Source organism: Vibrio sp. V04_P4A5T148 (genome assembly GCF_963875605.1).
Lineage (GTDB): Bacteria > Pseudomonadota > Gammaproteobacteria > Enterobacterales > Vibrionaceae > Vibrio > Vibrio anguillarum.
Genome location: NZ_CAWNMS010000029.1, coordinates 1 through 53,880, shown reverse-complemented (window position 1 = coordinate 53,880; position 53,880 = coordinate 1). Strand labels below are relative to the sequence as shown.

Here is a 53,880-nt window from a genome sequence, read left to right as displayed (position 1 = left end):
GTTTATGGCTTGTGATGTGGAAAATATCACTTATATACTAGAGGGTTCTGCTGAGTTTAGCGTTATGGACTCTGAGTTGACCTTTGGTAATAAGACTCATCAGTTATCTTATACTGAAACGAGAATCCTTGATTTCCTTATTAAAAATAATGGTAATATAGTAAGTAAAGACAAAATAATAGAATATTCTTGGACCGGTAGAGTTGTTGCAGAAACCTCTTTAGCTAAATCAATTTCAAATCTCCGAAAAGTTTTTAGAGAATGTCATTTTCATGATGATGTCATTCAAACAATTCCTCGCTTAGGCTATCGTTTGAACTTAAAGTCTAATATTTATGAAAAAAAATGTGATGAAGCTAGAGATTTTAGTGTTATTGAAAATGCTAGGGTCATTGGTGATGGGTTGGATGCTAAAACACCTAAAAAATACAAAGGTTATTTTTTAAGTGTTAAACTTAAGAATGTAATTTCTTATCTTTTTTGTTTTGTATTGTTATTCCTGTCTATTGCGACACTGTATGAAGTTATTTATGATCGTGACTCTGGTTTTATAAATTTTGGCTATGAGGAGATTACGACTAATATCGAGGGTAAAAAATATAAAATAATTAAAAATAAAGATTTAGACATTCGATCGGAAATAATTAATCTTATATCTCTAGCCCCAAGTGGATCACTTGTTTTTTATGATTTGACAGGTGATGTAATAAGTTTGTCTTATAACATAGGCAAGCACGCTCTCTCCTTCACATTTCGCCTTGAAGAATTAGATAAGGCTGAATGTGTCATAAAAGGTGCAATAGAAAAAGAGAAATATGTATGCGTTCTATAATGTTTATTTTCATTAGTCTAATAACCCTTATTATATCCTTGTGTTATAAACATTATTATTCCAAATCAAGTGAATACTATGCGTCACTTTATGTTATCAATACTTCAAAGGAAGTATCACACATAAAAATATCTACTAATATAAAAAACAACGACTTTACTAGCCAAACCTATTTACAATCTATAGGTGTTGATGATATTGCGGTTTTTTCTTCGAAAGGAGAGATAAAAGAAGGTGATGCACGAGGTGACTATATTATCACTTATAGTATGAGTGAAGTTAATCCTGTATCAGTGGTTGATATAGATAGTGCTGAGTTATTTATAAGGCTGAAAGCAAGAACCGCATACAACCATAATGAAAATATCAAATTGTTATATTCTGGAGATGGTATTTATATATTTGATATGCAACGCAATAATAACACTATAATGTATTCTGCCAATAGATAGCGATTTATATGTTCCGATAGCATAATCAGTTAGATCATGGATTTCTTAACATAAATCGCAAGCAGATGATGAATTGGTGGATCAGTTTGATAATACTGGCATGGTAATGAAAGGCCGCTACATAAAGTATCCAATACAAAAAAGTACAAAAAAAGCAGCGCCCAATTGCGCTGCTTGATGTAGCTGAATCTATGCTATTGGAATGTGGAAATCACTATTCACTCGTCTAAAAAATGAGGCTAAATGATAGCTTGTTCCAAAATTTCCCGTGATTTTTCAAGCGTGATGGCTTGCTGTTCACCCAAAACAAGCATTCCATGTGCGTTCAGTTGAGCGATAACTGCGTCTATGGCCTCTTGCTTGCTGCTATTATGATCCGCAAACTGAGTTGGAACATTCAAGCTGTGGTAGAAGGCTTCAATCGCATCGATTGTGCGTAAGGCAAGATCGCTAGTTTGATTGAGTCCAAAGACATTTTTACCCATTTGCTCAAGTTTAGCGCGTTTGTTCTCAAGTTGATTACGCAGTAGGGAAGGTTGCACAATCGCTAGCGAACGGGCGTGATCAACATGCCATAATGCGGTGAACTCGTGACCAATCATATGAGTCGCCCAATCTTGTGGAACGCCAGTACCGATCAGGCCATTTAGTGCTTGGTTCGCTGTCCACATCAGGTTTGCTCGCCATCCATCATTGTCACGCTGGTCATATTGCTGACCCAATACCAGCAAGTTTTTAAGTAAAGTTTCGGCATAGCCGTCTTGAACCATCGCATTGGTTGGCAAGGTTAAATATTGCTCACAGACGTGTACCCAAGCATCAACAATACCGTTGATCAACTGGCGCTCAGGCAGTGATTTCATTACGTCTGGATCAAGCACTGCGAACTTAGGCTGTACCGCTGGAGCCATAAAGGCCAGTTTGTCTTGTGTTTGTGCTTTGGTAATGACCGCGCCCATGTTGGATTCAGAACCGGTTGCTGGCAGAGTCAGAATTGCACCGATAGGCGTAGCTTCAGTAACTCGATGTTTACCCACCATGATGTCCCAGCCATCCCCATCATACTTAGCTGCCGCGGCAACGTATTTTGAACCGTCGATAACCGAACCACCACCCACGGCAAGAATAAAGTCGATGTCCCGTTCTTTGACGATAGCAACCGCTTTATCTAAGGTTTCTTTGGTTGGGTTTGCTTCTACACCTGAAAACTCGACCCATTGGTGGTCAGTGAGTGCACTCACGACTTGGTCATAAACACCATTTTTTTTGATCGAACCGCCACCGTAGATCACCAGTACTTTTTGGTCAGTTGGAATCGCCTGACTGATCGCCGAGATTTGGCCTTGGCCGAAGTGAATTAGAGTAGAGTTAACATAAGTAAATTTCATTATTCTCACCTTTGCTTATAGAAAAGGAGGCGGCGCCTCCAAGGCAGTGTTTTACGATGTGCATATTAGTATTAATTATCCAGTCAATATAGACCAATTTCTCGAAATTAATTGCCTAATTCTCTAATTGTCGTATTCTTCCTTCAGTTTTGATAAGGGGGCATTATGAGTAAACTGGCGCAACTGATGCAGCAATATATTGAAAAACAATCTTTAGATCATTTGGAAGGTATTCACCAAACGGCAGTGCCGGGCGTATTGTTTTATCGCAGCAGCCGCGGTAATGGTAGACAACCCCTTGTGTATCAATCCGGTATCATATTGTTGGGGCAAGGACATAAACGCATTCATATTGGTAGCCAACCCGTAAATTATGGCCCCAATGATTACTTGGTTGTTGGCGTACCTTTACCACTTGAGTGCGAAGCTTTTGCGTCAGAAAGTGAACCGTTATTGGGCTTGACTATTAATATCGATCACTCACTTCTCCTTAAGCAGGTTGATCGACTTGAGGCTTCTGGTTTTTTATCTGATTGCATAGACAAATCAAAATGCGGGCTGAAATCAGTAGAAATGGGCGCAAAGATGCAAGCAAGTGCGATTCGTTTGATGTCTGCATTAGTTGATGATCTTGAAGCTAAAGTGCTTGGCGAAAGCTTAGTCGAGGAGATTGTGTTTCGGGCATTAACCAGCGAGCACGGTTATGTGCTTTTTGATCTCGCTCATCAAGAAGGACACTACGCCCGGATAGCCAAAGCGTTGAGTAAAGTACATCAAGAATATGATCAGTCCATTACCGTTCAGTTACTCGCCGAAGAAGCCAATATGAGTGTTTCGGCGTTTCACCACGCCTTTAGGCTGGTGACGTTAGAATCTCCTTTACAATATTTAAAAAAAGTCAGGCTTAACAGAGCGAAAGAGTTGATTCGTGTGGAAGGCAAGCGTGTGAACGATGCCGCTCGTTTAGTTGGTTATGCCAGCGCATCTCAGTTTAGTCGAGAATATAAGCGACATTTTAATGAAACCCCAAGAGGAGTACAGCGTTAGAAATAGCGCATAAAGTTAAACTCTACATTTTTGTAACAATTAGTGTTGTTACATATTTTTTGCTCTTTTTGATGGTGTGTAAGTTAAATAACCGGCAGACAGTCCGTATATTGTTCTGATTTCGGCGCTTTTTTTAGAATCGGAAAATTAACCAATAATTAGTTGTTGATGCAAAATAACGATGTCTCTTTTGCAGAAATAGTGCAACTTGTTGCGAGTGATTTTTGATATTTGAACAAATTGAGGTGCTTATTTATCGCTCTGTCCTACAGTTGTTTCACGTGAGAATTAAAGTCTGGTTTCTTCTTGATACGAGGCTTTTTATAGTGAAACAATAACTTAAGGAATGAGCAGCTATGCATTTAAACAACAGGACAGTGGCAAAGGGTGTTTTTACACTGAGCACTTTAACGGCCTCTTGCTTGATGGCTTTTAACAGCTATGCAGCCGTTGATTGCACGACACTAAGCCCTTGGGAATCGTCAAAAGTTTATACTGGCGGTAACAAGGTTCAGCACAGTGGTACCGCCTACCAAGCCAACTATTGGACTCAAGGTAACGATCCAGCTAACTTTTCCGGTGATTATGCCCAGTGGAAAGTGTTGGATGTTTGCGCCACTTCCGGTGGTGAGAACCAGCTACCGACCGCGAATCTCTCTTCACCTTCCGCAGCAGATGTGATTGCTGTCGGTGATACCGTAATATTAAGTGCGAACGCAACCGATAGTGACGGCAGCGTTGCTCGAGTCGAGTTTTCTGTCGATGGTGCAATTGTGGGTATAGTCACCACGGCACCTTATAAAGCCACGTGGGTCGCAACCGCTGGTCAGCATGAATTCAGTGTTGTAGCCATCGATGATAAAGGTGATGCCAGCGTGAAAAGTGCAACGACCTTAACGGTGAAAGAGGCACAACAACCAGGCAACCAGGCTCCAACCGTTGATATTACGCTTTCTGCGGCTTCCGTTGATGTGGGGGCTTTAGTCACCTTAACCGCAAACGCTGCTGATACTGATGGAAGCGTCGATAAAGTTGATTTCTTCGTTGCGGGAACGCTGGTTGGAACGGCTGTTAGTGCTCCGTATACCTTAGAATACACCGCGACAAAAGCGGGTAACTTGGCGGTGTTTGCACGCGCCACTGATAACCTTGGTGCGACGACAGATTCCACGTTAGCGACTTTAACAGTCAGTGGCGCGCCAATAGCTAATAATTGTCGTCCTGATGGTTTATATCAAACCGAAGGTGTGAATGTACCTTATTGCACTGTTTACGATGCGGAAGGTCGTGAGATCATGGGGGCGGATCATCCACGTCGTGTGATCGGTTATTTCACCAGTTGGCGTGCGGGTGATGATCCGCAATCGGCTTACCTTGTAAAAGACATCCCGTGGGAGCAGCTCACGCACATTAACTATGCCTTCGTCAGCATAGGTTCCGATGGCAAAGTGAATGTGGGCGATGTGAACGATCCCAATAATGCGGCAGTGGGCAAAGAGTGGCCTGGGGTTGAGATTGATCCTGCATTAGGCTTTAAAGGTCATTTTGGTGCGTTGGCAACAGCGAAGAAAAAATTTGATGTTAAGACCTTAATTTCTATCGGAGGCTGGGCTGAAACTGGCGGGCACTTTGATACGGCAGGCAACCGTGTCGCCGATGGTGGTTTTTATACGATGACAACCAACGCTGATGGCTCTATCAACCACGCTGGTATTGAAAAATTTGCAACATCGGCTGTTGAAATGATTCGTAAATATCAATTCGATGGTGTCGATATCGACTATGAATATCCAACCTCAATGGCGGGCGCAGGTAATCCAGATGATAAAGCGATTATGGAACCTCGCCGTGCTTATTTATGGGCGTCGTACCAAGAGTTAATGAAGGTACTACGTCAGAAGCTTGATCAAGCATCGGCACAAGATGGCCACCATTACATGCTGACGATTGCAGCACCGTCTTCTGGTTATCTATTGCGTGGTATGGAGACGTTTGATGTCACTCAGTATCTTGATTATGTGAACATCATGTCTTATGACTTACACGGCGCATGGAATGATCACGTGGGTCACAACGCGGCTTTGTATGACACTGGTAAAGATTCAGAGTTAGCACAGTGGAACGTATATGGTACGGCTCAATACGGTGGTATTGGTTATCTCAACACTGACTGGGCTTATCATTATTTCCGCGGTTCTATGCCCGCAGGGCGTATCAACATCGGCGTTCCTTACTACACGCGCGGCTGGCAAGGTGTCACGGGTGGAGAGAATGGTTTGTGGGGGCGAGCGGCATTACCTAACCAAGCTGAATGTGCTCCGGGCACTGGTGAGGGTGAGAAAAACAACTGTGGCCACGGCGCGGTGGGTATTGACAACATGTGGCACGACACCGATCCGAAAGGAAACGAGATGGGCGCAGGTTCAAACCCAATGTGGCATGCCAAAAACCTAGAGAAGGGGATTTGGGGCTCTTACGCCCAAGCTTATAACCTTGATCCAGTGAATGAGCCTGCCGATCAACTTGTCGGTCTTTACCAACGTCACTACGACAGCGTTGCCGTCGCGCCTTGGCTGTGGAATGCCGATAAAGGGGTGTTCTTATCAACTGAAGATAAAGAGTCTATCAACACCAAAGCCGATTATGTCATCGATAAAGAGATCGGCGGCATCATGTTTTGGGAGTTAGCAGGCGATTATAACTGTTATGTCTTGGACGCTAATGGTCAACGCACTCAAGTGGATTCAACAGAGCAAGCTTGTGCAAGCGGAAATGGCGAATACCACATGGGTAATACCATGACGAAAGCAATTTATGACAAGTTTAAGTCGGCAACGCCTTATGGTAACACGCTTGCAACAGGAACGATTGCCAGTGAAACCGTAGACATCGCGGTCTCCGTTGGTGGATTTAAGGTGGGTGATCAAAACTACCCAATCAATCCGAAAATCAGCTTTACTAACAACACAGGTCAAGAGATCCCAGGTGGTACTGAGTTCCAGTTTGATATCCCCGTATCTGCACCGGATAATGCTAAAGACCAATCTGGTGGTGGTTTGAAGGTGATTGCTTCTGGCCATACTCGCGCCAACAACGTCGGTGGTTTAGACGGCGTCATGCACCGCGTAGCGTTTAGCTTACCTAATTGGAAAGCTCTGCCCGCAGGCGGCGTGTATGAACTGGATATGGTTTACTATCTGCCTATTTCTGGGCCTGCAAATTACAGCGTAAACATTAATGGTGTCGATTACGCCTTCAAGTTTGAACAACCGGATCTTCCACTTGCTGACCTATCTTCTGGTGGCAGTGACGGTGGAGATACTGGCGGTGGCGATACCGGTGGTACCACGAATCCTAGCAATGTCATTACTTGGGTTCCCGGATCCACACAGGCGAAAACTGGCGATGTTGTGATTTACAACGGGAAATGTTTTATTGCCAAAAACAACCCCGGCGTTTGGGAGTCACCGACTCAGTCAAATTGGTTTTGGGATGCAACAACGTGTCCATAACCGAGCGTGATTAATCGGTATGTTTTGAACTCAGTGTAAAGTAAGAAGCCTTAGCGTGTGCTAAGGCTTCATTTTAATGAGGGATAAATTGAGTGGGCAAAAAAATCTAGGTTTAGAATTGATAACTTTCGGGTACCACAACAATGCCATTTTCTGAAATACGGAAACGCTGGGCATCTTCAACTGGGTTTAAGCCAATTTGAGTATGTGGAGGGATTTTTACATGTTTATCAATAATACATCTCATGAGCTGACACCCTGCGCCGACTTCAACATCATCAAATAAAATGCTATCGACCACTGTTGCACCATCATCAATTCTGACGTTTGAAGAAATAATGGAGTGTTGTACAGAACCTCCAGAGTTAATCACACCGTTTGAAATGATCGAATTAATGAATATACCTTCGTTACCTGTTGCAGAAGAAACCGTGCGCGCAGGTGGGTATTGCGCTTCGTATGTTCGAATGGCCCAGTTTTTTTGGTATAAGTTCATTGGTGGAACGGGTTCGAGTAAATCCATGTTAGCGTTATAAAAAGAATCAAGTGTTCCGACATCACGCCAGTAACAATCTTTAGCGACTCGCCCCCGGTCACCGCAAAACTCATACGCATAAACAGCATGGCTTTCAATCAATTTGGGAATGATGTCATTGCCAAAATCGTGACTCGAGTTTTCCAGCTCAGCATCATTAATCAAAGCACTTTTTAATACTTCCATATCAAAAATGTAGATCCCCATAGAAACTAAGCTGCGATGAGGATTATTAGGCATGGAGGGTGGGTCACTGGGTTTTTCGATGAATGAGGTGATCTTGAAGTCATTATCCACATTCATCACGCCAAAGGCAGAAGCTTGTTCTCTTGGGACATCCATGCAGGCGATAGTCAGTGCAGCATTTTTTTGCTTATGAGCTTCGAGCATAGAGGCATAGTCCATCCGGTAGATATGATCACCAGATAAAACAACGACGTGTTTGGCATCACTGCGTGAAAGTAGCCACATATTGTGATAGATAGCGTCCGCCGTTCCTTCGTACCATTTTCCGCCTTTTCTCATCTGCGGGGGGATCACAGAAATGAATTCGCCGAGTTCTGGATTGAAAATAGACCAGCCATCACGTAAATGTTTTTGTAATGAATGAGATTTATATTGAGTCAGGACCAAAATCTTTCGCAGCCCTGAGTGTAGGCAGTTGGTGAGTGTAAAATCAATGATTCGATATTTTCCACCAAAGGGTACAGCCGGTTTTGCTCTGTCATCAGTTAGCGGAGATAGCCGCGAACCGACGCCACCTGCTAACACAACGGTTAGTGTTTCTTGCATCTTATTTCTCCCTAAATATGTGCAATCTATTTACCATATTAGAGAGTAGTACAAGTTTTAAGCCAAAAGTAAAAATGATAGCGAACAATACGTTACAAACTAAGTTTGCGATAATTGCACGAAAATAAACCCATTTTATTTCTCGATGCACTTAAATGGTGCTAATTGTTAAGCAAATTCTTCCATCTCGACACTGGTCAATACCGAGACAAGATTACGCCCCGAAGCTTTTGACTCATACAATGCAATATCGGCCCGTTTATACACTTCTTCTGGTTTTTCTGTAATGTCAGTGATGCCACCGCTGATCGACACTTCTAAACGATGATTTAAGTGAACGGCTACTCGTAAACGGTGCATGACCAACTCAGCTTCTGCCAGTGGTGTATGAGGCATAATGATGGCAAACTCTTCGCCTCCGATGCGAGCTAAAAAGTCCGTTTCTCTTAGGTGCTCACTTAATTGTGTTGCGACAGAACGAATGATTTTATCGCCTTCTGCGTGGCCTAATTTATCATTAATACGTTTAAAATGGTCGATATCAATAATCGCTAAGCACGACTGTACTTGAGCTTGGTAACGTTTTACGCGTAAGCATTCTGAACGCATTTCTTGATCAAATTTCCTGCGGTTCCAAATGTTGGTGAGCGCATCTTTCTCGCTGAGCTCACGCAGGCGATTTTCTAGCTCTTTGCGATGACTAATATCAACAAAGGAGGCCACATAAAACTGAATAATTCCGTCTGAATCACGGATGGTTTGAATACGTAAGATCTCGGTTTGCATTGAGCCATCTTTACGCTTATTAATGACTTCACCTTCCCATAGCCCTTCGTCTTGCAGCACTTTCCACATATTCATGTAAAAAGCTTGATTGTGTTTACCGGAGGAAAAAACGGAAGGTTGTTTACCTCTTACCTCGGCTAAGGTGTAGCCACTGATCCGGGTAAACTCATTGTTTACTTTGATAATACGGTTATTACGATCGGTAATCACCATAGCGGACATACCATTCATCGCCGCTCTAGCCAGTTTGCTCTCAATACTGTTTTTATCGTGGTTTGCGTTCCAACGAATAAAACCGGCGGCAATCGTCACTACTAATAGCGCGATGCCAACCGCTTGAAAGCCAATTTTTAGCTCTGTGGCAGAAAGCAATTTATTGAGGGCATCACCATTTAATGACTGAATTAGGTAAATTGGCTCCATTTCTGGGAATATGGATTGCAAAGGAACTTGAGTAAAACTATACCAGCAGTTGTTATCCCATACCGTGCCAGAAGCTTGCTCTTGCATACTTTTCCAGAGTATAGGGGCGACACTGTTAATATTCAGCAGGTGGTATTTCGACGGGTTTTCTTGCTGAGATAAGATCTCATTTTCATGATGAATATACTGCCCCTTGAAACTGATGATGTCTGGGCGACTCAGTGAATTTAACCTCTGGTTAAATTTTTTGTACAACTGGGTTAAATTAAGATTTGCTACAAAATAGCCTTGCCTTTTTCCATCAAAATCTATTGGTGCAATAATCCTAAAGACTGCTGTTATCTGGGAAGTAGCACCATAATTTTCTTCTTCTCTTTCACTATCAACACCGAAGATCCCAATTTGGTTTGGGGAAAGGTTTTGCGCATACTGAAAATAGTCTCGGTGCAATTTGTTTTTTAGTTGTGATCTTGGTACTGCTTCTGTTGATCCATTACTCTGATTCACGCGAATTAATTCGTTACCCGCTATATCAAAAAGCCTGAGCCGAGAATAAAGGGTTTGAATACGAGCTGCTAATAACCAAAACGCCTGTACCGCTTCGATATTCTCGGTGGAGGGAAGACGCAATGCGCTGTATAACATGGTGTTGTTTGACAATATTTGAGTGGAATTGTAAACGTCATTAAACGCAGTAAGCAGTTCGTGCTTATTGTATTCGAGTTGAGAATGGCTTTTTTGTTCGATCATTTGCACAGTTTGTTCGTGAGCTTTGTCGAATTCTTTGACGAAATAAAGAAAGGGCACAACCCCAAGCACGACACTAACAAATAGCCATTGAGCTAAGTATTTATAGAAAGAGCGAAACATAGCGGCACACATAAGTTATTGAGTGCATAGTATATCGCTGATATATGAGAAGTCGCTTCCAAATATCTGATATCGTGGAGTACATCAAATTTGTGGGGTAATTCTGTTGATACAAAGAGTCAAAAGAAGCGCACAAGTAGCGAAGAAGCATCATGCGCTTAAGCCTGAAGGCCGTTTTACGTTTTAGAACTGAAAACGAACATTCATGACGATCTGTGGGCCGTAAACGCCGTTGTTTTTGGTTTCAGCTCCTAACGATAATTGTTCGGTAGAGTGAAAACGTAATCCAGCGCAAAATACCGAGTGTTCATCGTTCTTACCCAGTTTAATATTGGCTTCAATTTGGCTCGATAACCAGATCCGGCTGCCAATATTAAACTCCAACTGGGTTTCGCTTTTGCCACCCTGTTCATCGGTAGGTCTAATGTGGTGAACAAGCATTTGTCCGTAGACATCAGCAAATTGGTTTATTGGACCGTTAAAGCCAATTCCGCCAGCGGCATCCCAATCTCCGTCAAATCTCGAATCGTAACGAGCGACCAGGTGTGTGTTATCGGTTAAATAAGTACTAAATTCTGCACCTGAGGATTCAGGGCTGATAGCGGTTCTGACTTCAAAGAAGTTATAATTAAAATTGTTAGCTTGCGCAGAGAAAGAAAGAACGCATGACAAACCGACTAGGCCTAGTGAGTACGCTTTTTTATACATGTACGCTTCGTCCTGAAAAGATGAAAATTAAGCTGAATAAGATACAGCAATGGCCTGCAAATTACAGGCCATTTTCACAAAAAAATCCATCTTATTTTTTGTGTTTTACCATCAAGAGAGCAATAAACAGTAATGATTATAGAACTTGGATCTGATCCACTTCGATTTCAGGTGTCAGCCCTCCTTCATATTCGCCATAAAGGCGAACCTTAGTCTCGGCATTGAGTGGCGCTGTGAAGTGGATATCATCATCCAGTTCTACTTGAATCTCACCGTTGCCATCACTGAATACGAATGTGTCTTTTCTGATTTGACGAATCAACTTTCCTTCAACCACAACATGCTTTTCTGTAAACATATTGGTGTCTTTTAGCAACGATTCCACAGACGTAAGTTCGATAGGACCATTGTAATTGATGGCACTACTGTTTTGATTATGGTTACCTGCAAAAGCGAAAACAGGAGCAATAATCATCGAAGCTGCTAAGGCTAGTGTTGTACGTTTCATTTTAATTCCTCTATGGGTTTGTTGTTTTGATGAAGCGATTTAAACACTAAGATGTTGAACACACTCTGAGCGGAACATTAATATTCCATTCATTTTATTGAGTGAGTAGCAGCTGTGACGGTATGATTACCAGCAAACGCCTATCGTAGAGTTAATATGGAATCAACATTAAGGTCATTGATGGTGCAGGGCACCACTTCCGACGCTGGAAAAAGTGTGCTAGTTGCAGGCTTATGCCGAGTGTTAGCACGTCGAGGAATAAAAGTAGCCCCTTTTAAGCCGCAAAACATGGCGCTCAATAGTGCGGTGACGGCCGATGGTGGCGAAATCGGGAGAGCGCAAGCTGTTCAGGCTCAAGCGTGTGGCGTTGAGCCATCGGTACACATGAACCCTGTATTACTCAAGCCAAATTCAGACACGGGTGCGCAGGTTATCCTGCAAGGCAGAGCGCTCTCTAATATGGAAGCAACGGGTTATCACGATTATAAGAAAGTCGCGATGAATACTGTGCTTGATTCCTACGCTCGGTTACAAGCCGAGTATCAAAGTGTCATGATTGAAGGGGCGGGAAGCCCGGCTGAAATCAACCTACGCGAAAACGACATTGCTAACATGGGGTTTGCTGAAGCGGCCGATGTACCTGTGATTATCATTGCCGATATTGATAGAGGCGGTGTATTTGCTCATCTGTATGGCACGTTAGCACTGCTTTCTGAATCGGAACAGCTGCGTGTAAAAGGGTTTGTGATTAACCGCTTTCGAGGTGATATTGCGTTACTGCAATCTGGCCTTGATTGGTTAGAAGCAAAAACGGGTAAACCCGTCATTGGTGTGCTGCCTTATTTACATGGTTTTGATTTAGAAGCAGAAGATGCGATCACTCAAGCGCAAACCCTCAGCAGCAACAGTAAATTGAATATTGTGGTGCCAGTGTTGACTCGCATTAGTAACCATACTGATTTTGATGCGTTGCGTTTAAATCCTGATGTTGACTTACGTTATGTGGGAAAGGGTGAACGGATCGAAAATGCGGATCTGATTCTGCTTCCGGGCAGTAAATCTGTAAGGGACGATCTTGCGTATCTTCGCTCGCAAGGTTGGGATCAGGATATCAAACGTCACTTGCGTTTCGGAGGCAAAGTGATGGGCATTTGTGGTGGTTACCAAATGTTAGGTCGGGTAATTCGCGATCCACTCGGCGTTGAAGGTGAAGCGGGCGAAAGTGAAGGACTGGGGTTGTTGAACGTCAGTACAGAACTCACCGCTGAAAAAACGCTCAGGAATGTTCAAGGCGAGCTTATTTTACCGCAAGGTAAAGCGAAGGTCTCAGGCTACGAGATCCACGTTGGACGCACAACGCTCGATGATGCATCCTCAGCAATCATCACGTTAGACAATGGCAACCGTGACGGTTTATTAAGTGATTGCCAGCAAGTGTTGGGGACTTACATGCACGGAATTTTTGATAGTTTTCCCGCAACTGAGCTTATCTGTCGCTGGGCTGGTGCCGCTGATATAAGTTATTACGATCATGTGGCGCAAAAAGAACAAGCCATTAACCGCATTGCGGATGCGATTGAAGAGCATTTGAACTTGGCCTTATTATGGCCAGAATTAACGGAGCGTTAACATGAGAAAAATACTGCTCTCTATCGTCGCCATGCTGTGCTGCACGGCGGTTTATGCACAAGAGAAAATCACTGTTTATGCAGCGTCATCCATGACGAATGCGGTTAATGAATTGATTGCGGCTTACCAGCCGAAACAACCGTTAGACATTGTGCCCGTTTATGCGGGTTCATCCGCGCTTGCTCGTCAAATTGAGCAAGGTGCACCAGCGGATATTTTTATTTCAGCCAATGATAACTGGGTTACTCACTTGCTTAACAAGAACATTGTGACGAGCGATAAGGTCACATTGTTGGCTGGAAATCAGCTGGTGCTTATCGCCCATCAATCGTCGAAACTCAATTCGCTGGTGGTAAATGATGTTGCGGCATGGCTTGACGCCTTGAACGGTTCACGTTTAGCGATAGGTAACACAATGGCGGTGCCTGTGGGAATGTATGCCAAAGAGGCACTAGAAAAGTTAAAAGTGTGGTCGTCGCTCGCCCCTATGCTGGCTCAAACCAATAACGTACGTTTAGCGCTTGCGCTAGTGGAACGTCAAGAAGCCGCACTTGGTATTGTATATAAGACGGATGCATTGATGAGCAATAAGGTCAAAGTGGTACACGAATTTGATTCAAGCCTACACAGCGCCATCCATTATCCTTTAGTGCAGCTAACTGAGCGTGATACGGTGAATCAATTCATGCTTTTTTTACGCAGCGATCAAGCAAAAAGTATCTTACAGAACTACGGTTTTAGCGTGATAACAGGAACGGATTCCTTTGCTTTCTGAATATGAATGGGTTGCACTGCAACTGAGCTTAAAAGTCGCGATTTATACCGTGCTTTGGCTTTTACCGCTGGGAATGTTTTTTGCGTGGCTACTCGCCAGAAAGCAGTTTTGGGGTAAAAGTATATTGGATAGCCTAGTGCATTTGCCGCTCGTTTTACCGCCAGTGGTCGTGGGGTATCTTCTGTTGATCACCATGGGTAAACAAGGCGTAATTGGGCAGTGGCTTGATAATATGTTTGGCTTGCGTTTCAGCTTCAGTTGGCGTGGAGCCGTGTTGGCGTGTGTCATCATCGCACTGCCCTTGATGGTTCGTGCGATTCGTTTAAGCCTTGAAAGCGTCGATCCTAAGTTAGAGCAAACGGCTCGAACCTTAGGCGCTTCACCACTCAAAGTTTTTTTGACCATTACATTACCCTTAACGATACCCGGGCTGATCACTGGCGCGATGCTCTCTTTTGCTCGCAGTCTAGGTGAGTTTGGAGCCACCATTAGTTTTGTGTCCAATATTCCCGGTGAAACACAAACGCTTCCTCTTGCGATGTATAACTTTTTAGAAACGCCAGGAGCCGAAATGGAAGCGATGCGTTTGTGTATTATCTCCATCGCGATTGCCTTGGCTTCGTTATTCATTTCTGAAGTGATTAGCCGCCGAATGACTCGGCGCTTAGGGACTCAATGATGAGTGGGTTAAAGATTCAATTTGAAAAACAGTTAGGTGATATCAAGCTTAATGCGGATTTGGTTTTACCAAGCCGTGGTATTTGTGCGGTTTTCGGGCGTTCAGGGGCGGGGAAAACCTCCTTCATCAATATTATTAGTGGATTGGTGAAGCCTGAACTTGGTGAAATCGAGATCAATGGCCGCATCCTATTTAGCCAACGAAAAAAGATTAACTTGCCTGTTGAAAAGCGCAATGTTGGTTACGTTTTTCAAGATGCTCGATTGTTTCCACATTACACCGTTCATGGCAATTTAAACTATGGTGTCAAAAAAAAGGATGCCGACCACTTCGCCGCTATCGTAAAATTATTGGCTTTAGCGCCATTACTTACACGTTATCCGCATGATTTATCGGGTGGGGAGAAACAGCGAGTAGCGATTGGCCGAGCCTTACTATCCAAGCCCGATATTTTATTGATGGATGAGCCGTTGGCATCGCTCGATATGCCGCGCAAACGTGAAGTGATGCCTTTTTTGGAAGAGCTGGCTCATAGCGTGCATATTCCAATTCTCTATGTGACGCACAGCATGAATGAAATTTTGCGTCTGGCTAATCATTTAGTTGTGTTAGAGCAGGGCGCTGTGCTGATAAGCGGTGAGCTAGAGCAAGTGTGGTCTTCAAATTATATGCGTCCTTGGCAATCATTTGCCGACCAAAGTAGTCTGTTTTCTGCCCACATCTGCCAGCACAACAAAGATTATGCGCTCACACAGGTCTCACTTGCAGATGATGTCAAACTTTGGGTGCAATATGTGGAAGGCGAGGTAGGCTCTGCACTGCGATTACAGATCCGTGCAAATGATGTTTCGGTGGCGCTTGATAAGCCAAACCGGACGTCAATTCGTAATATTCTGCCTGCGCAGATTTGCCAGCTTGAAAAGCAGCCTCAAGGTACTGATAAACAGAGTGTGGGGATAAAACTCAAGTTAGGCGAAGGGTGTTACCTGTGGGCTACGGTAACCAAATGGGCGGCCGATGAGCTACAACTGGATGTTGGTGATTCGCTGTATGTGCAAATTAAAGGGGTGAGCGTGTCGCAGCGTGATATCGTCTTAACGCATTAATGTTTTTCATTATTAATGTATTGATTCAATAACCTAAGCCTCTCTTATCTCAAGTTCAGGTTCAATAGAAAAAGCCGTCATATAAAATTGACGGCTTTATGCTCAATGGTGTGCGTTTTATTTTGCAAACACGTCTTTAAAGTCGCGTTTTAGAATCGGATCGCGGCGTGCTTTTTTGATCTGTTTAACCATATCTTTCACACAGTTATGCAGCACTTGATCAAGAAGCTCTGCTCGGTACTCTTCTTTATCTTGGTCTGTCATCTCTTTCGGTAAATTCAATGTTGGGAACTCCTCCATGACATTGACACCAGCAAAAGCTTGGCTGACAGAGATCAACGCATGAAACTGTTCAAAATTATCCAACACATTTTGCGCACTGGCTGGTAGAGAGTTCCAAGACTCGCGTACCGCTTCTTCAGAGACTTCATGTATAGACACGACCATGTAGTACATTTCTTGTGGCACTTGATCAAATTCAATTACTTGGCGCAATTCTGGCGAGATGGCGTCTAAGTCCACTACAGGTTGTTCGGTTTGCTTTACTTCAGACATGAAGATATCTCTTTAGGGGAAAAGCTACATGCTAAAAATTTATAGCGAAAAGTCAATATTGTGCGCAAAATTAAACAAAGAAAGTGAATAAATCTATGTTATACGTAAGCATATGATTGAAATTTAAAGGGGTTACAGATGGTAAGTTCGGGCTCTTCTATGAGGATCTTACTGGTCGATGACGTACAACTGGATCGAATGCAACTCACCATTCGTCTTAAACAGCTCGGTCATCACGTAGAGGCGGTTGCCAGTGGACAAGCGGCATTGGATAGCTATTGCCAATTTGATCCAGAACTGATTCTGATGGATATTTCGATGCCCGGTATGAATGGTTTTGAATTGTCGAAAAAAATACGTCAGCAATACCATGAATGGGTACCTATTATCTTTTTAAGTGGGCATGATGAACCGTCGATGATCGCGCAAGCGATAGAGGCCGGCGGTGATGATTACTTAACCAAGCCGGTCGATAAACTGGTACTCAACTCCAAATTATTAGCTATGCAGCGTATTGCAAGTATGCGTCGAGAGCTTAAACGCGCAACGGTTAAACTTGAAGAGCTAAATCGTGTTTTGCAGCAGCAAGCAAATGAAGATGGCTTAACGCAAGTCTTTAATCGTCGATTTATAGATGACAAGCTTAAAGAGATGATCAGTTGGCATGGGCGGCACAAATTTCCAATGAGCCTCATTTTAATCGATGTGGACTATTTCAAACGGTTTAACGATAACTACGGCCATATAGAAGGAGATAACTGCTTGATTACCATTGCGCAAACAGTGAGTCAGTTATTTGTGCGCACTGGTGAGTATGTAGGGCGATATGGCGGTGAAGAGTTTTTAGTGCTGCTGGGCAATGCCAATTATGAACAAGCACTGATTGCCGCTGAGCGAATCCAACAATCAATGATCAAAGCGCACTATCCTCATCAATACAGCGAAATTGCTGATTATGTCACTTTATCCCAAGGTGTGATCTCGTTAACGCCGAATGGCACTGAGTCTATCGCTAATATTTACAATCTGGCCGACGAAGCCTTGTACCAAGCAAAGCATCAAGGTAGAAATTGCTTTATTTCTTACGATGTTACCAATGCAGCATTAAGCTAATACACACACTTCACTCGCTCTTTTTTGTTAGCACTTAAGCAATATGGTCTACACTAGTACTAACGCTTTGGATTAGAAGTCAGGATGCATATATCAACTTTTTTGGCTTATGGGTGCACTTTATGGACGGATTGCAGTATTTTTCACCAGAGAGGGTGGCGGATATGGTTGGTGAAGAGAATGTGAATGAGATGCTGTGCGGCTATCGAAAAAGCCTGTTGGAAGCTTTGAACAAACTTAGCAGTGCGCTTTGTTGCAACCAAGTTGAGGTGATTCACCACATTTCACACACCATGAAATCGTCATCTCGGTTTGTCGGAGCGGATGTATTAGCATCTGAATTCCAGAAACTTGAAGCCGCAACTGATAATCTAACCAATGTTACTCAAGACACCGAGTTTTCAATCAGTTCGATCAATGATCAAAGTAAGCTGTTGTTGGATGAAATCAACCAATATATGAATAAATAAAACAATGAAGCTAAGTGAGAATCAAATGGAAAAAGTACATTTGAAAGTCATGTGCATAGATGATGATGTTTTTATGCTTAAAGCCATTGCTCGTTTGATCAGGCGTATTCGTCCAGAATGGGAAATCATACTGGTTTCGGAGCCGCTAAATTGGTTGTCAGAATGGAATAAGCATAATTGCCAACCGCCAGCCATTATCATTTCAGATTTACTCATGCCGCATAAATGTGGCGATGAGCTTTTAGAAGAGGTAAAGCAGACTTACCCGCAAGTAGTGAGAGCTCTTTTAACTGGTAATACGCAGGAGAATCTGCCTCAAAAAGCGCATGCGTATTCCCACTTCGTACTGCCTAAGCCATTCACACAAGAGGACTTTGAACGCTTATTTGAATGTACCGAACGTCTTTATCAAATGCCGTTTAACAATGAGTGTCGAACTAAACTCGGAAGTTTGAAAGATCTTCCGGTATTACCCAATTCGATACACCGTTTACAACAAACGATTGCCTCTCCTACTTGTGATCTTCAATCAATCGCAGACACCATTAGCCATGAGCCTGTATTAGTCGCACGAGTGTTTCAAATTGCCAATTCTTCTTACTTGGGTTTTCGTCGAACCACTGATTCACTATCGGAAGCTGTTGGACGTTTAGGCGCGACTTTAGTGGAGAGTATCGCCATATCGTTATTGAGCCATCACGCTAACAGCTTAGTTTCAAAAAAGGCCCACCAAGATATTTCAGAACAGGCGCTGAGGGTGAGCTATATATCCCGTTTACTGGCTAAAAACTTGGGGTACTCCTTACAAGATAAAGATCGGGTGTTTGTCTCAAGCTTGCTTACCGCAATCGGAAAATTGATTTTGATGGAGGAAGGCGCTGATATCCATAATGTTGATTCTTTCTTAGAGCTTCAACAAGAATATGCTGATTACTACATAGTAACGGCATACATGCTGATGATATGGGGATACGGTTCAGAGATTGGAGAGATCGTTCTTAATCAAAGTAAGAGTGATTTTTTTTCAGATGACAAATCTGTTGTACTTGGCAGTATTGTGGGGCTTGCAAATCGCATAGAAGCATGTAAGGAAGAAAATGAGAGCTACCAAACACTGATTGACGGTGCACCAAGTTCCGTTGCAAGCGTATTAGTTGAGCTAAAACCCATATTTATTGAGTAATTATATAATTACTTTTTTTGGTTAGAGGGAGCGAGCATGGCAATTAAAATTACAATAGCAGACGATTCAAAGATGTCGAGAAAAGCGGTAATGAGGGCGATTCCTGAAGAGTGGGATGTAGAAATCAGCGAAGCCCAAAATGGCAAAGAAGCCCTAGTCAATTACCAAAATGGGTGCGCTGAAGTGATGTTTTTAGATTTGACCATGCCAGAAATGGATGGCTTCCAAGTCCTAGAATATCTGCACAGCGTTGATGCTAAAAGCATTGTCATTGTCATTAGTGCCGATATTCAACCTTTTGCTCAGCAGCGCGTAAGAGAACTCGGTGCAGTCACCTTTTTGCAAAAACCACTTGACCCAGCACAGCTAAAACAAACATTGCACGAGGTAGGACTATTATGACAATGGCACTTTCAGAAGACCATAAAGACGCCCTGCAAGAATTTATGAATATCTCAATGGGCAGAGCAGCAAATAAACTGGCTACCTTGCTTAATTTGCACGTCACTATATCTGTACCCAGTATTGGAGTGGCAACGGATGAGGATTTAGCGCAACTGCAATCTTATGAAACCGATTATTACTACACTCGGCAGTCTTTTTTTGGTGGCATGGATGGTGAGTTAGTGACCTTAATGAGCAGAAAAGGCTGTGAACAGATAGTGAGCGATCTAAAACAATCAACAGGTGATGCTCAAGATGTCGTGAGCCTAGAGGAGAGCATTTTAGATATCTCGAATATTTTATCTGGTGCAAGTCTAAAGGGTCTATGTCAGCAAATAGACATAAAAACTAAAATTCAGTCTCCAGTGCTGTTTTATCCGTCAACACAGCCGCTTCCCATTTCTCAGTGGAAGCTATCTTTAATTATGGAAATCTCTTTTTTAGTCGAAAAAGCGTCATTCTCTGCTAAAACCATCATCTGTTTTGCAGACAACGAATTGGATAAGGTACTCATTCATCTCGATGAGTTGATGTAGGAGTTTGGAATGGGAAAAAGCCGCTTACTGCTTTCTGATCTGCTGGATCAACTCTCTTTTGCGTTGTGCATAGTACGGCAGGATTACATTATCGTGAAAGCTAATGACTATTTCCAATCCCGAGTCATTTTTGATGGTGATGTGATGCAAGGAAAGAACATACTTGAACTATTTCCCCATTCCGCAGACTACCTTAAACGAAAAATTGATACGGCATTGGTGATTGAAACTTCAAGCTTTAGTAGCTGGGAGCAGAAGCCTCACCTGTTGCCCTTTAAAAGTTCCCGCCCTGTATCGGGCGAAGAAGATCAGATGTATCAAGATTTGGAGATCATCCCTATTCATAGTGAAGATGGGACCATCGAGCATGTTTGTATATGTGTCTATGATGTAACGATACAAGCTAGTCAGCAGCAGGAACTTAAGCGCATTTCTCATCAATTAGAGCAAGAACATCAAGCGCAAAAAGTATTGATTAAAAAACTCGAAGATGCACAAGGACAACTACTGCAATCAGAGAAAATGGCCTCTATTGGGCAGCTTTCAGCAGGCATCGCCCATGAGATCAATAATCCAGTGGGGTTTATCACATCCAATATTCAAACGCTTAGTGACTATTTTCAAACGCTAGCCGCCGTTTTAGAAGGGATAAAACAGCAGGTTTCACAAGCAAATGATACCGCTCTAGCGGCAAAGTGTGAGTCATTACTACAAGAGAAACAGATTGATTTTATTTTAGAAGATACGGCAGATTTGATTTCAGAATCACTAGAAGGTTCATCTCGAGTAATGGCCATTGTGAAAAATTTGAAAGAGTTTTCACACGTTGATGGTTCTGAATGGAGCTATGCAAATTTGGAAAACTGTATCGAATCAACGCTGAAAATCATCAATAACGAAATCAAATACAACATTACTTTAGAGAAGATATATCAAGAAAACGTACCTGACGTGTATTGCCAGCCAATGCAGATTAACCAAGTTCTTCTTAATATTCTTGTCAATGCAAGTCAGGCGATTGTCGGAGAAGGCACCATCACCATCTCATTAGCTAAGCTAAATGAGAAACAGGTTGAAATTCGCATTAAAGATACGGGAAGCGGTATTCCTGATGCGATTAAAGATCGCATCTTTGAACCCTTCTTTACCACCAAAGCGGTTGGGTCCGGCACAGGATTAGGTTTATCAGTTTCGTACGGGATCATCAATGGTCATAAAGGCACCATTGCAGTTCATAGCGAAGTGAATAAAGGTACTGAATTCATCATTACGTTGCCGATAGACGCAATCGAATTGGCTACACTAGCAATAGAGTGAAAATGATCGTTATCTGATTAGGGAGTATGCATGTGAGTAAAACCCAGCAACAGGAAGAAAATAGACGCTTTCAAGAAGAACACAGCTTGGACTCAACATTTCACTACGTCGTACTTTCTTTGCTAGGAGTTATGTTTTCAAATCAATCACAAGAAGACAAGTTAGATCAGTTTATTACTCATGTTCAGCCTTTATTCCCTAATACACATATCGTGCTATTTTCTTACAATTCTGAGCAGAGGCTCAAGATACTGCGTTCTAGTTTTCCAATCACCGATGCAATGAAGTTAGGCACATACCCAACCTTAGCCGATACGGAGTTTAGTTACTTCCCTGATTTAGCCAATGATACGGGGAAATTCTCAGACTACCACAATGACTTTCCTGCTTGGAAAAGTGGCGTTACCTTTTCCGTCTCCTCACTGACGCGGCGCTATAGCCTGTTTCTTGCGCGAACAACGCTGAATGCTTTTGACTTAAGTGAATTAGAAAAAATCCAAGAAGGCATGTTACTGGTTGAGATGGCCTTAAAATTACTGTCGTCTATGCGGGAGAGTAGTAGTGATCTTCAACGAAATGAGCAAGATGTAAAAAGGGTTTCTTTAGGTAAATTGGCCGCCGGTGTTGCGCATGAAATCAATAATCCACTCGGTTTTGTGATGAGTAATTTCAACACGTTAAGTTCCTATCTTGCCCAAGTGAAGGCACACCCAGAGATCCAGCAGATCAACGACCGTCAGTTGGCAGAAATACTTGATGATAGCGAGTCTATCATTGTGGAAAGTTTAGAGGGGCTTTCGCGTATTAAGAACATTGTAGCGAGCTTGAATGTGTATTATCACGAGTCCAAGTTATCAGTTGGAATGGTCGATTTAAGAGACGTGGTTAGCTCTGCAACTAATATGGTGTTGGGTGAAATGAAGCTGAAAGTACGCTTAAATTATGAGCCTCCTCAAATACCATTTTATGTTCTAGGGCAAACCCATAAGCTCCAACAAGTACTGATTAATTTGTTAGTCAATGCGTTACAGTCATTCTCTCAAACTGATGGTGAAGTCAATGTCGCCTTGTATATGGAAAACAGCTTATTAATCGAGAATAAATCTAGTGTCTGTCTATCGGTATGCGATAACGGTAAAGGCATTTGTCCGGAAGATTTAGTGTACGTTTTTGATCCTTTTTTTACCACCAAGCGTATCGGTGATGGCGCAGGACTTGGATTATCTGTTGCGAAAGAAATCATAGAAGAGCACCTCGGAAAAATTGAAATTCAGTCGACGATAGGTCAAGGAACCTGCGTCTATATTCGTTTACCGCTTTATGTTGCACCTCATCATTCGATGAAAGGATTGGGGTAATTGTATGTTTCGATATAAAGAAATTCTGCTTGTAGATGATGAGCCAGCGGTACTTAAAGCTTTAACTCGTGAATTCAAACCGCATTTTTCTGTGGTTCATTGTGCGGGTAGCGGCCTTGAGGCTCTGACTATTTTAGAGCGGCACCCTATCGAAATTGTGATTTCTGATTATCGAATGCCTAATATGGATGGGACAGAACTGGTCGTCAATATTCGCAATCAGTATCCTCATGTTGTAACCATTATTCTATCTGGTCAAGCTGACATCACAGGTTTGTCTCGTGCTTTGAACGAAGGGAAATTGCATCGTTTTCTCCAAAAACCATGGGATAGAGAGGAGCTGATTGAAACCATACGTTTGAGTTTATTGGAGCGTGAAGCATTGCTAGGTAGTGATGTGCTGACGAACTTAAAAAACCGGCGTACGTTAGATGAACAGATTATCGAATTGAAAAAACATGGTGACTCCTCATACGCTTTGGTCATGGTGAATATTGCTAATCTAGACGAAATTAACCATCAATACGGCGGAGCGCTTGGTAATCAATTTATTAAAACGCTGGCGTGGTATCTGAGTGATGGTAATACAGAGCCGGAAACCATATATCGCTACAAAGATAAGCTGTTTATGTGCATTCCATACAGCCCCAAAGGTTATCAAGTTGTGATGCGCCTATGTTCGCGACTCTCTCAGCCTGTTGAAGTCGACACACATCTTATTAAAACCAGGTACACGGTTTTGCTCTGTGATGTTAAATCGTTGCATCAAGTCGATGATATATCTATTGCTGACCTTAATGAACGGTCGCGAGTGCGTTTGCACCATCAACTGCCGATTTACTGGCTCGATAATGAGCCTCAATCCCGAGAGTTATTGGCGCTATTTTCTGTATTAAACGATATCGATAGACGCTATTTCTGCGCGTTTTATCAGCCTCAACTGTCGACGGTAACTGGTGATGTTTGTGGATTTGAAGCATTAGCTAGGCGCAAAACAGTTGAGAATGAGTGGCAATATCCAGCCAGCTTCTTACCCATAATTGAACAGTATGGTTTAACTAAAGTGTTAACCGAAAAAATATTGGAAGACGTACTGATGTTCATCAAACAACATCAGAAACTAATTAAAGATCGAAATATCAGTGTTAATGTGCCTGGGAACATGTTGATAAATGGGCAATTTTACGAATTATTGACTAAGCTAACTACAAAGCTCAGTTGCGGTTTGAATAATTTGTCAATAGAGATAACGGAGCATGACTTTATTGAGGATTTTATTCAGGCGAAACAAGAACTCAGTAAACTGAAAGGGTTGGGATTGAGCTGTGCACTGGATGATTTTGGAACTGGATATGCGGGCTATGAATATCTGTGCGAAATGCCTTTCGATGTACTTAAAATTGATGGGCGATTTGTTCAAGCAATTGGCAAATCAGCGTCCAATGAAGTTATTTTGAGGGCAATGATAGATAGTGCTGAATCACTTGAAATGGGAGTGATTGCCGAATGGGTTGATACTCAGGAGCAAGCAGATAAATTGAAAACCTTGGGCTGTTCCATTATCCAGGGGCATTTGGTGAGTCAGGCATTATCATCAGACGACGTGGTCAGCTATTTGTCTAGAATGGAGGAGGATCGATGGAAAATGTCGCACAAAAAATAGCAATTAGTGGTGATAGACTTAGCCTTCTGCTGCTAGATGATGAGAGCGAAATTCTAAAATCACTAACGAGGGTTTTGCGTACAGATTATGACATAGTTTCTTTTAATAGCGGAAAGGAAGCCTTGGAATATTTAGATCAACATGAGGTCTCTATTATTATCTCTGATATGCGGATGCCAGAGATGGATGGTGCCGATTTTCTCGCAAAATCAAAAGAATTATATCCTGAGACGATTCGTATCCTTCTTACTGGATACAGTGATATTCAGTCAACCGTCAGGGCAGTAAATTCCGGCGGAATTCATACCTATATTGGCAAACCATGGGATAACGAAAACCTAAAATTGATCGTTTCAAAAGCAGCGGAGTTTTATCGTCTGACAAAAGAGCGAGAGCATTTGGCTATCGAGTTAGAAAAACGCAATAATGAGCTCGAAGTAGTTAATCTAGCCTTGGAGGACAATAATCGTAAGCTGGCTGAATTTAATCAAGATTTAGAGCAGAAGGTAAAAGAGAGAACGTTAGAGCTGCAATCATCTAATAAAAAGTTAGAACATTTATTGATGAGTCGTAACAAAACGTTTAAAGATATATTGGGTATGGTTACTGCGATCATTCAATATCGAACGGGACACCCAGCCGATCACGCAGAGCGTATTGCCAACCAAGCGAAGGTAGTAGCGCAGCGGTTAAAACTGCCTGAAAGCCAAGTGAGTCATGTATATTTGTGTGGTTTGATGCACCAAATAGGACTAATCGGTGCGAAAGATAAAGAACTTGAAAAGTTGATTGTTGATCCAGAAACCTCAATTCCTCAGAGTCCTAATGCCAATTCTGTATTAGGCGCCGAGATTTTAGGCCGAATTAAGCGCTTTGAACCACTAGTTGAGATCATTCGCCACCAAGATGAGTTGTATAATGGTACTGGTAAGCCAGGCCATTTACATGGTGAAGAAATACCTTTGTGTTCACGTATTATTAAAGTGGTTAAAGATTATGACTACTATATTGCATCACCAAATAATCCACGTCGTATGCATACCAAAAGTGCGCAGAGTTATATAAAAGAGCAGGCTGGAACCTTATATGACCCCACAGTCGTGGATGCTTTTTTAATGGTAGTAACTTCGTTAAAACACTTGGAGGATGGCCTAGAATTGTGCATTGGTTTGAGTGAAGTGAAACCGGGTATGAAAATTAAGCGTGATTTGTACTTACCTAATGGAAACTTAATGTTGACCGCTGGCAATCAAATTAACTCAGCTTTGTTGGCGAAATTAAAAGAGCTTGAAGAACAGACTAATATGCCAATCGCGGTTTACATCGGTTAATTTAAAAAGAGTGCCGCATCAGCAGCACTCAATTGAATTTTTTTATTGTTTTGCAAACAGATAAGTACGGAACCCACCAATCAAGTTACGTGCTTTAAAGCCATTATTGGCCAGTTGGCGGTAGGCTACATTACCGCGCAACCCGACTTGGCAATAAATGATGATCTCTTTGTCTTTGGGCAGTTCATCCATACGTTGACGAAGTTGGTCAACCGGAATATTGATGTCGCCTTTGAGATGATTACCATTTTCACGTTCACTTGGATTACGTACATCCAAAAGAATATGCGTGTCACTTAGCGAATCGATTTGATCAAAATGGATGGCTTTTGCATCGCCTTTCATTATATTTGTCGCGACAAAAGCTGCTTGGTTAATCACATCTTTCGCGCTGCCGTATGGTGGCGCGTAAGTCAGCTCTAGGTGTTGTAGTTGTTCTACTGTCATACCTGCACGTTGAGCGACAGCCATCACGTCGATACGCTTGTCGATGCCATCTTTACCAACTGCTTGCGCCCCGAAGATTTTGCCTGATTTTGGATCGAACAGCATTTTGAACGACACTACTTCAGCGCCCGGATAGTAGCTCGCATGGCTGGCTGTGTGAACGTACACTTTTTCGTAATCAACGCCGTCACGTTTTAGTTGCTTCTCATTTTTGCCTGTGGATGCCAAGGCTAAGTCGAATATTTTACAGATTGCGGTTCCTTGTGTTCCTTGATAGGTTTCGTTACGACCAAGCATGTTATCAGCTGCCATGCGACCTTGGCGATTAGCAGGGCCTGCGAGTGGAACCAGCGTTTGTTTGCCTGTAACAAAATCCTTTTCTTCGATCGCATCGCCGACGGCGTAAATCGCTGGATCGCTGGTCTGCATCTGTTCGTTCACCCAAATGCCACCAAGTTCACCGAGTTGTAAGCCCGCTTCAGCAGCTAGTTTGGTTTCTGGACGCACACCAATCGCCATAATCAGGATGTCAGTGGTGAGTATTTCACCATTGCTGAGCACAAGATCCAGTTCACCTTCTATGTGTTTGTGATCCAGAGTTTCACCCGATTCTGTGCTAGGTAACGTCGTCGCTGGTTTATATTCGACCGATTTTAAGGCAACACCTAAACGTAAATCGATGCCTTTAGCGCGAATTTCCGCATGAGCAAAGCCCGCCATTTCACTATCGACAGGTGTCATTACCTGATCAGCCATTTCGATCAGCGTAGTTTTGATACCGAGGTGATGGAATGCTTCCATCATTTCCAAACCGATAAAACCACCGCCGACAACAGTTGCATGCTCAGGTTTATTCATTTGTAGCGTCTGAATGATTTTATCCATATCTGGAATGTTGCGCAGCGAATGGGTCAGTGGGTTTTGAATCCCAGGAATCGACGGGACAATAGGACCCGCTCCAGGGGAAAGCAGCAAAAAATCATAGCTTTCTTGGTACTCTGACTGATCCAGCAGATTGCGTACAGTGATGGTTTTCGCTGCACGATTAATACGCAGCACTTCATTCATAGTGCGTACATCCACATTAAAACGCGCTAAAAAGCTTTCCGGTGTTTGTAGCAGCAAATTACTGCGCTCTTTGATGTCACCGCCGATGTGATATGGCAAGCCACAGTTAGCAAATGAAACGAAGGGGCCCCGCTCAAACATAATGATTTCAGCTTCTTCGCTGAGTCGACGAGCACGAGCCGCTGCGGATGCACCACCCGCGACACCACCAATAATCACAATCTTAGTCATAACTTACTCCAGTAAAATTAAACAAAAGCGGCATGGTAAGGTAAGTAAATCCTCAGTGCAGGCCAAGCTTTTTCAAGAAAAAGGCCGCTGGACAAATCCCTGTGAAAGCGCTTTGAATTAAGTTCACTCCAACAAATACCGTTAGCCAAATAAAGTTTGAATGGACAAACACAGTTAAAACGATCGACAGCAGTACCATGCTGCCCGCCAATATTCTTACCCCATTTTCAATCGTCATGTTGTTACCCTCCGTTGTAAATTAAAGTCACTATAAATCCATTGATTAGTAATGTCTAATGTTAATTTATCTAATTTTGAATAAGCTAAATAAGCGTTGACTAAATCTTGTTTATTAGTATTATCTAATTAAATGCAATGCGAAGGGGGAATGATGGAGATCACATCAGTCAATGTGGAGCAAATGAAAACAAATGCGATAGAGGTTTCAGAGTTGCTTAAAACGATGGCCCACCCTGAGCGTTTGATGGTGCTTTGCCAGTTAATTAATGGTGAGGTGGGCGTTGGAGAATTGCAGCAAAGCTCGATGTTAAGTCAATCAGCCTTTTCGCAACATTTAACCGTACTTCGTAAGCAAAATATGATCAAAGCAAGAAAGGAGTCGCAGCAAGTCTTCTATTCGCTATCGGATCCGCGGGTTGTACAGCTTATTCAAAGTTTGCAGACCGTTTTTTGTAATTAGTTCATTTGTCATAGGTTAAAAGGATAAATAATGTTGTTTTCTGTTCCTTGGGAATCGTTGTTAGGTGGTGTTTTACTAGGGATATCGACTTCACTCATGTTGCTGTTTAACGGCAAAATTGCTGGGATAAGTGGGGTATTAACGGGATTGATGACGCCTAAAACGCGTGATTTTGCATGGCGTTTGTTATTTGCACTTGGCATGGTAACCGGTGGTGCTATTGCCGTTTGGTTTTTAAATGCACAAGTGCCGCAAACTTTTAACTTTAATAACGGTGTTTTGGCGCTTGCTGGCCTATTAGTTGGGGTAGGCACTCGATTAGGAAATGGTTGCACCAGTGGCCATGGTATCTGTGGTGTTGGTCGACTATCCACTCGCTCTATTGCGGCGACAGGTACCTTCATGGGCGTTGCTGCCATTACTGTGTTTGTACGCCTTCATCTTCTATAAGTGAGTCAAAATGAATCAGATGTTGTTTAGATTAACCTCGTTAGTGGCAGGTATTTTGTTTGGTGCGGGTATGGTTATCTCAGGAATGGCCAATCCAGCCAAAGTCGTAGGTTTTTTGGATGTGGCTGGTGCTTGGGATCCAAGCTTAATGTTTGTGATGGGAGGCGCATTGGCCGTTTTTATGCCGACCTATTTCATCGTTATTAAAGCAAGACAGCAGCCTATAAACGCAGAAAAATTCTGTTTAGCGACGACTCGCAGTGTTGATACCCGGCTTATCTCTGGTGCTGCGATTTTTGGGTTAGGTTGGGGATTAGTGGGCATCTGTCCAGGGCCAGCACTATCAAGCCTTGCACTGGGTAATATTGAGGTATGGCTATTCTTTGTCTCAATGATGGTTGGGCTTGGTGCAACTAATTTGTTGATCTGCATTAAGAATAATAAACAACAGCAAACGCAAACGGTTTAATCTAACTAGAATTCAATAAGCAAGTGGAATCGTAACGATCAACATGAGGGATGGGTATGAAAAGGCGAATTTGGATTGCGTGTATTGCCTTAATCACGAGCGGTTATTGGGCCGTTGGCTATGCTGATGATCGTTATATCGTGACCTATGAGCAGATACCACAGCAGATTGCATTCGAAGGTGTTGTCCAGCCAGTTAACAAAGGGACAGTTGCGGCTCAAACCTCTGGTCGAGTCGTTGGTGTGTATGTCGACGTTAACGATTTTGTTAAAAAGGGCGAGGTGCTATTAGAAATCAGCGCTATTCAGCAATCGGCTTCTTTAGACGCATCTCAAGCTCAGTTAACCAGTGCAGAGGCTCGAAATCGTGAAGCTCAAGCTCAACTAAAGCGTTATCGACTGCTGTTTCCTAAAGGTGCGATTTCACAAGATCAAATGGATGGCGCTGAAGCTCAAGCTCGAAGTGCTGCTGCGGCCGTCAAGGCGGCAAAAGCCGCGGTCGTGCAGGCGAAGGAGTCACTTGGATACACCAATATTACCGCCCCTTATGATGGTGTCGTGACGGAGCGACATGTAGAGCTGGGTGAAACGGTGGCTCCGGGTACTGCGCTGCTCAGTGGTTTCTCATTCAATGAGTTGCGTGTTGAAACGGCCATTCCGCAGCGCTATCAGCCTGCAGTCACCAATGTTGCTCAATTCCAAGTCATTATGCCTACGGGCGATAAAATAACCCCAATCGATTACAGCTTATTCAGTTATGCCGACCCTCAATCACATACATTCAAAATCCGTCTTGAACTGCCTCGTGTAGATCAAACTAACAAGCTCGGGCAAGTGATGCCAGGAATGTGGGTCAAGACAGAGTTTAATTATGGTCAACGTGAGGTGATGCTCATTCCTGTTGCCGCTGTGATTCGCCGAGCAGAACTGAGTGCCGTATATCGCATCGTTGATGATAAACGACTGCTAAATCCAGTGCGATTAGGGCAAACCTATGGTGAATATGTGGAAGTATTATCTGGCTTGGAACAAGGCGATACGGTTGCAAGCCGTGTATTTACACAAGTAGGTGAGTGATATGGATAATCGTTTAGGCGTCTCAGGACGTATTGCCAAAGCTTTTCAGACTTCAGCGATGACGCCGTTGCTCGCGATTGTTGGGTTACTGATGGGCGTTTTTGCGGTAATGGTTACTCCTAAAGAAGAAGAGCCGCAAATCGATGTGACCTTTGCCGATGTGTATATTCCTTTTCCCGGAGCTTCTCCGGCGGAAGTGGAAAGTTTAGTGACGAACCCAGCAGAGCAGATCATCTCTGAAATTGAGGGAATTGATAAAATTTACTCTTTTTCACAACCCGATGGTGCGATGATTGTGGCTATCTTTGATGTCGGCGTTCCTAGAAACGACGCCGTGGTTCGTATTTATAATAAACTCTATTCCAATAAAGATTGGATGCCAAAAGGCGTTGGGGTGGGCGAGCCGATCATTAAACCTAAAGGCATTGAAGATGTGCCTATCGTCAGCATTACGTTATCCGATAAAACGGGTACTTTGGACAACCAGCAGTTAACGCAAGTGGCCCATGGTTTAGAAACAGAGCTCAAACGCATTAATGGTACACGAGATATTTATACGATAGGTCGCCACCCTACTATTGTTGATGTACGTTTAGACCCCGTTAAAATGAACAGCTTTGGCATCACGTTAGATCAACTGAATCAGCATCTTCCTGCGGCGAACCACAGCTCTCCAATGTTGAAACTGACGCATGAAAATCAGCAGTTTCCCATCCAAATTGGTCAGTTTTTAACAAAAGTTGAAGAAGTAAAGCAATTGGTGATTGGGCTGCATAACCAGGCACCGGTATATTTAGCGGATGTCGCTACGGTTCAATTGGGTGTTGATACATCAACCCAACAAGTTTGGACCAGTGATAAGCAAGGTATTTATCCAGCAGTTACCTTAGCCATCGCTAAAAAAGGAGGTGAAAACGCCGTTCGTGTGGCTGAGATGGTTGAAGCTCGAGTTGCAGAACTTGAAAATCAGTTAATTCCACACGGAATCAGTGTTGAAATCACGCGTGACTACGGGAAAACCGCCGCCGATAAAAGCAATACATTGATCGGTAAATTGATTTTTGCAACCACTGCAGTCGTTATTTTGGTGGTTATTGCGATGGGATGGCGCGAGGCTATCGTGGTCGGTATGGCTATTGTTGTCACCTTGATGATGACACTGTTTGCATCATGGGCATGGGGTTTTACACTCAACCGGGTCTCGCTTTTTGCGTTAATTTTCTCTATTGGCATTTTAGTGGACGATGCCATTGTTGTTGTGGAAAATATTCACCGCCATATGGCGTTAGGTAAGCGCAAACTGGCGGATCTCATTCCTACGGCGGTTGATGAAGTGGGTGGACCCACAATCCTTGCCACCTTAACCGTGATTGCCGCACTATTGCCAATGGCCTTTGTCTCTGGGCTTATGGGCCCGTATATGAGCCCAATTCCCATCAATGCTTCGATGGGAATGCTGATTTCATTGGCGGTTGCATTTGTCTTTTCACCTTGGTTAGCGGCCAAGTTTCTTAAGCCTTCATCGCATCAAGCACAATCTCAATCAACTCAAGGCATCTTTCACCGAATCATGAATCCTTTCGTGGTCTCGGCTGCACAAAGACGTAACCGCTTTTTCTTGATGCTTGCGGTATTTGCGCTTATTGCTGGCTCCCTATTACTGCCAATCACAAAGGCCGTGGTTTTAAAAATGCTGCCTTTCGATAATAAATCAGAGTTTCAAGTGGTATTGGATATGCCTGAAGGGGCGTCGCTTGAGAAAACGCAACGCGTTTTATTTGAACTTGGCGCGGTGTTAAATAGCGTGCCTGAAGTCAGTGGGTATCAGATTTACGCAGGTACAGCCGCACCGATCAACTTCAATGGCCTTGTGCGTCATTATTTTATGCGCAATCAAGCCAACCAAGGCGATATTCAGGTGAACCTGTTAGGGCGAAAAGAGCGCGATAAAGATAGTCATACGATTGCAAGTGAGGTACGCCCCAAGCTTAATGAGGTTGCCAGCCGATTTGGCGGTAAAGTCAAAGTCGTTGAAGTTCCACCGGGGCCACCCGTTTGGTCACCTATTTTAGCGGAAGTTTATGGTCCGACACATGACATTCGGGCACAAGCGGCAAGGATGCTACGCGGGATCTTCCACGAAACAGCGGATATTGTCGATATCGATATGTATCTACCGGAAGTGCATCAAAAATGGCAAGTAGTGATTGATCGCAGCAAAGCGTCACACTATCAAGTACCTTATGCTTCGATAGTCGATGCTTTGGCGACGGCCGTCGGTGGAAAGCCGATCACCTATTTGCACAGTGAGCACAGCAAGTACCCAATCCCCATTCAAGTGCAAGCTAGTGAAAACGCCAAAGTCCGATTAGATCAAGTGTTGAACATGAAAGTAGCGAGCACTGCGGGCAGTGCATACCCATTGTCTGATTTAGTCACTATTCGCCAAACTCAAATGGATGACTACATTGTGCATAAAAACCTGTTACCAATGGTGATGGTGGTGGCGGATATGACGGGTGAAACAGACAGCCCCTTATACGGTATGTTTGAAATGGCGTTCAACATCAATGCACTTGGTCTACCTGTGGAACAGTATTATATCCACCAACCTACAGGGTTAAATGGTGTCGAAATCTTCTGGGATGGTGAATGGACGATCACTTATGAAACATTCCGCGACATGGGCATTGCCTACGCAGTTGGGATGATCCTTATTTACTTACTGGTTGTCGCGCAGTTTAAGTCCTACCTTATTCCGTTGATCATTATGGCTCCAATTCCACTGACGATTATTGGCGTCATGCCCGGACATGCGTTACTTGGTGCTCAGTTCACCGCCACGTCGATGATTGGGATGATAGCACTCGCGGGGATTATTGTGCGTAACTCCATCTTGCTGGTTGATTTCATTAATCAGCAGGTTGAAGAAGGTGTGGCATTTTCCGAAGCGGTTATTCAGTCTGCGGCTGTTCGTGCTAAACCCATCATGCTTACCGCTTTAGCGGCCATGATCGGGGCGGTATTTATTTTAGATGATCCCATTTTTAATGGCTTAGCCATTAGCCTGATTTTCGGCATCTTTGTTTCTACCGTCTTAACTTTATTGGTTATTCCTGTTTTGTATTATACGGTTATGCGTCATTGATCTTTCTGTTCTAACAATTCCCTTGCTCTAACTATAAAAAGGGCGCTGAGTAGTCAGCGCCCTTTTTATCAGCTTTAAAATGTCAGCAGGCAATGGATATTAAAAATGCAGTTTTAAATAGGTAGATTACGGATAAATTCGCTATGATTATAACTAAAGGTGTTTCATAACAAGAAAAGCGGTGCAAGCTTAATCGTGTTTGAGTCAACTAAACTCCCCAGTTAGGAAAACATGAAACTGAAATCTGCGTTATTGATGATATTTTCTCGAGTGATGGCTGTATTGGCGCTGCAGCTTCCAGTCATCGCTTCTACGGCAGAAGTCGGTGAACCGCTCTCCAGCGAGCATGATCTTTCTCAACCTCTGCTTATTACAAGCTCAGCCAAGTGGAAACCGTATTCGTATATTAATAAGCAAGGAGAGCCTGCCGGGATCTTAGTCGATTATTGGAAAGTCGTTGCTGAGCAAAGCGGGTTCGATGTTGAATTTAAACTAGTAAGCTGGAACGAATCACTAGAGCTGGTTAAACATGGGCAAGCCGACGTTCATGCGGGTCTAATTCAATCACCTGAGCGAGATCTGTTCCTCGATTTTGGACCTGAAATTATGGCGATCGAGACGCACGTATTCTTAGATCAACACTTACTCGGTACGGATTTTGACAAAATATTTTCAGGTGAAATCGATATTAAGGTTGGCGTTGTATTGGGTGGCTATGAGGCGTATTACGCAGCTCAATATTTACCTAAATTAAACTTGGTCTACTTTGCCACGAATGAAGATATGTTGTATGCCGCTTCCAGTGCAAAATTAGAAGGGTTTATTAGCGATTATCAAGTCGCTAATCTCTTTATGTTTACAGAAAATAGCCCGAAAAAATATGTGCCAGTTAAGTTTCTCTATTCTGAGCCGTTGCGCTTTGGGGTGAAAGAGGGCAATGACGTTCTTTGGCAGAAGCTCGCAAATGCGACAGATAAGGTATCTGATGCCTCTAAAATGCAGTTATTTAGTCGCTGGATCTACATGGAGACGGTTTACCCAAAATATTTTATCCCGATCATCATTAGCGTAGCTCTGATGGTTCTCTGTATTTACATCTTGATGTTAAGACGCGCAGTCATACATAAAACCATCGATTTAGAGAGAGCAAATCACTTGCTAGAGAAATTGGCGCAAACTGATGAGCTAACAAAAATCAGTAATCGCCGACACTTCCAATCAAAGATAGCAGAATTGCAAGGAACTCCCGTCCCCTTCACCTTATTGGTGTTTGACATTGATAACTTTAAGCTAATCAATGATCAGTTTGGTCATGAAGTGGGTGATCAAGCCATTATTCATGTGGTTAGACATGTACAGAGAAAGTTATCCAATAATGACTTTATTGCTCGTTTAGGTGGAGAAGAGTTCGCCATTATTCTTACTCTCTATACCTTTGAAGAGGTCAAATTGAAAGCTCAATATATCTGTCAATCTGTCTATGAAAATCCAATGCGAGTAGCCAGTGATACCATCACGCTCAGTATCAGTTTGGGTGGCGCCTATTACGATCTTGTTCCTGATAAGGTCTCACTTACTGTTGCGGACAGTTTAATGTACCAAGCCAAGTCGGCGGGTAAAAATCGTGCTGTAGTTGTTAAAGTCGATCAATGTGCGGATTGATCATTCCTATTAACTTCATTTCGGCCATCTATTATCACTTGGCTCGCCCGAGGACAGCGTTTCAAGAAAAGCCATTCCAAGAAAAGTATGGGTGATGTTTTTTGGCAACGAAATGACCTCGATTAATCATGAAATAGTGTGCTGGAATTCGACATTTCATGTCGCTAATGTGAGACTTTGTGCCCAAGTTGCGAAAGAGGGAATAAAGAGTATTGCTGCCGCTAATCGACATACACATTTTGATTTTAACATCGCAATACCTCACTGATCGGATCCGAAGGCTTAGCCTATCAGGTTCGGTGAAATTTCAAGAGGAAAAATCAAAAATTTGCAATTTTCATCGTTTCTTTTCTAAGTGAGATCTACTACTCCAAGATCGCATTGATCTTGTTCAATGCTCGGTTTTTATTGATCCAAATCAATACCCTGAGTTGGGAGTTTTCGTTAAATGCACCACAATATATTGTGTCAGTCGGATAATAAACTGCTCTATATAGTGTATTTGTGGATAACTCTGTGAGTATGCTAGGGGTAAGGAGAAATGGTGAAACCTATCGTAATCAAACGTGACGGATCGAGAGCCCCGTTCAACCGTGATCGCATTCAATCTGCCGTGGAAAGTGCAGCTGAACATATTGATAAAGAGATCGCTATTTACGCACTCAATGTGGCGTTGGCGGTCGAACTGAAGCTCAAAGATTACGATGAAGTCCATATCGCCGAGATTCAAACCTTAGTAGAGAACGAGCTAATGCAAGGGCCCTATAAAGCATTAGCTCGTTCATACATCGAGTACCGACACGATCGTGATATCGCGCGTGAAAAGCAAAGTGCCTTGACGCAAGAGATTGAAGGCCTTATCGAAGAAAGTAATGCCGATCTGCTCAATGAAAATGCGAATAAAGACGGCAAAGTGATCCCAACGCAGCGTGACTTACTGGCTGGTATTGTGGCGAAACACTACGCTAAAACCCGCATTTTACCGCGTGATATTGTGCAAGCGCATGAAGAGGGTGATATCCACTATCATGACTTGGATTACGCTCCCTTTTTCCCAATGTTTAACTGCATGCTGATTGATTTAAAAGGCATGCTCACTCATGGCTTTAAAATGGGTAATGCGGAAATTGATACGCCAAAATCAATTTCAACCGCCACCGCAGTGACCGCGCAAATTATCGCTCAGGTTGCGAGCCATATTTACGGCGGCACCACCATCAACCGTATCGATGAAGTGCTTGAACCTTATGTGACAGCCAGTTACGACAAACATCTAGAAATAGCAAAAGAGTGGGATATTCATCATCCCGAAGCCTTTGCTATGTCCCGTACAGAAAAAGAGTGCTACGACGCATTCCAGTCACTTGAATATGAAGTCAACACTTTGCATACCGCGAATGGTCAAACTCCGTTTGTCACTTTCGGCTTTGGTCTAGGGACCAGTTGGGCCTCTAAATTGATTCAACAGTCAATTTTGAAAAATCGCATTGCTGGCTTAGGCAAAAATCGTAAAACGGCTGTATTCCCTAAATTGGTATTTGCCATCAAAGATGGCTTAAATCATAAAGCGGAAGATCCAAATTATGACATTAAACAACTCGCATTAGAGTGTGCGACCAAACGCATGTACCCGGATATTCTCAACTACGACAAAGTAGTTGAAGTGACTGGTTCATTCAAAACCCCAATGGGTTGCCGCAGCTTCTTAAATACCTATGAAGAAGGTGGTGAGCTGATTCACGAAGGGCGGAATAATTTGGGGGTAGTCAGTCTCAATTTACCTCGTATCGCGCTGAAAGCGGGCCGAAATATTGAACAGTTCTACACATTACTCGATAAAAAATTAAAACTGGCTCGCCGTGCTTTAGAAACTCGCATCAGCCGCCTTGAAAAAGTCAAAGCACGCGTCGCACCTATTTTGTATATGGAAGGGGCATGTGGTGTTCGTTTAAAAGCCGATGATTCTATTGCCGATATATTCAAAAATGGCCGAGCATCTATCTCTTTGGGCTATATCGGTGTGCATGAAACCATTACCGCGCTCTATGGCAGTGATACACATGTTTATGATGATAGCGAACTGCGAGATCGCGCGTTAGATATCATTAAATACCTGAAAGGGGCCGTTAACCAATGGGCGGAAGAAACCGGTTACGCGTTCAGTTTGTACGGTACGCCAAGTGAGAACCTCTGCAGCCGTTTTTGCCGTATTGACACCAAAGAATTTGGTGTGATTGAAGGTGTAACGGATAAAGGTTATTACACCAATAGCTTCCATTTGGATGTGCAAAAGAAAGTTAATCCATACGATAAAATTGATTTTGAGATGCCATATCCAGAGGTTTCAAGTGGTGGCTTTATCTGTTATGGAGAGTTTCCGAATATGCAGAAAAACATAGAAGCGCTTGAAAACGTTTGGGATTACAGTTACAGCCGTGTTCCTTATTATGGGACCAATACGCCAATTGATGAGTGCTATGAATGCGGTTTTACTGGCGAATTTGAGTGTACGAGTAAAGGGTTTACCTGTCCTAAATGTGGTAATCACGACTCATCCAAAGTCTCCGTAACCCGCCGCGTGTGTGGCTACCTTGGTAGCCCAGATGCTCGTCCGTTTAACTTCGGTAAACAAGAAGAAGTTAAACGTCGCGTGAAACACTTGTAAGTGATAGTGAGTAACCTGTCGGCATGAATTATCACCAATATCATCCGATTGATGTTGTGAATGGCCCGGGGACGCGTTGTACGCTGTTCGTCTCCGGCTGTGAACATCAGTGCAAAGGATGTTACAACAAAGGGACTTGGTCGCTGCATTCTGGCCACACTTACAATGAGCAACTAGAGCAGCAGATCATCACCGATTTGAACGACACGCGCATCAAGCGCCGAGGCTTATCCTTGTCGGGTGGCGATCCCTTACACCCGCAAAACCTTACTTCTATTTTGCAATTGGTTAAACGAGTAAAGACTGAATGTGTGGGGAAAGATATCTGGTTATGGACGGGATATACCCTAAACGAACTCAGTGATGCTCAAAGACAAGTCATTGAATATGTTGATGTCTTGATTGATGGAAAATTTGAACAGGATAAAGCCGATCCAAGCTTAGAATGGCGAGGCAGTGCCAATCAAATAATCCATCAATTTAAACTGTAAAAATTATGTATCTAGTGCTAACTTGAAGGTCATTACTTGAATTTCAAAGGGTTGTGACCTTCATGTTTTCACATTTACCAACACCAACACTCGATCCAATACTTTCATTATCGGTTGCATACCGCAACGATCCTCGCAGCGAAAAAGTTGACCTAGGCATTGGCGTTTATCGTAATAGCCAAGGAGAGACGCCGATTATGCGCGCCATTGCCAAAGCGCAAGAGCACGTGATTGCCACACAAACCACTAAATCGTATGTTGGGCTTGCTGGGTGTGAAGAGTTTAACCAAAGCATGGTGAACTTATTATTGTCTGGCACTTCAGTGCTTGATCGTGTGGCTGCGATTCAAACGCCCGGAGCAAGTGGTGCGCTGCGTATGCTCGGTGACTTAATGCACGTAGCACAACCAGAAACGACGGTGTGGATTACGGACCCAAGTTACGTCAATCATAAACCTGTGATGGAAGCGGCGGGTTTAAAAGTGAAATATTATTCTTACTTCTGTCGCGAGACTAAGCAAGTCGATATTGCACGGATGCTTGATGATTTATCGCAAGCAGGGCCAAAAGATGTGGTGCTTATCCATGGTTGCTGCCATAACCCAACTGGCGCGGATATTGATTTCGCCGCATGGCAAGCGATCACCAGTCTTGCGCAGAAAAATGGCTTCATCCCTTTTGTTGATGTTGCCTACCAAGGGTTTGGTGAAGGTCTTGAAGAGGATGTGAAAGGGCTGCGTTTTATGGCAAACAACGTCGAAGAGATGTTGATCACCACCTCTTGTTCAAAGAACTTTGGTCTCTACCGAGAACGAACTGGTGCCGCGATTGTTGTCGGTAAAAACGCACAAGATGTAGCGAATGCAAAAGGTAAATTACTAACGTTAGCCCGTTCGACCTATACTATGCCGCCCGATCATGGTGCTGCACTGGTGAAAACTATTTTACAAAATCAAGCATTAACCGCGATTTGGAAGCAAGAGTTAAGTGAAATGCAACAGCGTTTGTTAAACCTGCGTCAAACCTTGTGTAATCATTTGAGAAATCAGCACAATACTTCACAATTCGACTTTATCGAAAGTCACAAAGGGATGTTTACTGTGCTAGGCTTTACTCCAGAACAGATGGCTCAGCTACGTGATCAATATGGAATCTATGGGGTAGGTGATGGCCGAATTAACATTGCAGGCTTATCAGAACAACATATTCCGTATGTTGCTCAAGCCATAGTGAATGTCTCTTAAATATTTATCAGTTTGATTAGGTGGGTCAATGAAACAACACTTGAAACTTATTGCTCTTTTAATGTTGAGTACTGGTTTGATGGCATGCAGTACGCTAAACCAAACCTCAACACAACCAGAGCAAAAGCCAAAAGTTGAAGAGCCAAAACAACAAAATACTGAGGCACAAAAACCGGTTGAAAAACCCTCAAAAGAGCCAGTTGTGGTGAAGGCCAAAAAAACCTCTGATGGTAAGCTTATTTTGGGCGAAAAAGAGTGGGTTTATGTGCCGAGTTTGAACGAAAGCTTCAAAGCGCGTATCGATACCGGGGCGGCCACCTCTTCAATTAGTGCCGTGGATGTTGTTGCTTTTGAACGCGATGGAAATGATTGGGTCAAGTTCAGGATTGAACACGATGACATCAAAAGTGATGAGATAAGTTTACCTGTTGAACGCTGGGTTAGAATTCGGCAATCCAGTGCAGAGGGTACACAAAGACGTGCGGTCGTTGTCGCTTGGATTGAAATTGGTGATCTCAAAGAAAGAACCGAATTTACGCTTGCCGATCGTACACATCTGACTTATCCACTGTTACTTGGTCGTAGTTTCTTTAAAGATGTAGCGCTTGTTGATGTGAGCCGAAAGTACGTGCAGGATAAACGTAAATAGAGATACCTCACTTCTTAGCTCAACCTAACAGCCAGCACTTGTTGCTGGCTTTTTCTTACCTCCAATTCCTTAGTTGTAACAGCAGTCTTCATTCCTCATTACTTTATTCGATATTTGCTCAATAAAATGATGCGCTGTGTTGAATAATGTTTAAAAACCATTGTGTTAAGTTTGTTAAAAAGACGATGGCGTCTAAAATGAAAACATACCACCTGCATTGGTAAACCTAAAAGGTGTTAACTCAGGATCTGATATACAAAACACTGCTTAAACCCACGCCGAGCAGTGATATGACTGCTAATAAGGAAATTGTCTATGTCTGAGCATCAACAAGCTGAAAGTAAATTTAGATTAGTGACACGCAGCGATTTTGATGGGCTGGTTTGTGCCGTGTTGCTCAAAAAACTCAACCTAATTGACGAGATCGTATTTGTTCACCCAAAGGATATGCAAGATGGGAAGGTGACGACAACTGAGCGTGACATTGTCACTAACCTGCCTTACGTCGCTAATGCTCACTTAATTTTTGATCATCACTTATCGGAAACTATTCGCAATCAAGGTGAAAGGCCGAATCATATTATTGATCCAAACGCGCCGTCTGCCGCGCATGTAGTATGGCAATATTATGGCGGACTGGATACGTTTCCCTCTCAGTGGCAAGAGATGCTGATTGCTGTCGACAAAGGTGACTCCGCGCAGTTTACTCGGGATGAAGTGCTTGATTCTGCGGGATGGAATTTACTGAATTTCCTGATGGATGCAAGAACAGGTTTAGGGCGCTTCCATGAATTTCGTATCTCCAATTATCAGTTAATGATGGATCTCATCGACTACTGTGCGAACCACTCCATTGCTGAGATTCTTGCTCTGCCGGACGTTCAAGAGCGCGTTACTTTGTACCGTGAGCATGAAATTCTATCTAAACAGCAGATTCAACGTTGTGGCAAAGTCTATAAAAACCTTGTCATTCTTGATTTGACGGGCGAAGAAATTATTTACGCGGGTAATCGGTTTATCATTTATGCCTTATTTCCCCAGTGTAATATCTCGATTCACAAAATGTGGGGCTTTCAGAAGCAAAATATCGTGTTTGCTACGGGGAAATCTATTTTTGATCGTGGCTCTAAAACCAATGTGGGCGGATTAATGCTCAAATATGGTGGTGGAGGCCATCAAGCGGCTGGAACGTGCCAAATTGCTCTTGAAATGGCCGAGCAGGTAGAAAAAGAGCTGATCAGCCAAATTACCACAGATGGTTAAAGCCGATGAAGCCCTGCATGGCAGGGCTTTTTACCTCATCGCGGCGTTTTCTATACGTTTCGTTCCTAAAACCACAAAGTTACCAATTCTTATTGCGACGCACCACTTACCAGCAATGCCAAGTTGTTTCGTTATAATTGCAGCTTGGGGTTTCGTAAATCTTATTTTTCTCTATACTTACCCAAGTGACTGAATTATTAATAGTTTACACCAATGGAATGTCGCGAAGTTATCAATGGAAGGATTCTAGTATGAGAAAAATTAAGCCTACGCTGTTAGGTGTGAGTGTGCTGCTGATGAGTGCTTTGGCGACTGCGGATGTTGTAGAAACCACAACATTATCCGGCGTTGGGCAAGCCAAATATCCCGCCAATTTTTCTCATTTCGATTATGTTAATCCAAGCGCACCTAAGTACGGAAAAGTAACTTATGGCGAGGTAGGTACTTACGACAATTTTAACCGCTTTGCTTCCCGAGGCGCTCCGGCGGCAGGCAGTGGTGAGCTTTATGATTCACTGATGTTTGCGCCCAGCGACGAAATTGATACCTATTATCCATTGATTGCTTCTAAAGTTCGTTATTCTGATGACTATTCGTGGCTAGAACTAGATATCAACCCGAACGCACGTTTTCAAGACGGTAAACCGATCACCGCGCAAGATGTTGAGTTTACGTTCAACAAGTTCATGACAGAAGGGGTGCCTCAATATCGACTGTTTTACAAAGCGGTTAAATCGGTAACGGCGATCCATCCTTTAACGGTTCGTATTGAGATGTCAGAACCTAATAGAGAAAAGCTTTTTAGTTTGGCTCAATCAACTCAAGTGTTGCCTAAGCACTATTGGCAGGATAAAAACTTAGCAGAACCATTAAATGAACCGCCAGTCGGCAGCGGTCCTTATAAAGTCGTACGTTATCAAACTGGGCAGAGTGTTACTTATGAGTTGCAGGAAGATTATTGGGCTGCCAACTTACCAGTCAGCATTGGGCGACATAATTTCAAGCAGATCCAATACGACTATTACCGCGACGATACCGTAATGCTTGAGGCATTTAAAGCTGGGGAATTTGATATTCGCCAAGAGAGTTCGGCGAAGTTTTGGGCCAGCTCATACACTGGATTGAACTTTGATAAAGGATTCATCAAGAAAGAAGCGATCGCGCATAATAGCCCAGCGTCAACCCAAGGTTTTGTATTTAATATTCAACGAGAAGTGTTTAGTGATCCGAAAGTGCGCGAAGCTTTGACCTATGCGATGGATTTTGAATGGATGAACAAAAATATGTTCTACGATCAATACTCACGAACGCGTAGCTATTTTCAAAACACAGAGTATGAAGCGAAAGGTCTTCCCTCTACTGATGAACTCACTATTCTTACACCACTAAAAGATAAGATCCCAGAACGTGTTTTTACCCAAGAATACCAACCACCAGTGACGGATGGGTCTGGTCGTATTCGTCAACAACTACGAGTCGCTTTTCAATTGCTCAAAGAGGCGGGGTGGGAGCTGAAAGATAAAGTGATGACCCATAAAGAAACGGGTAAAGCGTTTGAGTTTGAGTTATTGATCTACAGTCCGACCACGGAACGCATTGCTATTCCTTTGCAAAAAAATCTAAAACAGCTTGGTATCGAGATGAAGATTCGCTCAGTGGATACCACACAATATCTTAAGCGTTTGCGCGATAGAGATTTTGACATGCTTTCGTCGGCCTATGCGGCGAATCCTTACCCAAGTCCTAACTTGTTGATTATCTGGAATTCAAACTACATCGATTCCACGTACAATCGTGCTGGAGTGGCAGACCCAGTTGTCGACTTCCTCACTGAACAAATTGCCGCCAATCAAGAGCATCCAGAAAAATTATTGCCTTTAGGCCGAGCATTAGATCGCGTTCTACAGTGGAATTTTTATCTGATCCCACAGTGGTATCTGAGCCAATATCGTATCGCAACTTGGGACAAATTCGAGCGCCCTAGCGTGATGCCAAAATATGATATTGGTCTTGATACTTGGTGGGTTTCGGAGCAGAAAGCGCAATTGCTACCAGAAAAACGCCGTTAAGAGGATGCAATGACTGCTTATATTTTCCGCCGATTGCTGCTCGTTGTGCCCACGCTGTGGGCGATTATTACCATTAATTTTTTTATCATCCAAATTGCCCCCGGAGGCCCAGTTGAGCAAGCGATTGCACAAATGGAAGGGCATGGTGACGGAATTATGGAGCGATTTACTGGAGGCGGCCAAGAGGTGGATATGTCGCTGTCGGCTAACACTGGAGGATATAAAGGTTCCCGAGGTTTAGACCCCGAGGTAGTCGAAGCGATAAAAAAACAGTTTGGTTTCGATAAGCCTCTTCATGTCCGTTATTTTGAAATGCTAAAAAATTACGCAACCTTTAATTTTGGTGACAGCTTATTCAAAGGGGGCAATGTTATTGATTTGATCACTGAGCGTTTACCCGTTTCGATCTCTTTAGGGCTGTGGAGTACGCTGATCATCTACCTTATCTCCATTCCTCTCGGAATTTTAAAAGCCATTCAACACGGTTCAAGGTTTGATGTATGGTCAAGCGCAGTGGTTATCATCGGTTACGCTATTCCGGGCTTCTTGTTTGCGATTATTTTGATCATTATTTTTGCCAGTGGAAATTATTTCAGTTGGTTCCCACTGCGTGGTTTAGTATCAAATAATTTTGCTGATCTGACTTGGTATCAACAAATTGGCGACTATTTTTGGCATTTGGCTTTGCCCATCTTTGCAATGGTGATCGGCGGGTTTGCCACTTTGAGTATGCTAACGAAAAACTCATTTCTTGATGAGATCAACAAACAGTATGTGGTGACGGCTCGAGCAAAAGGACTGGATGAAGGACGTATTCTTTATCAGCATGTTTTTCGTAATGCGATGTTGATTATTATTGCCGGTTTTCCGAGTGCTTTTATCAGCATATTTTTCACCGGTTCGATGCTGATTGAAGTGATGTTTTCACTGGAAGGTATAGGGCTACTTGGTTTTGAATCGACCATTCAACGGGATTATCCTGTAGTGTTTAGTTCTTTATACATCATGACGTTACTTGGATTAGTCCTCAGCATCATTTCCGATTTGACCTATATTTGGGTTGATCCTCGAATCGACTTTGAGGCTCGTTCATGATGGTAAAAAAAAGGCTGTCCAACCCACTAAACGTATTGCGCTGGCACGGTTTTAAGTCCAATCGGCGCGGTTTTTATTCACTATGGTTGTTTACGCTTTTATTTGTGGTGAGCCTATTTGCTGAGCTGATTGCAAATGATAAACCCCTTTTGGTTGAGTACGATCAGCAGTGGTTTTTCCCCACCTTTCAACAATATGCAGAAACTCGTTTTGGTGGTGAGTTTGAAACCGAAGCGGATTATACCGATCCTTACGTCATCGATCTGATTGAACAAAAAGGTTTTATTGTTTGGCCATTGATCCCATTTAGTTACGACACCATCAACTTTAATATCAATAATGCAGTGCCGTCAGCGCCAGATTCAGTGAACTGGCTTGGTACTGATGATAAAGGGCGCGATGTGCTGGCTCGTATTATTTACGGGTTTCGTATTTCGGTTTTGTTTGGCTTTGTATTAACACTCGTCTCGTCAGTGATAGGCGTTATCGTTGGTGCCACTCAAGGTTATTATGGCGGTTGGCTTGATTTACTTGGGCAACGTTTTATTGAAGTTTGGTCAGGGATGCCAACGCTTTTTCTGCTGATCATATTATCGAGTTTCGTCGAACCGAATTTTTGGTGGTTGCTTGGTATTATGGTGCTTTTTAGTTGGATGAGTTTAGTGGGCGTGGTGAGAGCGGAGTTTTTACGCTGTCGTAATTTTGATTATGTGCGGGCTGCGCAAGCGATGGGAGTTAGTGATCGCCGCATTATGCTTCGCCACATGCTACCTAACGCGATGGTGGCTTCTTTAACCATGATGCCCTTTATTCTTTCAGGCTCAGTTACGACTTTAACATCCTTAGATTTTCTCGGTTTTGGCTTGCCAGTCGGCTCGCCCTCTTTGGGCGAATTATTGGCGCAAGGGAAAGCCAATTTACAAGCTCCATGGTTAGGTATTTCAGCATTTGTGGTGCTCTCGTTAATGCTGACATTATTGGTCTTTATCGGCGAAGCTGTACGCGATGCCTTTGACCCGCATTCGACAGGGAGAAGATGATGAGTAAAACCGTACTCTCTATCCAAAATCTTTCGGTCGGGTTTGGTCAAAAAGACAATATTGAACCTGTGATTAAAGCGGTGTCACTTTCTCTCTCCGCAGGGGAAACTTTAGCGCTGGTGGGGGAAAGTGGTTCTGGTAAATCAGTGACGGCGAATGCCATTTTAAAGTTGTTACCGAAAAGTGCTGCCCACTATTTGCAAGGGGAGATCTTTTTTGATGGTATCAACACGTTGAACTGTAGCGAGAGGCAATTAAGAGGTATACGAGGCGGGCGGATTGGTATGATTTTCCAAGAGCCAATGGTCTCACTCAACCCTCTGCACAAAGTTGGTAAACAGTTGATCGAAGTTGTGGAGATTCATCGAGGACTAAGAGGCAGCAAAGCACGTCAGTTGGCCATTGTATGGTTAGAAAAAGTGGGTATTCGATCGCCAGAAATTAAGATCAATGCTTATCCACATGAACTTTCTGGGGGAGAACGCCAGCGAGTCATGATTGCGATGGCTTTGATCAATGAGCCTGAATTACTGATTGCTGATGAGCCGACCACTGCGCTTGACGTTTCTGTTCAGGCGCAAATATTAGATCTACTTAAAAACCTGCAACAAGAACTGGGTATGGCCATGTTGTTCATTACTCATGATCTCAGTATTGTTAAGCGTATCGCTGATCGCGTTGCTGTGATGCAAAATGGGCAAGTGATCGAGGTGAATGATGCCAAAACGCTGTTCTCATCACCCTCTCACTCTTATACCAAAAAATTGATTGAATCCGATCCTCGAGGTTTGCCCGTTGACGTAAACCCTGACAACCCAATTCTAGTGCAGCTTCAGCATCTCAAAGTCTGGTTTCCCATCACTGGCGGCTTATTCAAGCGCACGGTCTCGCATATTAAAGCTGTCACCGACATGCAGTTTAAGCTTAAAAGAGGACATTCATTAGGAATTGTTGGCGAGAGCGGTTCGGGTAAATCGACCACTGGTATGGCGATACTAAAATTAGTCCATTCGGAAGGCTCGATTTGTTACGACAATAATGAGCTGCAAGGGTTAGATAGGAAAGCTATGTTACCTTATCGCAGCAAGATGCAAGTCGTTTTTCAAGATCCATTTTCAGCACTGAATCCGAGAATGTCGGTGGCGCAGATTATTGGTGAAGGGGTAGAGGTTCATAGCCGTTATGATCGACAAACTGTTGAACGAATGATTTGTGATGTGATGCGAGAAGTTGAACTCGACCCGGCCACTCGCTACCGTTATCCCAATGAGTTTTCTGGTGGGCAACGACAACGTATCGCGATTGCTCGGGCATTGGTGCTTAAACCTGAGTTCATTTTACTTGATGAACCAACTTCTTCTTTAGATCGTACGATTCAAGCGCAAGTGTTGGATTTGCTTAAATCGCTGCAACAAAAATATGGATTAACGTACTTGTTCATTAGCCATGATTTACATGTGGTGAAATCATTATGCCATTACACTATGGTGATGAAACAGGGTGAAGTCGTTGAGCAAGGGGAAACGCAACAGCTGTTTCTCAATCCTCAGCACCCTTATACCCAAGAGCTTATTTCCTTTTCTTATTAAACATCACGCTATGTCATACAGTTAAATAACCTGATGTTGTCGCTAGGAAAACAGTGAGTGAATATTGAAAGTAGCGGTAAAGTTGGGGCGCTATCGCGAATGTAAAGAATATCGTTATTAAATGGCCATCTTAATGGCTGGTACTATCGCTTCCGGCATGGCTAAAAAATAGCCTTGAAACATATCAATATCGAGTTTTTGCATTGCTTCGAGTTGCGCTTTGGTTTCGATGCCTTCTACAACGGTATTGGAACCATTCTGTTTCGCAAGGGTAATGCCATCCATAAGTGGGTCACAATCACCTTGCATATATTTGAGTAATAAGCTTCGATCAAATTTGATGATATCAGGCGTCACCAAATTAACCCGTTGTGGTGTTGAGGCTTGAGTACCAAAATCATCAATGGCAATTTTAAAACCATTTGCAGCCAGACTTTGCGTTGCGCATTGTAGCTTGCTTTCATTTCCTGAATCGATTTCAATCAATTCCATGACCAGTTGATTATGTTCTATATGCAGTTCTTTGAGGCGATCGCATAGCAATGCTTTGTTGATGTCGCTGATGGCAAACAATTCACCCGCGACAGGCAGTAAATTTAGAAATAATTGGCATTGACGATATTCGGAAAGGGCATAGTTTCGGATGTGGATAACTCGGCTGAGTCTTTCTACGTTAAGTTTGTCGATGGGATTAATAGTGTCGGAATGGAAAAAACAATCGGGGCGAATGGTCGTGCTGCCATTGGCGGTTATTCTCACTAGGGCTTCAACGCCCACAATACGGTTATCCCGCGAGAATATCGGCTGGAAAACGCTTCGCAGCACAAGATGCTGGTAATGAGCAATAAACTGGCCATCGGAATCCAGAGACATGCATTTTGAAAACTGAGTTTTGTTAGTTAAAAGCATACAATTTTCGACATCCTAATCATTAATTTTTGCTTGAAGCATCCGAGCGCCAATATGCCATGCCATATTATTGACTCACCTTGACCTTTGTCAATTGTACCTTTGGCTAAGATGAAAATTTGTGGGTTGTCAAAACAGCGTCACAAATATTGAATTATTTAGTGAATGTGATGCGGCAGGCTCAATTGATTGAGTGTGTGCTAAATCAGAAGACAGCCCAATGAAGAGGGTAATAAGGTAAAATCTAGAACTTGGAAGAAAATGAGGGCGGTTTGTTTACGTTACGCCCATTGTAATACGGCATATAATTGAACGTATTTTCGGACTAGTTGCTGGTTTTTAGAGCGTTTTAAAGGATGGCTAAATTTAATATAACAAGGGCTAATTTGAAAACGGTTCTCTAAAGATTGAGTTAGCAATGAGTCACTTTCATACAGCGTGATACCTTGTGCGAGGTATTGATCTATTTCATCGGGTAATTGCCCTGTCCACCAATGAAGTAACTCGCGACTTTTTTGGCTACGACTGATCCAGTGATCGGTCAGTAATAACAGTAAATCATTCGGTTGAATCGCGTAAGCGTACTCATATTTCCACTGCGCAATGTCTTGCATCAACTTTTCTCGACAGGTTTTACCAGCACTGACCATATGGTGAGTCAGGATCCATACTGTTCCTGCATCACTGCTCACTCGGTAATGGTGTGGCATGTCTCGCTGAGGGATTGATTCAATAACAGAATAGTGGCATGGGTGCCCAAATTCACTGAGTGTACGAGCCAACCTGCGAGCAAAAGCCAGTCCTAAGTGATGTTCACTCATTCCTTGGTTGTGTATGGTGGGGTAGTGCTTTTCACAAAGTTTTAGACAGTCAGCTTGAAATTCGTTGACGCTTTGCGTGAGTATGTCCAGTAGCAACTCGTTGTTCTCCTTTAATAAAGCCAAGCAAGATTACCACAGTTATCAACAAGCACGAGCAGCAAATGGCGAGTTCTTGATCTTTCACACTATTCTTCTAATACGAGCATTCTACAGGTGTTAAACCCTTATGATTTGAAGCTACCGTTGTTTCAAGTTGTTTGAGCCTAAGTCGTGGTTATCTATATCCACAATAAGTTCCTTCAGTTTTTTCGAATAACTCAATCAGTACTAAAGTATGTCCACAATGTAAAGTATGGTAAATACTGTGTTAATAATTTAGGCTAGAATATAGATTCAATTCACTTTGTTGCTGTTTCACTTGCTGGTTTAGAAAATTTATGACAACTGAAGTTAAAAATTACAACTTAGTCACGCGTCTTATCCATTGGTTATCCGCACTCGTTATCATCGGTATGTTTGGTGTTGGGATCTGGATGGTTGAGTTAACTTATTACAGTCAATGGTATAACACCGCGCCACATTGGCATAAATCTGTCGGTTTGTTGCTGCTCGCGGTCACCCTGTTCCGCATATTATGGAAGTTGGTAAGTGTCTCTCCTGCCATTGGTGGCGGCCACTATGAGCGCATTGCGGCTAAAGCGGCGCACGGATTAATGTATTTATTATCGATGACGCTGTTTGTATCAGGCTATTTGATCTCAACAGAAGATGGCCGAGGGATTGATGTTTTCAATTGGTTTACTGTACCAAGTATGGGCTTGTTGTTTGAAGGACAAGCCGATCTCTCTGGTACGGTTCACTTTTACGCAGCTTGGACGCTGATTATTTTAGCAGGCGTGCACGCTGTTGCCGCACTCAAGCACCATTTTATTGATAAAGACGATACGCTACGAAAAATGATAGGAGCTTCTAAATGAAGAAAACGTTACTTGCTACTGGATTGGCTTTCGCAACACTCATGCCGCTAGGTGCAAACGCTGCTGACTATGTTATAGATACCAAAGGTGCGCATGCTTCAATTAACTTTAAAGTCAGCCATCTTGGTTATAGCTTTACCAAGGGCCGCTTTAACAAGTTTGATGGTGAGTTTTCCTACGATCCTAACGACCTTGCAAGCTCAAAAGTAAAAGTTAATGTGGATACTCGCAGCTTGGACAGTAACCATGCTGAACGTGATAAACATATTCGTAGTGCTGATTTCATTGATGCATCAAAATATTCACAAGCCACGTTTACCAGTACTCAAGTGGTTGATAAAGGGAATGGTAAACTAGAAGTGCTCGGTGATCTTACTCTGCATGGTCAAACCAAACCCATTACTATTGATGCAGAATTTATTGGTGCAGGTAAAGACCCATGGGGTGGCCAACGCGCTGGTTTTTCTGGGACAACACGTATCGAACTCGCGGATTTCAATATTGCAGTAATGGGCGCTTCAAGCTATGTCGATATGGAACTCTATGTTGAAGGAATACAAAAGTAATCCACATCTTGTTATGCTTTAAGCAAACATGAATAAAAGGGTCTAACTCTAGACCCTTTTCACTAACTCTCACTATATTTTATCTTTATACATTGGCTAACTGACGGATTTCTGAGTCTGGAATTCGGCGACCGCGTTGTCCATGTCGTTTGCTTGTTTGGAAACGATATCGACTTCAATCAAACACTGTTTAGCTGAGTGCATATTATTATCAGAGATAGAGTTAAGTTCGGTGATCGATTCACTGACTTGGTTCATCACAATGCCTTGTTCTTCAATTGCAGAGGCGATTCGCTCAGAGTTACTTTGTATCATTTCCATGTCAGAGAGAATCTGACGTAAACTATTATCCAGTTCTCCTGAAGCCGTTAGCGTTGCATGGCCTTGAGTGTTGCACTGTGCAATATCAGTGACAACGGTGCTCATTTGGCTTTGAATTGCCGAAACGACATTGGTGATCTCTTCCGTTGACTGATGCGTGCGGCTGGCAAGTGCACGGACTTCATCGGCGACCACAGCAAAGCCTCTTCCTTGTTCTCCGGCGCGAGCGGCTTCAATCGCGGCATTTAATGCCAGTAAATTGGTCTGCTCTGCGATACCTTGAATGATGTTAACAGCACCGCCAATTTGTTCGACATGCTTGTTCAATGAGGCGATGGAGATTTGACTTTTTTCCAATGTTCGTGAGAGTTCATCGACATTTTTTACCGTTGATTCCACCACCAAACGCCCTTGCTGAGCATTGTGCGCGGCTTTGTGTACACCTTCTACCGCTACACTGGTACTTTCTGAAATTTCGCTGATGGTGGACACCATTTCTTGAACGGCCGTTGCCATTGTCGTGGTGTGGTCAGCCTGAACGTGAAACTGTTCAATCACATCTTCTAATTCGTTATGCATACTTGATGTACTGTTCGATAGCTGGTGAGACTTTGTTTGAGAGCCAGCGATAAGAGTTTCGAACTTATCGAGTAAGGTATTAAAATAAGTTGCGATCGATACCAGCTCGTTGCGGCCAGTCAGTTCAACACGCAAACTGATGTTGTTGCTGTTTGAAATCATTTGCATCACTGATAACAACTTACTCACTTGCACGTTAATGGAGCGCGCTATTTGGAGAATAAATCCAAGGATTAGCACGATCACTAACGCACTGAGCCCTTGCTTCACATAGTTAAGTTCTTGCTCAATACTTGTAATCTCTTTATTTAACACTTCAGAAAAGGTAACAAACTGTTGTTCAACATTATGAGAAAGGTTACGTACTTCACCAAGTAGCCCTTGATTATATTTCAAACCAATCACTTTTTTCTGATCGACAAGCTGTTGGGCGGCCTGTGCTAATGCCGGAAAACGGTTAGTCACTGCGTTGTTTTGCAGCTCTCCAACCTGCACGCTTTGATCAAACGCCATCAGCTCTAAAAGTAATGCATCATCAGCATTAGGTTTTATGGTTTCCAATGCTTGTAAATAAGTGGCTAAAAGGCCGGAGCTTTCATTTAATCCGTATAGGCTATAAGCCTGCACCAATTTTTCAAAACCTTGTTTATAAGCCAAAAGATCTTGTCGGAGTTGGCTACTAGAGGGGAGATCTCGATCTAACAGGATGAGGGAAAGTTGCTGTTCCAGATCTAAAAAAAGAGTGCTGTTTTTTTTAAAGGTTTCAAGGTATTTCACGTCGCTTCGCAGAAGAAAATCTTTCTCATTGCGCCGCAAATTGAGCAGTCTAATTTCAAGTTTATCGACTAAGTTAATGGCTTGATTGAGCGTTTCGGTGGTTTGGGAAAAATGTGTGGTAGTGGCTAACATTACCAGAACCCCGATAACCGCAATAGCACCCAGTGAATATAATTTTTGTTTGATACTCATGAGATTATACACCTAAGTAAAATGACAATAATTGATGAAAATGTAATTATTAGTATGTTTAATTAGAATGTTAGGATTAAATGAAGCGTATATCAATGAACGCAAAAATATAAATTACATTCATTATCGTGACACAATATTGGAACTTTTATTTTGTTGATTCCCATAGAATTTGTTAGAGGCGCTCTGTAAACATGATTGAATTAGAAAATTACCAAGGACTTATTTTTGATATGGATGGTACGTTGCTTGACACCATGCCAGCGCATTTAGAGGCTTGGTCAAAAACAGCGCAGCATTTTCGCTTCCCATTCTCAGAACAGTGGTTGCACAGTTTAGGTGGCATGCCTAGCGCTAAAATCGTTTCACAAATCAATAAGCTGCACGATCTTAAATTGGTGCCAGAGCTGGTCGCTCAATTTAAAATGGCGGCATTTTCTTCTATCGAAAATAGTGGCGAGGTAATTTCTTGTACCCATGAAGTTGTTGAGCAGTTTTATGGTAAAAAGAAGCTTGCGATTGGGACTGGAAGCCAAAGGCAAAGTGCACTCGCATTGCTTAAAAAGTCTGGGCTATTAAATCGCTTTGATGCTGTAGTAACGGCGTCTGATGTTGAAAACCATAAGCCGAATCCAGATACATTTTTGCGTGCAGCCTTTTTATTAGATCTCGAACCTAAGCATTGTGTGGTTTTTGAAGATACTCATTTGGGTAAACAAGCCGCTCACGCTGGAGGAATGGATTGTGTGATGGTAGAGGAAGGAAAACTGGTGTTTTATCCAGTCCCTTCTCAAGAATAGAGCCGCGTAATGCGGCTCAACACCGCTTTACTGGATTTCAATTAATTCCACATCAAAAATTAGTACGGATGCGGGTGGGATAGGGCCGCTGCCACTTTTGCCATAACCTAAATTACTGGGTATGAACAGGCGCATTTTTTGTCCTTCCACCATCAGTTGTAGACCTTCCTGCCAGCCTTGAATCACCTGCTTCAAACCAAACACAATCGGGTCGTTACGTTCAACTGAGCTATCAAACACCGAACCGTCAAGTAAAGTTCCGTGATAATGCACTTTTACACGACTGTTGGCTTTCGGATGAACGGTGCCAGTACCTTGTTGGAGTACGAGATATTGTAGGCCACTTTCGGTTGTTATCACGCCATCTTGCTGAGCATTTTCAGCCAAAAACGCTTGGCCTTTAGCAAAATTTTCATCGGCAATTTTGTGGTTATTCCACGTACGATAGATAAAAAAGCCAGCCAGTAAAAAAATAATAATTGGAAATACAAATTTAGACATATTTTTAAAGCCTTGTGGATTAGGGGGGAGTCAATAAATATGAGATGGTATTCGCGATATCTGCTGCAT

47 protein-coding genes are annotated in these 53,880 nt (G+C 43.0%); 35 read left to right on the top strand and 12 right to left on the bottom strand.

Features of this window, described 5'->3' with window-relative positions; all coding sequences use genetic code 11:
* Positions 1-832, top strand: an 832-nt coding sequence (locus AACT18_RS05675) for a winged helix-turn-helix domain-containing protein (protein ID WP_217987477.1), incomplete at its 5' end; no start/stop codon positions are given.
* On the top strand, positions 820-1,284 hold the full coding sequence (locus tag AACT18_RS05670; RefSeq protein ID WP_094144286.1) for a hypothetical protein: 465 nt from the start codon (positions 820-822) through the stop codon (positions 1,282-1,284). The genes AACT18_RS05675 and AACT18_RS05670, both read left to right, overlap by 13 nt.
* Before the next feature lie 239 nt (positions 1,285-1,523).
* Here AACT18_RS05670 and AACT18_RS05665 read toward each other — a convergent pair whose 3' ends face one another.
* Positions 1,524-2,672, bottom strand: coding sequence for an iron-containing alcohol dehydrogenase (locus AACT18_RS05665; protein ID WP_094143049.1), 1,149 nt, complete (start codon positions 2,670-2,672; stop codon positions 1,524-1,526).
* Between the two features lie 165 nt (positions 2,673-2,837).
* Between AACT18_RS05665 and AACT18_RS05660 the strand changes: the two genes are divergently transcribed.
* Positions 2,838-3,719, top strand: coding sequence for an AraC family transcriptional regulator (locus AACT18_RS05660; RefSeq protein WP_017047225.1), 882 nt, complete (start codon positions 2,838-2,840; stop codon positions 3,717-3,719).
* 356 nt (positions 3,720-4,075) lie between these two features.
* Positions 4,076-7,231, top strand: a complete 3,156-nt coding sequence (locus tag AACT18_RS05655; RefSeq protein ID WP_094125475.1) for a chitinase C-terminal domain-containing protein — start codon at positions 4,076-4,078, stop codon at positions 7,229-7,231.
* Between the two features lie 112 nt (positions 7,232-7,343).
* Here AACT18_RS05655 and glgC read toward each other — a convergent pair whose 3' ends face one another.
* The 4 genes from glgC to AACT18_RS05635 all read right to left on the bottom strand — a co-directional run bounded on the left by glgC (position 7,344) and on the right by AACT18_RS05635 (position 11,853).
* Entirely contained in the window at positions 7,344-8,558 is a 1,215-nt protein-coding gene (gene glgC, locus AACT18_RS05650) for a glucose-1-phosphate adenylyltransferase (RefSeq protein WP_013867890.1), read from the bottom strand.
* A gap of 168 nt (positions 8,559-8,726) precedes the next feature.
* Positions 8,727-10,637, bottom strand: coding sequence for a sensor domain-containing diguanylate cyclase (locus AACT18_RS05645; protein ID WP_094125436.1), 1,911 nt, complete (start codon positions 10,635-10,637; stop codon positions 8,727-8,729).
* 183 nt (positions 10,638-10,820) lie between these two features.
* Positions 10,821-11,345 (bottom strand): hypothetical protein, encoded by a 525-nt coding sequence (locus tag AACT18_RS05640; protein ID WP_017046411.1) that lies wholly within the window; start codon positions 11,343-11,345, stop codon positions 10,821-10,823.
* A 136-nt stretch (positions 11,346-11,481) separates the two neighbouring features.
* Entirely contained in the window at positions 11,482-11,853 is a 372-nt protein-coding gene (locus AACT18_RS05635; protein ID WP_026028331.1) for a YgiW/YdeI family stress tolerance OB fold protein, read from the bottom strand.
* 156 nt (positions 11,854-12,009) lie between these two features.
* Between AACT18_RS05635 and AACT18_RS05630 the strand changes: the two genes are divergently transcribed.
* Genes AACT18_RS05630 through modC form a run of 4 tightly spaced genes read left to right on the top strand, consistent with a single transcriptional unit; the run spans position 12,010 to position 16,042 of the window.
* Entirely contained in the window at positions 12,010-13,482 is a 1,473-nt protein-coding gene (locus AACT18_RS05630) for a cobyric acid synthase (RefSeq protein ID WP_094125362.1), read from the top strand.
* A 1-nt stretch (position 13,483) separates the two neighbouring features.
* Entirely contained in the window at positions 13,484-14,257 is a 774-nt protein-coding gene (gene modA / locus AACT18_RS05625) for a molybdate ABC transporter substrate-binding protein (RefSeq protein WP_094125361.1), read from the top strand.
* The gene (gene modB, locus AACT18_RS05620; RefSeq protein WP_161439578.1) at positions 14,247-14,936 is read left to right on the top strand and encodes a molybdate ABC transporter permease subunit; all 690 of its coding nucleotides are present in this window, start codon (positions 14,247-14,249) and stop codon (positions 14,934-14,936) included. The genes modA and modB overlap by 11 nt, the downstream gene beginning before the upstream one ends.
* A complete protein-coding gene (modC, locus tag AACT18_RS05615; RefSeq protein ID WP_176428344.1) occupies positions 14,936-16,042 on the top strand; it encodes a molybdenum ABC transporter ATP-binding protein ModC in 1,107 nt (368 codons plus the stop codon). Before modB ends, modC begins: the two co-directional genes overlap by 1 nt.
* 117 nt (positions 16,043-16,159) lie before the next feature.
* On the opposite strand, the gene AACT18_RS05610 is transcribed toward modC, so the two are convergent.
* Entirely contained in the window at positions 16,160-16,597 is a 438-nt protein-coding gene (locus tag AACT18_RS05610) for a DUF3069 domain-containing protein (RefSeq protein ID WP_017046416.1), read from the bottom strand.
* Positions 16,598-16,735: 138 nt separating this feature from the next.
* Here AACT18_RS05610 and AACT18_RS05605 point away from each other — a divergent pair, with 138 nt between their 5' ends.
* The 9 genes from AACT18_RS05605 (at position 16,736) to AACT18_RS05565 (ending at position 26,012) form a co-directional block, all read left to right on the top strand.
* Positions 16,736-17,710, top strand: a complete 975-nt coding sequence (locus tag AACT18_RS05605) for a diguanylate cyclase domain-containing protein (protein ID WP_094125358.1) — start codon at positions 16,736-16,738, stop codon at positions 17,708-17,710.
* 164 nt (positions 17,711-17,874) lie between these two features.
* On the top strand, positions 17,875-18,180 hold the full coding sequence (locus tag AACT18_RS05600) for an Hpt domain-containing protein (protein WP_026027203.1): 306 nt from the start codon (positions 17,875-17,877) through the stop codon (positions 18,178-18,180).
* A gap of 4 nt (positions 18,181-18,184) precedes the next feature.
* Positions 18,185-19,363 carry an HDOD domain-containing protein gene (locus tag AACT18_RS05595; RefSeq protein WP_094125357.1) on the top strand — a complete coding sequence of 393 codons (1,179 nt, stop codon included), beginning with the start codon at positions 18,185-18,187 and terminating at the stop codon, positions 19,361-19,363.
* 36 nt (positions 19,364-19,399) lie between these two features.
* The gene (locus tag AACT18_RS05590; RefSeq protein WP_013867878.1) at positions 19,400-19,765 is read left to right on the top strand and encodes a response regulator; all 366 of its coding nucleotides are present in this window, start codon (positions 19,400-19,402) and stop codon (positions 19,763-19,765) included.
* Entirely contained in the window at positions 19,762-20,343 is a 582-nt protein-coding gene (locus AACT18_RS05585) for a chemotaxis protein CheC (protein ID WP_013867877.1), read from the top strand. The genes AACT18_RS05590 and AACT18_RS05585 overlap by 4 nt, the downstream gene beginning before the upstream one ends.
* A 9-nt stretch (positions 20,344-20,352) precedes the next feature.
* A complete protein-coding gene (locus tag AACT18_RS05580; RefSeq protein ID WP_094143623.1) occupies positions 20,353-21,660 on the top strand; it encodes a sensor histidine kinase in 1,308 nt (435 codons plus the stop codon).
* 26 nt (positions 21,661-21,686) lie between these two features.
* Complete coding sequence (locus tag AACT18_RS05575) at positions 21,687-23,018, top strand: sensor histidine kinase (RefSeq protein ID WP_094124873.1); 1,332 nt, start codon at positions 21,687-21,689, stop codon at positions 23,016-23,018.
* Between the two features lie 4 nt (positions 23,019-23,022).
* Positions 23,023-24,681: an EAL domain-containing protein gene (locus tag AACT18_RS05570; protein WP_094124872.1), complete on the top strand. Its 1,659-nt coding sequence runs from the start codon at positions 23,023-23,025 to the stop codon at positions 24,679-24,681.
* Positions 24,657-26,012 (top strand): HD domain-containing phosphohydrolase, encoded by a 1,356-nt coding sequence (locus AACT18_RS05565; RefSeq protein WP_094143573.1) that lies wholly within the window; start codon positions 24,657-24,659, stop codon positions 26,010-26,012. The genes AACT18_RS05570 and AACT18_RS05565 overlap by 25 nt, the downstream gene beginning before the upstream one ends.
* 42 nt (positions 26,013-26,054) lie before the next feature.
* Here AACT18_RS05565 and AACT18_RS05560 read toward each other — a convergent pair whose 3' ends face one another.
* Entirely contained in the window at positions 26,055-27,758 is a 1,704-nt protein-coding gene (locus AACT18_RS05560; protein WP_094124921.1) for an FAD-dependent oxidoreductase, read from the bottom strand.
* Between the two features lie 52 nt (positions 27,759-27,810).
* Positions 27,811-27,996, bottom strand: coding sequence for a YgaP family membrane protein (locus tag AACT18_RS05555; RefSeq protein WP_017042380.1), 186 nt, complete (start codon positions 27,994-27,996; stop codon positions 27,811-27,813).
* Between the two features lie 132 nt (positions 27,997-28,128).
* Here AACT18_RS05555 and AACT18_RS05550 point away from each other — a divergent pair, with 132 nt between their 5' ends.
* The 15 genes from AACT18_RS05550 to AACT18_RS05480 all read left to right on the top strand — a co-directional run bounded on the left by AACT18_RS05550 (position 28,129) and on the right by AACT18_RS05480 (position 47,368).
* Entirely contained in the window at positions 28,129-28,458 is a 330-nt protein-coding gene (locus AACT18_RS05550) for an ArsR/SmtB family transcription factor (protein WP_013867870.1), read from the top strand.
* A gap of 30 nt (positions 28,459-28,488) precedes the next feature.
* Positions 28,489-28,908 carry a YeeE/YedE family protein gene (locus AACT18_RS05545; protein WP_094124922.1) on the top strand — a complete coding sequence of 140 codons (420 nt, stop codon included), beginning with the start codon at positions 28,489-28,491 and terminating at the stop codon, positions 28,906-28,908.
* 10 nt (positions 28,909-28,918) lie between these two features.
* Complete coding sequence (locus AACT18_RS05540; protein WP_013867868.1) at positions 28,919-29,377, top strand: YeeE/YedE family protein; 459 nt, start codon at positions 28,919-28,921, stop codon at positions 29,375-29,377.
* Positions 29,378-29,433: 56 nt separating this feature from the next.
* The gene (locus tag AACT18_RS05535) at positions 29,434-30,453 is read left to right on the top strand and encodes an efflux RND transporter periplasmic adaptor subunit (protein ID WP_441351398.1); all 1,020 of its coding nucleotides are present in this window, start codon (positions 29,434-29,436) and stop codon (positions 30,451-30,453) included.
* 1 nt (position 30,454) lies between these two features.
* Positions 30,455-33,601, top strand: coding sequence for an efflux RND transporter permease subunit (locus AACT18_RS05530; RefSeq protein WP_094124924.1), 3,147 nt, complete (start codon positions 30,455-30,457; stop codon positions 33,599-33,601).
* Between the two features lie 231 nt (positions 33,602-33,832).
* A complete protein-coding gene (locus AACT18_RS05525; protein ID WP_094124925.1) occupies positions 33,833-35,263 on the top strand; it encodes a transporter substrate-binding domain-containing diguanylate cyclase in 1,431 nt (476 codons plus the stop codon).
* A 544-nt stretch (positions 35,264-35,807) separates the two neighbouring features.
* Positions 35,808-37,928 carry an anaerobic ribonucleoside-triphosphate reductase gene (nrdD, locus tag AACT18_RS05520; protein WP_026028505.1) on the top strand — a complete coding sequence of 707 codons (2,121 nt, stop codon included), beginning with the start codon at positions 35,808-35,810 and terminating at the stop codon, positions 37,926-37,928.
* A 23-nt stretch (positions 37,929-37,951) separates the two neighbouring features.
* Positions 37,952-38,419 carry an anaerobic ribonucleoside-triphosphate reductase-activating protein gene (gene nrdG, locus AACT18_RS05515; RefSeq protein ID WP_013867863.1) on the top strand — a complete coding sequence of 156 codons (468 nt, stop codon included), beginning with the start codon at positions 37,952-37,954 and terminating at the stop codon, positions 38,417-38,419.
* 62 nt (positions 38,420-38,481) lie between these two features.
* Entirely contained in the window at positions 38,482-39,663 is a 1,182-nt protein-coding gene (locus AACT18_RS05510) for an amino acid aminotransferase (protein WP_094130140.1), read from the top strand.
* Positions 39,664-39,691: 28 nt separating this feature from the next.
* Positions 39,692-40,312 carry an ATP-dependent zinc protease family protein gene (locus AACT18_RS05505; protein ID WP_013867861.1) on the top strand — a complete coding sequence of 207 codons (621 nt, stop codon included), beginning with the start codon at positions 39,692-39,694 and terminating at the stop codon, positions 40,310-40,312.
* Positions 40,313-40,627: 315 nt separating this feature from the next.
* On the top strand, positions 40,628-41,575 hold the full coding sequence (locus tag AACT18_RS05500) for an exopolyphosphatase (protein WP_094124637.1): 948 nt from the start codon (positions 40,628-40,630) through the stop codon (positions 41,573-41,575).
* 251 nt (positions 41,576-41,826) lie between these two features.
* On the top strand, positions 41,827-43,644 hold the full coding sequence (locus AACT18_RS05495) for an extracellular solute-binding protein (RefSeq protein ID WP_237666680.1): 1,818 nt from the start codon (positions 41,827-41,829) through the stop codon (positions 43,642-43,644).
* A 9-nt stretch (positions 43,645-43,653) separates the two neighbouring features.
* A complete protein-coding gene (locus tag AACT18_RS05490; protein ID WP_094124635.1) occupies positions 43,654-44,739 on the top strand; it encodes a microcin C ABC transporter permease YejB in 1,086 nt (361 codons plus the stop codon).
* Entirely contained in the window at positions 44,736-45,779 is a 1,044-nt protein-coding gene (locus AACT18_RS05485; protein ID WP_017046433.1) for an ABC transporter permease, read from the top strand. Before AACT18_RS05490 ends, AACT18_RS05485 begins: the two co-directional genes overlap by 4 nt.
* Complete coding sequence (locus AACT18_RS05480) at positions 45,776-47,368, top strand: ABC transporter ATP-binding protein (RefSeq protein WP_094124634.1); 1,593 nt, start codon at positions 45,776-45,778, stop codon at positions 47,366-47,368. The genes AACT18_RS05485 and AACT18_RS05480 overlap by 4 nt, the downstream gene beginning before the upstream one ends.
* A gap of 117 nt (positions 47,369-47,485) precedes the next feature.
* On the opposite strand, the gene AACT18_RS05475 is transcribed toward AACT18_RS05480, so the two are convergent.
* Positions 47,486-48,277 carry an EAL domain-containing protein gene (locus AACT18_RS05475; protein ID WP_094124633.1) on the bottom strand — a complete coding sequence of 264 codons (792 nt, stop codon included), beginning with the start codon at positions 48,275-48,277 and terminating at the stop codon, positions 47,486-47,488.
* Positions 48,278-48,558: 281 nt separating this feature from the next.
* Complete coding sequence (locus AACT18_RS05470) at positions 48,559-49,194, bottom strand: hypothetical protein (RefSeq protein WP_026027861.1); 636 nt, start codon at positions 49,192-49,194, stop codon at positions 48,559-48,561.
* 341 nt (positions 49,195-49,535) lie between these two features.
* Here AACT18_RS05470 and AACT18_RS05465 point away from each other — a divergent pair, with 341 nt between their 5' ends.
* A complete protein-coding gene (locus AACT18_RS05465) occupies positions 49,536-50,075 on the top strand; it encodes a cytochrome b (protein ID WP_094124632.1) in 540 nt (179 codons plus the stop codon).
* Positions 50,072-50,641 carry a YceI family protein gene (locus tag AACT18_RS05460; RefSeq protein ID WP_013867851.1) on the top strand — a complete coding sequence of 190 codons (570 nt, stop codon included), beginning with the start codon at positions 50,072-50,074 and terminating at the stop codon, positions 50,639-50,641. Before AACT18_RS05465 ends, AACT18_RS05460 begins: the two co-directional genes overlap by 4 nt.
* Before the next feature lie 96 nt (positions 50,642-50,737).
* Here the strand turns inward: AACT18_RS05460 and AACT18_RS05455 are convergent, their stop codons facing one another.
* Positions 50,738-52,510 (bottom strand): methyl-accepting chemotaxis protein, encoded by a 1,773-nt coding sequence (locus AACT18_RS05455; RefSeq protein ID WP_176428341.1) that lies wholly within the window; start codon positions 52,508-52,510, stop codon positions 50,738-50,740.
* A gap of 194 nt (positions 52,511-52,704) precedes the next feature.
* Between AACT18_RS05455 and AACT18_RS05450 the strand changes: the two genes are divergently transcribed.
* Positions 52,705-53,310 (top strand): beta-phosphoglucomutase family hydrolase, encoded by a 606-nt coding sequence (locus AACT18_RS05450; RefSeq protein WP_017046438.1) that lies wholly within the window; start codon positions 52,705-52,707, stop codon positions 53,308-53,310.
* Between the two features lie 27 nt (positions 53,311-53,337).
* On the opposite strand, the gene AACT18_RS05445 is transcribed toward AACT18_RS05450, so the two are convergent.
* Entirely contained in the window at positions 53,338-53,811 is a 474-nt protein-coding gene (locus tag AACT18_RS05445; RefSeq protein WP_094144285.1) for an FKBP-type peptidyl-prolyl cis-trans isomerase, read from the bottom strand.
* Positions 53,812-53,880 lie beyond the last annotated feature (69 nt).

Coding starts and splice junctions, on each gene's coding strand:
- AACT18_RS05565 (WP_094143573.1), top strand. CDS start 24,657: ATGGAAAATGTCGCACAAAAAATAGCAATTAGTGGTGATAGACTTAGC.
- AACT18_RS05485 (WP_017046433.1), top strand. CDS start 44,736: ATGATGGTAAAAAAAAGGCTGTCCAACCCACTAAACGTATTGCGCTGG.
- AACT18_RS05630 (WP_094125362.1), top strand. CDS start 12,010: ATGGAATCAACATTAAGGTCATTGATGGTGCAGGGCACCACTTCCGAC.
- AACT18_RS05505 (WP_013867861.1), top strand. CDS start 39,692: ATGAAACAACACTTGAAACTTATTGCTCTTTTAATGTTGAGTACTGGT.
- AACT18_RS05585 (WP_013867877.1), top strand. CDS start 19,762: ATGACAATGGCACTTTCAGAAGACCATAAAGACGCCCTGCAAGAATTT.
- AACT18_RS05510 (WP_094130140.1), top strand. CDS start 38,482: ATGTTTTCACATTTACCAACACCAACACTCGATCCAATACTTTCATTA.
- AACT18_RS05640 (WP_017046411.1), bottom strand. CDS start 11,345: ATGTATAAAAAAGCGTACTCACTAGGCCTAGTCGGTTTGTCATGCGTT.
- AACT18_RS05635 (WP_026028331.1), bottom strand. CDS start 11,853: ATGAAACGTACAACACTAGCCTTAGCAGCTTCGATGATTATTGCTCCT.
- AACT18_RS05545 (WP_094124922.1), top strand. CDS start 28,489: ATGTTGTTTTCTGTTCCTTGGGAATCGTTGTTAGGTGGTGTTTTACTA.
- AACT18_RS05475 (WP_094124633.1), bottom strand. CDS start 48,277: ATGCTTTTAACTAACAAAACTCAGTTTTCAAAATGCATGTCTCTGGAT.
- AACT18_RS05660 (WP_017047225.1), top strand. CDS start 2,838: ATGAGTAAACTGGCGCAACTGATGCAGCAATATATTGAAAAACAATCT.
- glgC (WP_013867890.1), bottom strand. CDS start 8,558: ATGCAAGAAACACTAACCGTTGTGTTAGCAGGTGGCGTCGGTTCGCGG.
- AACT18_RS05580 (WP_094143623.1), top strand. CDS start 20,353: ATGGGAAAAAGCCGCTTACTGCTTTCTGATCTGCTGGATCAACTCTCT.
- AACT18_RS05540 (WP_013867868.1), top strand. CDS start 28,919: ATGAATCAGATGTTGTTTAGATTAACCTCGTTAGTGGCAGGTATTTTG.
- AACT18_RS05550 (WP_013867870.1), top strand. CDS start 28,129: ATGCAATGCGAAGGGGGAATGATGGAGATCACATCAGTCAATGTGGAG.
- AACT18_RS05530 (WP_094124924.1), top strand. CDS start 30,455: ATGGATAATCGTTTAGGCGTCTCAGGACGTATTGCCAAAGCTTTTCAG.
- AACT18_RS05450 (WP_017046438.1), top strand. CDS start 52,705: ATGATTGAATTAGAAAATTACCAAGGACTTATTTTTGATATGGATGGT.
- AACT18_RS05595 (WP_094125357.1), top strand. CDS start 18,185: ATGAAGCTAAGTGAGAATCAAATGGAAAAAGTACATTTGAAAGTCATG.
- AACT18_RS05575 (WP_094124873.1), top strand. CDS start 21,687: ATGCATGTGAGTAAAACCCAGCAACAGGAAGAAAATAGACGCTTTCAA.
- AACT18_RS05455 (WP_176428341.1), bottom strand. CDS start 52,510: ATGAGTATCAAACAAAAATTATATTCACTGGGTGCTATTGCGGTTATC.
- AACT18_RS05460 (WP_013867851.1), top strand. CDS start 50,072: ATGAAGAAAACGTTACTTGCTACTGGATTGGCTTTCGCAACACTCATG.
- AACT18_RS05665 (WP_094143049.1), bottom strand. CDS start 2,672: ATGAAATTTACTTATGTTAACTCTACTCTAATTCACTTCGGCCAAGGC.
- AACT18_RS05495 (WP_237666680.1), top strand. CDS start 41,827: ATGAGAAAAATTAAGCCTACGCTGTTAGGTGTGAGTGTGCTGCTGATG.
- AACT18_RS05445 (WP_094144285.1), bottom strand. CDS start 53,811: ATGTCTAAATTTGTATTTCCAATTATTATTTTTTTACTGGCTGGCTTT.
- AACT18_RS05535 (WP_441351398.1), top strand. CDS start 29,434: ATGAAAAGGCGAATTTGGATTGCGTGTATTGCCTTAATCACGAGCGGT.
- AACT18_RS05500 (WP_094124637.1), top strand. CDS start 40,628: ATGTCTGAGCATCAACAAGCTGAAAGTAAATTTAGATTAGTGACACGC.
- AACT18_RS05465 (WP_094124632.1), top strand. CDS start 49,536: ATGACAACTGAAGTTAAAAATTACAACTTAGTCACGCGTCTTATCCAT.
- AACT18_RS05670 (WP_094144286.1), top strand. CDS start 820: ATGCGTTCTATAATGTTTATTTTCATTAGTCTAATAACCCTTATTATA.
- AACT18_RS05645 (WP_094125436.1), bottom strand. CDS start 10,637: ATGTTTCGCTCTTTCTATAAATACTTAGCTCAATGGCTATTTGTTAGT.
- modA (WP_094125361.1), top strand. CDS start 13,484: ATGAGAAAAATACTGCTCTCTATCGTCGCCATGCTGTGCTGCACGGCG.
- nrdG (WP_013867863.1), top strand. CDS start 37,952: ATGAATTATCACCAATATCATCCGATTGATGTTGTGAATGGCCCGGGG.
- AACT18_RS05480 (WP_094124634.1), top strand. CDS start 45,776: ATGATGAGTAAAACCGTACTCTCTATCCAAAATCTTTCGGTCGGGTTT.
- AACT18_RS05605 (WP_094125358.1), top strand. CDS start 16,736: ATGGTAAGTTCGGGCTCTTCTATGAGGATCTTACTGGTCGATGACGTA.
- AACT18_RS05655 (WP_094125475.1), top strand. CDS start 4,076: ATGCATTTAAACAACAGGACAGTGGCAAAGGGTGTTTTTACACTGAGC.
- AACT18_RS05600 (WP_026027203.1), top strand. CDS start 17,875: ATGGTTGGTGAAGAGAATGTGAATGAGATGCTGTGCGGCTATCGAAAA.
- AACT18_RS05525 (WP_094124925.1), top strand. CDS start 33,833: ATGAAACTGAAATCTGCGTTATTGATGATATTTTCTCGAGTGATGGCT.
- AACT18_RS05555 (WP_017042380.1), bottom strand. CDS start 27,996: ATGACGATTGAAAATGGGGTAAGAATATTGGCGGGCAGCATGGTACTG.
- AACT18_RS05560 (WP_094124921.1), bottom strand. CDS start 27,758: ATGACTAAGATTGTGATTATTGGTGGTGTCGCGGGTGGTGCATCCGCA.
- AACT18_RS05590 (WP_013867878.1), top strand. CDS start 19,400: ATGGCAATTAAAATTACAATAGCAGACGATTCAAAGATGTCGAGAAAA.
- AACT18_RS05570 (WP_094124872.1), top strand. CDS start 23,023: ATGTTTCGATATAAAGAAATTCTGCTTGTAGATGATGAGCCAGCGGTA.
- modC (WP_176428344.1), top strand. CDS start 14,936: ATGAGTGGGTTAAAGATTCAATTTGAAAAACAGTTAGGTGATATCAAG.
- AACT18_RS05610 (WP_017046416.1), bottom strand. CDS start 16,597: ATGTCTGAAGTAAAGCAAACCGAACAACCTGTAGTGGACTTAGACGCC.
- AACT18_RS05490 (WP_094124635.1), top strand. CDS start 43,654: ATGACTGCTTATATTTTCCGCCGATTGCTGCTCGTTGTGCCCACGCTG.